The 57,671-nt window shown below is 47.1% G+C and carries 53 protein-coding genes (1 of these 53 running past the window's edge); 26 read left to right on the forward strand and 27 right to left on the reverse strand.

The annotated features are described in order from the left end of the window. Window positions 1-273: 273 nt before the first annotated feature. The 6 genes from add to glnA form a co-directional block, all read right to left on the reverse strand. Window positions 274-1,278, reverse strand: coding sequence for an adenosine deaminase (gene add, locus AACQ75_RS06980; protein ID WP_088728552.1), 1,005 nt, complete (start codon window positions 1,276-1,278; stop codon window positions 274-276). A 91-nt stretch (window positions 1,279-1,369) separates the two neighbouring features. Beyond that, window positions 1,370-3,919 carry an EAL domain-containing protein gene (locus AACQ75_RS06985; protein WP_438947405.1) on the reverse strand — a complete coding sequence of 850 codons (2,550 nt, stop codon included), beginning with the start codon at window positions 3,917-3,919 and terminating at the stop codon, window positions 1,370-1,372. 105 nt (window positions 3,920-4,024) lie between these two features. Then, entirely contained in the window at window positions 4,025-5,428 is a 1,404-nt protein-coding gene (glnG, locus tag AACQ75_RS06990; RefSeq protein WP_170889703.1) for a nitrogen regulation protein NR(I), read from the reverse strand. Window positions 5,429-5,467: 39 nt separating this feature from the next. After that, window positions 5,468-6,514 (reverse strand): nitrogen regulation protein NR(II), encoded by a 1,047-nt coding sequence (gene glnL / locus AACQ75_RS06995; RefSeq protein ID WP_026027507.1) that lies wholly within the window; start codon window positions 6,512-6,514, stop codon window positions 5,468-5,470. Between the two features lie 134 nt (window positions 6,515-6,648). After that, entirely contained in the window at window positions 6,649-7,230 is a 582-nt protein-coding gene (locus tag AACQ75_RS07000) for a DUF4124 domain-containing protein (protein ID WP_170889705.1), read from the reverse strand. 148 nt (window positions 7,231-7,378) lie between these two features. Next, window positions 7,379-8,788, reverse strand: coding sequence for a glutamate--ammonia ligase (glnA, locus tag AACQ75_RS07005; protein WP_017043509.1), 1,410 nt, complete (start codon window positions 8,786-8,788; stop codon window positions 7,379-7,381). Window positions 8,789-9,288: 500 nt separating this feature from the next. Between glnA and typA the strand changes: the two genes are divergently transcribed. The 4 genes from typA (at window position 9,289) to AACQ75_RS07025 (ending at window position 13,571) form a co-directional block, all read left to right on the forward strand. Then, a complete protein-coding gene (gene typA / locus AACQ75_RS07010) occupies window positions 9,289-11,112 on the forward strand; it encodes a translational GTPase TypA (RefSeq protein ID WP_010319743.1) in 1,824 nt (607 codons plus the stop codon). 133 nt (window positions 11,113-11,245) lie between these two features. Beyond that, on the forward strand, window positions 11,246-12,160 hold the full coding sequence (locus AACQ75_RS07015) for a virulence factor BrkB family protein (RefSeq protein WP_013855446.1): 915 nt from the start codon (window positions 11,246-11,248) through the stop codon (window positions 12,158-12,160). Beyond that, window positions 12,132-12,566, forward strand: a complete 435-nt coding sequence (gene dtd, locus AACQ75_RS07020; RefSeq protein WP_013855445.1) for a D-aminoacyl-tRNA deacylase — start codon at window positions 12,132-12,134, stop codon at window positions 12,564-12,566. The genes AACQ75_RS07015 and dtd overlap by 29 nt, the downstream gene beginning before the upstream one ends. Before the next feature lie 72 nt (window positions 12,567-12,638). Beyond that, window positions 12,639-13,571 carry a bifunctional GNAT family N-acetyltransferase/hotdog fold thioesterase gene (locus tag AACQ75_RS07025; RefSeq protein ID WP_170889707.1) on the forward strand — a complete coding sequence of 311 codons (933 nt, stop codon included), beginning with the start codon at window positions 12,639-12,641 and terminating at the stop codon, window positions 13,569-13,571. On the opposite strand, the gene AACQ75_RS07030 is transcribed toward AACQ75_RS07025, so the two are convergent. From AACQ75_RS07030 to hslR, 4 genes are all read right to left on the reverse strand, one after another. After that, entirely contained in the window at window positions 13,532-15,466 is a 1,935-nt protein-coding gene (locus AACQ75_RS07030; protein ID WP_170889708.1) for an AsmA family protein, read from the reverse strand. The two genes, AACQ75_RS07025 and AACQ75_RS07030, sit on opposite strands and share 40 nt — an antisense overlap. A gap of 107 nt (window positions 15,467-15,573) precedes the next feature. Continuing rightward, a complete protein-coding gene (gene pckA / locus AACQ75_RS07035; protein ID WP_013855443.1) occupies window positions 15,574-17,202 on the reverse strand; it encodes a phosphoenolpyruvate carboxykinase (ATP) in 1,629 nt (542 codons plus the stop codon). Between the two features lie 337 nt (window positions 17,203-17,539). Next, window positions 17,540-18,415, reverse strand: coding sequence for an Hsp33 family molecular chaperone HslO (hslO, locus tag AACQ75_RS07040; RefSeq protein ID WP_013855441.1), 876 nt, complete (start codon window positions 18,413-18,415; stop codon window positions 17,540-17,542). 31 nt (window positions 18,416-18,446) lie between these two features. Beyond that, window positions 18,447-18,833: a ribosome-associated heat shock protein Hsp15 gene (hslR, locus tag AACQ75_RS07045; RefSeq protein WP_010319750.1), complete on the reverse strand. Its 387-nt coding sequence runs from the start codon at window positions 18,831-18,833 to the stop codon at window positions 18,447-18,449. Window positions 18,834-19,170: 337 nt separating this feature from the next. On the opposite strand from hslR, the gene gspC reads away from it, so the two are divergent. Genes gspC through AACQ75_RS07105 form a run of 12 tightly spaced genes read left to right on the forward strand, consistent with a single transcriptional unit; the run spans window position 19,171 to window position 30,397 of the window. Further along, window positions 19,171-20,067 (forward strand): type II secretion system protein GspC, encoded by an 897-nt coding sequence (gspC, locus tag AACQ75_RS07050; protein WP_228376488.1) that lies wholly within the window; start codon window positions 19,171-19,173, stop codon window positions 20,065-20,067. 38 nt (window positions 20,068-20,105) lie between these two features. Further along, on the forward strand, window positions 20,106-22,139 hold the full coding sequence (gene gspD, locus AACQ75_RS07055; protein ID WP_170889710.1) for a type II secretion system secretin GspD: 2,034 nt from the start codon (window positions 20,106-20,108) through the stop codon (window positions 22,137-22,139). After that, the gene (gspE, locus tag AACQ75_RS07060; RefSeq protein ID WP_170889712.1) at window positions 22,136-23,635 is read left to right on the forward strand and encodes a type II secretion system ATPase GspE; all 1,500 of its coding nucleotides are present in this window, start codon (window positions 22,136-22,138) and stop codon (window positions 23,633-23,635) included. Before gspD ends, gspE begins: the two co-directional genes overlap by 4 nt. Beyond that, window positions 23,635-24,855 (forward strand): type II secretion system inner membrane protein GspF, encoded by a 1,221-nt coding sequence (gspF, locus tag AACQ75_RS07065; RefSeq protein WP_017045694.1) that lies wholly within the window; start codon window positions 23,635-23,637, stop codon window positions 24,853-24,855. The genes gspE and gspF overlap by 1 nt, the downstream gene beginning before the upstream one ends. Before the next feature lie 50 nt (window positions 24,856-24,905). Next, window positions 24,906-25,349 (forward strand): type II secretion system major pseudopilin GspG, encoded by a 444-nt coding sequence (gene gspG / locus AACQ75_RS07070; protein ID WP_010319321.1) that lies wholly within the window; start codon window positions 24,906-24,908, stop codon window positions 25,347-25,349. Between the two features lie 34 nt (window positions 25,350-25,383). Continuing rightward, window positions 25,384-25,962: a type II secretion system minor pseudopilin GspH gene (gene gspH, locus AACQ75_RS07075; RefSeq protein WP_088728560.1), complete on the forward strand. Its 579-nt coding sequence runs from the start codon at window positions 25,384-25,386 to the stop codon at window positions 25,960-25,962. Next, entirely contained in the window at window positions 25,946-26,308 is a 363-nt protein-coding gene (gene gspI, locus AACQ75_RS07080) for a type II secretion system minor pseudopilin GspI (RefSeq protein WP_017045697.1), read from the forward strand. The genes gspH and gspI overlap by 17 nt, the downstream gene beginning before the upstream one ends. Then, window positions 26,295-26,948: a type II secretion system minor pseudopilin GspJ gene (gene gspJ / locus AACQ75_RS07085; protein WP_170889714.1), complete on the forward strand. Its 654-nt coding sequence runs from the start codon at window positions 26,295-26,297 to the stop codon at window positions 26,946-26,948. Before gspI ends, gspJ begins: the two co-directional genes overlap by 14 nt. Beyond that, a complete protein-coding gene (gene gspK / locus AACQ75_RS07090; protein WP_170889716.1) occupies window positions 26,935-27,954 on the forward strand; it encodes a type II secretion system minor pseudopilin GspK in 1,020 nt (339 codons plus the stop codon). Before gspJ ends, gspK begins: the two co-directional genes overlap by 14 nt. Beyond that, window positions 27,923-29,134 (forward strand): type II secretion system protein GspL, encoded by a 1,212-nt coding sequence (gspL, locus tag AACQ75_RS07095; RefSeq protein WP_170889718.1) that lies wholly within the window; start codon window positions 27,923-27,925, stop codon window positions 29,132-29,134. Before gspK ends, gspL begins: the two co-directional genes overlap by 32 nt. Before the next feature lie 10 nt (window positions 29,135-29,144). Next, complete coding sequence (locus tag AACQ75_RS07100) at window positions 29,145-29,642, forward strand: type II secretion system protein M (RefSeq protein ID WP_013855429.1); 498 nt, start codon at window positions 29,145-29,147, stop codon at window positions 29,640-29,642. Further along, the gene (locus AACQ75_RS07105; RefSeq protein ID WP_170889719.1) at window positions 29,639-30,397 is read left to right on the forward strand and encodes a type II secretion system protein N; all 759 of its coding nucleotides are present in this window, start codon (window positions 29,639-29,641) and stop codon (window positions 30,395-30,397) included. Before AACQ75_RS07100 ends, AACQ75_RS07105 begins: the two co-directional genes overlap by 4 nt. A 70-nt stretch (window positions 30,398-30,467) precedes the next feature. Here AACQ75_RS07105 and cysQ read toward each other — a convergent pair whose 3' ends face one another. The 4 genes from cysQ to AACQ75_RS07125 all read right to left on the reverse strand — a co-directional run bounded on the left by cysQ (window position 30,468) and on the right by AACQ75_RS07125 (window position 33,409). After that, complete coding sequence (gene cysQ / locus AACQ75_RS07110; protein WP_010319313.1) at window positions 30,468-31,295, reverse strand: 3'(2'),5'-bisphosphate nucleotidase CysQ; 828 nt, start codon at window positions 31,293-31,295, stop codon at window positions 30,468-30,470. Between the two features lie 24 nt (window positions 31,296-31,319). Continuing rightward, window positions 31,320-31,865, reverse strand: coding sequence for an ADP compounds hydrolase NudE (nudE, locus tag AACQ75_RS07115; protein WP_064624176.1), 546 nt, complete (start codon window positions 31,863-31,865; stop codon window positions 31,320-31,322). A gap of 155 nt (window positions 31,866-32,020) precedes the next feature. Beyond that, window positions 32,021-32,608, reverse strand: coding sequence for a Fe-S biogenesis protein NfuA (nfuA, locus tag AACQ75_RS07120; protein ID WP_013855425.1), 588 nt, complete (start codon window positions 32,606-32,608; stop codon window positions 32,021-32,023). 99 nt (window positions 32,609-32,707) lie between these two features. Next, window positions 32,708-33,409: a phosphoribosyltransferase family protein gene (locus AACQ75_RS07125; RefSeq protein WP_170889722.1), complete on the reverse strand. Its 702-nt coding sequence runs from the start codon at window positions 33,407-33,409 to the stop codon at window positions 32,708-32,710. A gap of 146 nt (window positions 33,410-33,555) precedes the next feature. Here AACQ75_RS07125 and bioH point away from each other — a divergent pair, with 146 nt between their 5' ends. Both bioH and AACQ75_RS07135 read left to right on the forward strand, forming a co-directional pair. Next, complete coding sequence (bioH, locus tag AACQ75_RS07130) at window positions 33,556-34,320, forward strand: pimeloyl-ACP methyl ester esterase BioH (RefSeq protein ID WP_170889724.1); 765 nt, start codon at window positions 33,556-33,558, stop codon at window positions 34,318-34,320. Between the two features lie 266 nt (window positions 34,321-34,586). Then, window positions 34,587-35,057, forward strand: coding sequence for a hypothetical protein (locus AACQ75_RS07135; RefSeq protein WP_026027513.1), 471 nt, complete (start codon window positions 34,587-34,589; stop codon window positions 35,055-35,057). A 149-nt stretch (window positions 35,058-35,206) separates the two neighbouring features. Here the strand turns inward: AACQ75_RS07135 and AACQ75_RS07140 are convergent, their stop codons facing one another. After that, a complete protein-coding gene (locus tag AACQ75_RS07140) occupies window positions 35,207-37,537 on the reverse strand; it encodes a Tex family protein (RefSeq protein ID WP_170889726.1) in 2,331 nt (776 codons plus the stop codon). A 346-nt stretch (window positions 37,538-37,883) separates the two neighbouring features. Between AACQ75_RS07140 and greB the strand changes: the two genes are divergently transcribed. Continuing rightward, complete coding sequence (gene greB / locus AACQ75_RS07145; protein WP_010319306.1) at window positions 37,884-38,366, forward strand: transcription elongation factor GreB; 483 nt, start codon at window positions 37,884-37,886, stop codon at window positions 38,364-38,366. 48 nt (window positions 38,367-38,414) lie between these two features. On the opposite strand, the gene AACQ75_RS07150 is transcribed toward greB, so the two are convergent. Genes AACQ75_RS07150 through AACQ75_RS07155 form a run of 3 tightly spaced genes read right to left on the reverse strand, consistent with a single transcriptional unit; the run spans window position 38,415 to window position 39,922 of the window. Next, entirely contained in the window at window positions 38,415-39,455 is a 1,041-nt protein-coding gene (locus tag AACQ75_RS07150; protein ID WP_170889728.1) for an AbrB family transcriptional regulator, read from the reverse strand. Between the two features lie 11 nt (window positions 39,456-39,466). Further along, on the reverse strand, window positions 39,467-39,568 hold the full coding sequence (locus tag AACQ75_RS18155; RefSeq protein ID WP_158006725.1) for an NUDIX domain-containing protein: 102 nt from the start codon (window positions 39,566-39,568) through the stop codon (window positions 39,467-39,469). A gap of 3 nt (window positions 39,569-39,571) precedes the next feature. Further along, the gene (locus AACQ75_RS07155) at window positions 39,572-39,922 is read right to left on the reverse strand and encodes a GlpM family protein (protein WP_017048724.1); all 351 of its coding nucleotides are present in this window, start codon (window positions 39,920-39,922) and stop codon (window positions 39,572-39,574) included. A gap of 181 nt (window positions 39,923-40,103) precedes the next feature. Here AACQ75_RS07155 and AACQ75_RS07160 point away from each other — a divergent pair, with 181 nt between their 5' ends. After that, complete coding sequence (locus tag AACQ75_RS07160) at window positions 40,104-40,868, forward strand: tRNA (adenine(22)-N(1))-methyltransferase (RefSeq protein ID WP_170889730.1); 765 nt, start codon at window positions 40,104-40,106, stop codon at window positions 40,866-40,868. Continuing rightward, window positions 40,852-41,784, forward strand: coding sequence for a LysR family transcriptional regulator (locus AACQ75_RS07165; RefSeq protein WP_013855415.1), 933 nt, complete (start codon window positions 40,852-40,854; stop codon window positions 41,782-41,784). The genes AACQ75_RS07160 and AACQ75_RS07165 overlap by 17 nt, the downstream gene beginning before the upstream one ends. A gap of 7 nt (window positions 41,785-41,791) precedes the next feature. On the opposite strand, the gene AACQ75_RS07170 is transcribed toward AACQ75_RS07165, so the two are convergent. Together AACQ75_RS07170 and nfsB are read right to left on the reverse strand one after the other, a co-directional pair. Then, window positions 41,792-42,082, reverse strand: a complete 291-nt coding sequence (locus AACQ75_RS07170) for a putative quinol monooxygenase (RefSeq protein WP_013855414.1) — start codon at window positions 42,080-42,082, stop codon at window positions 41,792-41,794. Between the two features lie 3 nt (window positions 42,083-42,085). Then, window positions 42,086-42,739 carry an oxygen-insensitive NAD(P)H nitroreductase gene (nfsB, locus tag AACQ75_RS07175; RefSeq protein WP_170889732.1) on the reverse strand — a complete coding sequence of 218 codons (654 nt, stop codon included), beginning with the start codon at window positions 42,737-42,739 and terminating at the stop codon, window positions 42,086-42,088. Between the two features lie 282 nt (window positions 42,740-43,021). Here nfsB and AACQ75_RS07180 point away from each other — a divergent pair, with 282 nt between their 5' ends. The 3 genes from AACQ75_RS07180 to envZ all read left to right on the forward strand — a co-directional run bounded on the left by AACQ75_RS07180 (window position 43,022) and on the right by envZ (window position 46,264). Beyond that, window positions 43,022-44,008: a DUF3187 family protein gene (locus tag AACQ75_RS07180; RefSeq protein ID WP_170889734.1), complete on the forward strand. Its 987-nt coding sequence runs from the start codon at window positions 43,022-43,024 to the stop codon at window positions 44,006-44,008. Window positions 44,009-44,159: 151 nt separating this feature from the next. Continuing rightward, on the forward strand, window positions 44,160-44,879 hold the full coding sequence (ompR, locus tag AACQ75_RS07185; RefSeq protein ID WP_010319303.1) for an osmolarity response regulator transcription factor OmpR: 720 nt from the start codon (window positions 44,160-44,162) through the stop codon (window positions 44,877-44,879). 80 nt (window positions 44,880-44,959) lie between these two features. Continuing rightward, entirely contained in the window at window positions 44,960-46,264 is a 1,305-nt protein-coding gene (gene envZ / locus AACQ75_RS07190; RefSeq protein WP_013855410.1) for a two-component system sensor histidine kinase EnvZ, read from the forward strand. A 103-nt stretch (window positions 46,265-46,367) separates the two neighbouring features. On the opposite strand, the gene AACQ75_RS07195 is transcribed toward envZ, so the two are convergent. The 5 genes from AACQ75_RS07195 to gmk form a co-directional block, all read right to left on the reverse strand. Further along, a complete protein-coding gene (locus AACQ75_RS07195; protein WP_170889736.1) occupies window positions 46,368-47,771 on the reverse strand; it encodes a uracil-xanthine permease family protein in 1,404 nt (467 codons plus the stop codon). Window positions 47,772-47,989: 218 nt separating this feature from the next. Continuing rightward, window positions 47,990-50,068: an ATP-dependent DNA helicase RecG gene (recG, locus tag AACQ75_RS07200; RefSeq protein WP_170889738.1), complete on the reverse strand. Its 2,079-nt coding sequence runs from the start codon at window positions 50,066-50,068 to the stop codon at window positions 47,990-47,992. 207 nt (window positions 50,069-50,275) lie between these two features. Continuing rightward, window positions 50,276-52,396: a bifunctional GTP diphosphokinase/guanosine-3',5'-bis pyrophosphate 3'-pyrophosphohydrolase gene (gene spoT / locus AACQ75_RS07205; RefSeq protein ID WP_017045712.1), complete on the reverse strand. Its 2,121-nt coding sequence runs from the start codon at window positions 52,394-52,396 to the stop codon at window positions 50,276-50,278. A gap of 39 nt (window positions 52,397-52,435) precedes the next feature. Continuing rightward, entirely contained in the window at window positions 52,436-52,708 is a 273-nt protein-coding gene (rpoZ, locus tag AACQ75_RS07210; protein WP_013855406.1) for a DNA-directed RNA polymerase subunit omega, read from the reverse strand. A gap of 103 nt (window positions 52,709-52,811) precedes the next feature. Next, on the reverse strand, window positions 52,812-53,435 hold the full coding sequence (gene gmk / locus AACQ75_RS07215; RefSeq protein WP_017044367.1) for a guanylate kinase: 624 nt from the start codon (window positions 53,433-53,435) through the stop codon (window positions 52,812-52,814). A 391-nt stretch (window positions 53,436-53,826) separates the two neighbouring features. On the opposite strand from gmk, the gene AACQ75_RS07220 reads away from it, so the two are divergent. Beyond that, a complete protein-coding gene (locus AACQ75_RS07220) occupies window positions 53,827-54,501 on the forward strand; it encodes a 7-cyano-7-deazaguanine/7-aminomethyl-7-deazaguanine transporter (RefSeq protein WP_170889740.1) in 675 nt (224 codons plus the stop codon). 105 nt (window positions 54,502-54,606) lie between these two features. On the opposite strand, the gene gppA is transcribed toward AACQ75_RS07220, so the two are convergent. Continuing rightward, window positions 54,607-56,100: a guanosine-5'-triphosphate,3'-diphosphate diphosphatase gene (gene gppA, locus AACQ75_RS07225; protein WP_115339453.1), complete on the reverse strand. Its 1,494-nt coding sequence runs from the start codon at window positions 56,098-56,100 to the stop codon at window positions 54,607-54,609. A gap of 7 nt (window positions 56,101-56,107) precedes the next feature. Beyond that, window positions 56,108-57,418 (reverse strand): ATP-dependent RNA helicase RhlB, encoded by a 1,311-nt coding sequence (gene rhlB, locus AACQ75_RS07230; protein WP_026027733.1) that lies wholly within the window; start codon window positions 57,416-57,418, stop codon window positions 56,108-56,110. Between the two features lie 111 nt (window positions 57,419-57,529). Between rhlB and trxA the strand changes: the two genes are divergently transcribed. Further along, window positions 57,530-57,671, forward strand: partial view of a thioredoxin TrxA gene (trxA, locus tag AACQ75_RS07235; RefSeq protein WP_010319293.1) — the 5' end (the start) only. The gene runs 185 nt beyond the window's last position; the window shows 142 of its 327 coding nt (coding positions 1-142); its start codon is at window positions 57,530-57,532; the stop codon falls past the right edge of the window.

Genomic DNA, 57,671 nt, shown 5'->3' on the forward strand with positions numbered 1-57,671 from the left:
AGCGGTAGTTCAGTTGGTTAGAATACCGGCCTGTCACGCCGGGGGTCGCGGGTTCGAGTCCCGTCCGCTCCGCCACTTATTAAGAAGCCCTGCTAGTAATAGCAGGGCTTTTTTCGTTTTAGCAAAAGAGCATTTTATTTTTTATCACTCTCAGGACAGTCGTGTGGTAGCTACACTTTGTTCAATCTATTCTTATTCTTTTCGGTCTCTATGTCTTAGGTATAAAAAAGCCGATGTATTAAACATCGGCTAGAGAGGTATGGTTCAGGAGATTTAGCTACGCAAAGCGGCTTTAGCTGACAGTGCTTTTTTATCTGAGTCTGAAAGAAAGGCTAATTCTAATCCGTTAATTTGCGCTTGTCTGATCTGCTCTTGAGAAAGGCCTGCTTGAAGTGCTGCAACTTCATATTCATGTGGAAGTTCAATACCTTCAACCGCTGGGTCATCAGTATTTAAACAAGCAAGTATCCCGTGCTCTAAAAACTGTTTTATAGGATGATGAGCAAGAGAGTTTACTGTGCTCGTTTGGAAGTTTGACGTTAGGCAAGACTCAATGCCAATACGGTGTTTGGCAAGATAATCCATTAGCTTAGGGTCATGGACGGCTTTTACTCCGTGTCCAATGCGTTCTGCACCTAGCTCTTTAATTGCTTGCCACATACTTTCTGACCCCGCCGCCTCTCCAGCATGTACTGTAACTCTTAGTCCTGCATCTCGTACTTGTTTAAAGTGAGAAATAAATCGCTCGCCCGGCTGCCCAAGTTCATCGCCCGCTAAGTCGACTGCAACAATGTGCTGCTTTTGAGTCAAAATAGCGTCTAGCTCCTGCTGACAAGCATCGGTGCCAAAAGTGCGGCTCATAATTCCTATTAGGTTAGCCTGAATACCGAAGTCTCGAACGCCCGCTTGTACCCCATCAACTACAGCCTCAACAACGCCAGCGGTAGGCAGTTGATGTTTCATAGCCATATAGTAAGGAGAGAACCTCAGCTCGGCATAATCAATTTGAGCATTTAAGGCATCTTCGACATTTTCGTAGGCGACTCTTCGGCAAGCATCGAGATCACCCAATACGGCAACTCCCCAATCAAGTTTTGATAAAAAGGCGACCAATGATGGTTCTGCTTCGACGATTTGTACATGAGGTGTGAGCTCTTCTATGTTGCCAGCTGGCAGCGCTACACCAAATCGTTGCCCTAGTTCTAAGATAGTTTTGGTTCGAATGTTGCCGTCAAGATGGCGATGCAAATCAGTAAGCGGTAGATTTTTAGTTATCATTATGTTTTTCCGAAAGTGTGTATGGCATCAAGTATAAAAATCAATGTGGCCAGTGTCAGCTAGCAAAGAGTATTAAATCACCCAATTCTGTTTATTTGGCTTTTATGTTTACCATATCTGTTGACCATTCGTTAAAAGGGATGGCTTTACTAAACAGAAAGCCTTGTCCCTGAGTGCAGTTAAGCATGGTTAGGAGATGGACTTGCTCTTTGGTTTCAATACCTTCTGCTACAATTTCGACATTAAACCCACGAGTCATGTTGATGATTGCCGCAACGACTGAGCTACTGAGATTTGTCTGTTCGAGCTGCGATACAAACGCCCTGTCTATTTTTAGACAATCGAATGGAAGTTGATGTAAATAAGAAAGGGAGCTGTATCCGGTACCAAAATCATCTATCGCGATATGGATGCCCAGCTCTTTGAGTTTGTTCATGTTTGCTAAAATAACTGGGTCGTTATCAACAATTCTTGATTCTGTGATCTCTAAAGCGAGATTATTGGGTTCAAGCCCCGTTCTTTCCAAAGTCGCTTTGAGTTCATGAACAAACTGAGGTTGAGATAGCTGGTTCACTGAGAGGTTGACGTGCATTTTAAACGTCGATCCCCATTTACCCATCTTGATGCCTTGCATCGTGTCAAAACACGCTTGATACAAGATTTGCTCACCAATCAGGCCAATAAAGCCGCTTTCTTCAGCGATAGGAATGAATTCCAAGGGGGGAATGATATCACCGCTTGGTGTCACCCAGCGTGCCAAGGCTTCAGCTCCGATGATATCTCCCGTTGATAAGTTTACAATTGGTTGATAATGCGGAATATATTCTTTGTTCTCGATGGCAAGCTTAATTTGAGTGAGCATTTGCGTACGTTTACGAGAAACATCGTCCATCTCTGGAGAGTAATAGCAGATCCTTGAGCGCTCTTGCTTGGCGTGGCTGAGTGCGATGCTACCATTACGTAACCATAGCGCCATAGTATGGAGTGTGTCATTAGGAAGCACGATGCCAATGGAGGCATTGACGACCACTTTTTCATTATGCATTGAGAATGGGACAGCAAACATTTGTAATATGCTGTTAGCCGCGGATTGGGCTTCATTCTTTTGTTGTAAAGAGGGGATGTAAATAGCGAATTCATCACCACCTGTACGAGCAATACATGAGGTGCTTGCAAATAGTGTGCGTAATTTTTCAGCAATAATTTGTAATAGTAAGTCACCTTGTTGATGCCCCAAGCTGTCATTAATATCTCTGAATTTATCGATGCCGATAAGCAATAGGCTGCCATTAATTTGATTTAATTGACTAAAGTTATCAATTAAACCTTCACGGCTATAGAGCTTGGTTAGGGAATCGTAGATCAATTGGGAATGCAATGCCTTAAATGAGGCTTTTAGGTTGTTGGCCATTTCATTGAATGAATAAACAAGCAAACTCGTTTCATAAATATTGCCAGCTTTCGGCATGTTACTTTCCCAATCCCCTTTTGCTAGATGCTGAGCAGCAGCCGCGGTAGCGGTAATTGGAGTGGTGATTCGATTAAAGGCAATGAGCCCTATACCAATGCCGATAAGGCTGACAATACCGCCAATAATCCAACTGTTTTGTTGGTTTTCTGGCAATCGACCAAGTAGATCGGTTTCTGAAATCGAGACGCCAATAAACCATTCGATGCCATGTTTATCTTTAAAGGGAGTGAGATGATTAAAATAGCGGGTGCCATCAACTACCGTTTCGAATTTGTTGAGTGTTGCTGACAGCATTTTGTCATGGTTATCAATATAATGTGCACTGGCTTGAATCACTGGGTTGGCATTTTCGATAGCCAGTAGTCGCTCTCCTTTTGCCGACAGTTCGGTCCCCCAAGAGACAACGGTGCTGGTATTGGAGTGAGCCACCAATCTTTTTTCTGGATCAATAATATACACGTTGGCATGAGTTTTCTGTTGCAGCGAGGCCAGAAACGCATTGAACGTATCGATTTTCACATCAGTCACCAAAACACCGATGAATTTGTTCATAGAGAAAACGGGTGCTAAAGCAGAGAGCGTGATCTCTTGGCGTTCATCAACATTAGTGTAGATTGGCGACCAACTTGGGCTTAAACTTTGTGCAACTGGAGTATACCAGGGGCGAGTTCTTGGATCATAATCGGCAATGGTGGAGCGAATATCTTGATTGATGGTTTTTCCTGAGTAGATCACCAAGTTTTGCTGAGTTCGATTATCTTTCACCATCAAGGTAAAACTATCACCAATCTCTTTGCGAAAGCCCACGTACTCCGCCTGTTCGCCACCAAATCCGATCACATCAATTTGTTCTAGCGGTCGATAAAGCGTTTCAAAACTGGCAAGCAGATATCCTTCTATTTTACTGACATCGTCCGCAGAATAGAACTGACTAAAGCCGATCGTGTGGCTTAAAGCGAGGCTGGCTTGAAAAGGTTCATCGAGAAAACTGATCAGCCGCTGCTCTACATTGGCATTTAATGATGAAAGCTGCTTGCTGCTAATGTCATCAACCATCTCTTCATAACTGTATTTTTGTACACCCACAATCACTCCAATCGTTATGAGGAAAATCATAACAAATGGTAGAACAACGGCTGTTTTCAACGTTATTTGATTCGTAAATGACATGTCGTGTCTTCTGCATCCATACAAATTATCGGTAAAACACGCAAGGTGGTGGGTGATTGCATTGTGCCAGAAAGTGAATCACTGCACCTGATCATTAAAAAATTATCAGTAAAGTTCTTTTAACTTCCTTGTCAACGTATTGCGCCCCCACCCAAGCACCTTAGCTGCGTCTTGTTTGTGACCATTGGTGTGATGAAGTGCTGCTTCCAAAAGTATACGTTCAAATTCAGGAAGTGCATAAGAAAGCAGCTCTGTTTCTCCTGAAGCCAATGAAGATTTAGCCCAACTTGCGAGTTGTTGTTGCCAACTTATAGCACTATCAAAGTCACTATTTTTCTTTTCCGACAATAATTCGGGAGGAAGATCACTGGGTAGCACCTCGCTGCCACTGGCCATTACAGTTAACCAGCGACACATATTTTCAAGTTGTCGTACGTTTCCCGGCCATTCAAGACGATTCAAAATTTCAATGCTCTTAGGATGCAGCGTTTTCATTTCTACGCCTAATTCTTTTGCTGCAGAGGCGAGAAAGTGCTTGGTCAGTTTTTCTATATCTTGGCTTCGCTCACGCAGTGCTGGGATATGAATACGAATGACATTGAGACGGTGAAAAAGGTCGTCACGAAACTTTCCTTGATGAACGAGCTTTTCTAAGTTTTGGTGAGTAGCGGCGACAATGCGGACATCCACTTTGATTGCTGAATGCCCTCCTACGCGGTAAAACTGACCATCGGCTAAAACACGCAGTAGCCGAGTTTGAATGTCGAGCGGCATATCGCCAATTTCATCTAAGAATAGAGTGCCACCATTGGCCTGCTCAAAACGCCCTTGGCGGACATTGTTTGCACCAGTGAATGCTCCTTTCTCATGACCAAACAGTTCTGACTCGATGAGATCTTTTGGAATTGCGGCCATATTGAGGGCAATAAACGGTTTTTGGGCGCGTGGGCTATGGCGATGAAGCGCGTGAGCGACTAACTCCTTCCCGGTTCCTGATTCACCATTGATCAAGACTGAAATTGAGGAACGTGATAAACGGCCAATCGCCCGAAATACCTCTTGCATTGAAGGGGCTTCTCCAATGATTTCCGGTGTACTATCAACGCCAATCTGTTGATTGGATTGTTCTTTGCGCTGCTCCTGACTATGCGCAATGGCACGTTCAACCAAGGTGAGGGTTTCATCGACATCAAAAGGTTTAGGCAGGTACTCAAAGGCACCTTTTTGATAGGCATTCACCGCGGCATCAAGATCTGAGTGGGCAGTCATGATGATGACGGGCAACTCAGGAGAACGTGAATGAACTTGGTTTAGTAGCTCAATACCATTCATGCCCGGCATGCGAATATCGGAAACGAGCACATCGGGCGTTTCTCTTTCTAGCGCCAGTAACACACTTTCGGCATCGGAAAACGTTTCGCATTTTATGTTGGCTGATGAGAGCGTTTTTTCCATCACCCAGCGGATCGAACTATCATCGTCCACCACCCAAACGTATCCTTTACTCATAATGTTTATTCCTTAGCAGCAAACCCAATCAGACATCGGTCAAATGGGTAAATAAATAGTAAATGTGGTTCGACCTGGCCAGCTTTCAACATCGATTTTTCCATTGTGCTGATCGATCAGGTTTTGTGAGATAGAAAGACCCAGCCCCGTTCCACCTTCACGGCCGCTGACCATGGGATAAAACAGTGTGTCTTGTAATTCGGTAGGAATGCCTGGGCCGTTATCGCTGATTTCTATGCGTGCCACTAACTTATGGCGCTGTCCGTGAATATTGGCTTGGTGCACTGTTCTGGTGCGAAGTGTGATTTTACCATGCGGATCATGAGATAAAATCTGTGCCGCATTGCTGACGATATTCAGTAATGCCTGCTCGATTTGATCGGTATCCATCAAAATATCGGGCAAGCTGGGGTCATAATCTCGTTCAATCACCAAGTGTGTGCTGGCTTCTAGCTCAACCAATTGGCGGACTTTTTCCAAAATTACATGGAGATTTTCAGAGCACTTCTTGCCTGGTTTTTGTGGGCCGAGCAAACGGTCAACAAGAGCGCGCAGTCGATCGGCTTGTTCAATAATAATTTGGGTGTACTCAGTGAGACTGTGGTCCGGCAACATCTTTTCTAGCAGTTGCGCCGCGCCGCGTAGCCCACCTAATGGGTTTTTAATTTCATGTGCCAGCCCGCGAACTAAGAGTTTTGCCGCTTGCTGTTGGGCGTGCTGATTGAGCTCTTGTGTTAACCGTCGTTGTTGGCCAATTTTGCGCATTTCGACCAAAAGCATCAGCTCGCGTTGCCAAGATATAGGGCTCACGGTCACTTCCAGCATCAGTGGCTTACCATCGACCACAAACGTAACATCGCTATCAGTAATACTTTGGCCACTTTGCAACGGCTGAGAAAGCAGCGCTAAATCAAGAGAAGCGTGCTGGATGAGTTTTGACAGTGGTTGGTTGATAATTCGCTTAGCACTTTGGGAGAAGAGTTGTTCAGCCGCTGGATTGGCATAACGAATACAAAGAGACTCATCGAGCATCAAGGTGGCGGTAACGATATTATTTAAAATCGTTTGGCTTAGCTCACAATTCACGTTTTCATCCTTGTCCGTGTTCCCAAATGATGCAATGCACAATTTTGGTGCATTGCATGGCTAAGTATGGCGCATCGGTGTCAGAAGAAAAAGTGAAACCTGTTGTTATATCGAGCTTATTGGCGAAGAGTTCATCACTTGATGCTGGCTCGATGTAAATGCACCGTCACAGGGTTAGACGATGCAATAATCTTGCCGTTTACAACTACTTGAATTAAAAAGCGATGCGTTCCTCTGTCTAGATTTTTCAGCGTCCAAGTAGGTTGAGTGGCGGGGGCGCCATAGGCCTTGTCATTCATGACCAATTGCAACTGTTCATTGACGGTTAAGTTGCGATTGAGTTCGGCGTTGATTGAAATAACGCCCGCATTGCTGCGTAAGGTTTCATCGTCAGCCGGAGAGCGAATTGCAATGGTCAGCGGTTCCATTTTGTTGATATTGGTTGCGGATTTTTCCAGTGGCAGATTTTTGGTGAGGTTAGTGACGGGGTGAGAGGTTTCAAAGGTTGGCTCAGGCGCATCGGCCTGAAAATCAGGAATCGAAATTTGCTTTGCTCCCTTATCTTGTGGGACATCGCTAAGATGCAACACGCCATTCGCATCCACCCACGTATAGACGTTTTGTGCAATTGAAGTCGCGGAATAAAGCATGATGAGTGTTAGGAGTAAAGTTCGGATCAGATTCACAGTCATCCCCCTATATAGAGATGTTTTCACGTTAAGGGTATCGGCTTTTGAGTGCCGTTATTGTTGTAACGCTAATGTTACGACGTCCGGAATTAACCCCAAATATGAAAAAGGCTCACCTGCGAGGCGAGCCTAATAAATCCATAACCTAAGTTACATTTTGTACTAAAGCTAAGAATTATACCGAGTAGTACAATTCAAATTCTAGTGGGTGAACGGCCATGTTGACGCGTTCTACATCTTTTGCTTTTAGCGTGATGTATGAGTTGATGAAATCATCAGAGAATACGCCGCCAGCGGTCAGGAATTCACGATCTTCATCCAGTGCTTTTAGTGCCACTTCAAGTGACTCGGCTACTTTTGGAATCTCAGCGGCTTCTTCTGCTGGTAGGTCGTACAAATCTTTATCCATCGCTTCTCCTGGATGGATCTTGTTCTTGATACCATCAAGACCAGCCATTAGAAGAGCGGCAAACGCTAGGTATGGGTTCGCTGCTGGATCTGGGAAACGAGCTTCGATACGACGTGCTTTCGGGCTTGGTACTACTGGAATACGGATAGACGCAGAACGGTTACGAGCCGAGTAAGCTAGCATTACCGGTGCTTCAAACCCAGGGACAAGGCGCTTGTACGAGTTTGTTGATGGGTTAGCAAATGCGTTGATGGCACGCGCGTGCTTGATGATACCGCCAATGTAGTAAAGCGCTAAGTCAGATAGACCGCCGTACTTGTCACCAGCAAATAGGTTTACACCATCTTTTGCAAGAGATTGGTGAACGTGCATACCTGAACCGTTGTCGCCAACAAGAGGCTTAGGCATGAAGGTTGCTGTTTTACCAAAGGCGTGCGCAACGTTGTGCACCACGTATTTGTAGATTTGGATCTCATCGGCTTTCGTAGTTAGCGTATTAAAGCGAGTGGCGATTTCGTTTTGACCTGCGGTCGCTACTTCGTGGTGGTGAGCTTCAACGACGAGGCCCATCTCTTCCATGATCAAACACATGGCTGAACGGATGTCTTGTGATGAGTCAACCGGTGCAACAGGGAAATAACCACCTTTCACACCAGGGCGGTGACCTTTGTTACCACCTTCAATTTCAGCGCCAGTGTTCCAAGCCGCTTCGATATCATCAATTTTGAATGAGGCACCAGACATATTGTTGGTGTATTTCACGTCATCAAAAAGGAAGAACTCTGGCTCTGGACCGACAAGAACGGTGTCTGCGATACCTGTTGAACGCATGTAATCTTCTGCGCGTTTTGCGATAGAACGTGGGTCACGATCGTAGCCTTGCATGGTTGCAGGCTCTAGAATGTCACAACGAATGTTAAGTGTTGCGTCTTCTGTGAACGGGTCAAGAACTGCACTTGATGCATCAGGCATCATCACCATGTCAGACTCATTGATTCCTTTCCAGCCAGCAACGGATGAACCATCGAACATCTTACCTTCTTCGAAGAAGTCTGCGTCGACTTGATGAGCAGGAATAGAGATATGTTGCTCTTTGCCTTTCGTGTCGGTAAAGCGCAGGTCAACAAACTTAACTTCGTTTTCTTGGATCAGCGATAGAACGTTTTCTACTGACATCTTGGATAACCTCCAGTGTTATTAAAGCGGTAATGGCCCGAATCGAATTGAAACTAGCATTGATTAATTTCATTCTAAACTTATTAATCGATGCTGTTTCTAACAAAGCTAAATTCGTGCCAATTAAATTAATCCTTTAATTTCAAGTGCTTTGGTTGTTCTTTGTCGAATTTAAATGCTTCTCTGCACCAAAAAGATCCTTATTTGCACTATTTTGGTGCCTTGAGTTTTATGTTGCACCATTAACTACCAAAGCGCACACTATTCAGCCTAGGTTTACTAGGCTTGTCAATGCTGATTTAGTCCATTTTGATGCAATTTGTTTTAAAGCAAGTAGCGGACTAAGCTTGTGGTGAGCGAAAATCAGCGCGATAGATCACATATTTCTAGGTTTTTCGCCAAAATCTGGTACATTATTGACCGTTTTTTTAATCAAGTTCTATGCTCGTTGCGGCCTCATGCCGAAGCGAGTTACTCCCTTAATAAGTGAAGCAAAATCCATGGCTACTCCACAGATTGATAAATTAAGAAATATCGCGATCATCGCACACGTTGACCACGGTAAAACAACGTTGGTTGATAAACTGCTGCAACAGTCAGGTACGTTAGAGTCTCGCGGTAATACGGAAGAGCGGGTCATGGACTCGAACGATATCGAGAAAGAGCGCGGTATCACTATCCTTGCAAAAAATACAGCCATTAACTGGAATGATTTCCGTATCAACATCGTAGATACTCCAGGACACGCCGACTTCGGTGGTGAAGTTGAACGTATCATGTCAATGGTTGACTCTGTTTTGCTGATTGTTGATGCGGTTGATGGCCCAATGCCACAAACTCGCTTCGTAACACAAAAAGCCTTTGCTCACGGTTTGAAACCAATCGTTGTTATTAACAAAATTGACCGTCCTGGTGCTCGCCCTGATTGGGTTATGGATCAAGTGTTCGACCTATTCGACAACCTTGGTGCAACGGATGAGCAGCTCGACTTTAAAGTGGTTTATGCCTCTGCACTGAACGGTTGGGCGACACTTAACGAAGGTGAAGTTGGCGAAAACATGGAACCTTTGTTCCAAGCGATCGTTGACAATGTAGAGTCACCACAAGTTGACCTTGATGGCCCACTACAAATGCAAGTTTCTCAACTTGATTACAGCTCTTACGTTGGTGTTATCGGTGTTTGTCGTGTGACTCGTGGTAGCGTAAAAGCGAACCAACAAGTAACAGTTGTCGGCGCTGATGGTAAGAAACGTAACGGTAAAGTTGGTACAGTTCTGGGTTATCTTGGCCTTGAGCGTAACGAAGTTGAACAAGCTAACGCTGGTGACATCATTGCGGTAACAGGTTTAGGTGAGCTGAAAATTTCAGACACCATTTGTGATCAAAACTGTGTTGAAGCCATGGTGCCGCTATCCGTTGATGAACCGACAGTGACCATGACTTTCCAAGTCAATACCTCACCGTTTGCAGGTAAAGAAGGTAAATACGTGACTTCACGTAATATCCTTGAGCGTCTGCAAAAAGAGCTTGTTCATAACGTAGCATTGCGTGTTGAAGAAACCGACAACCCAGATCGCTTCCGCGTTTCAGGTCGTGGTGAACTTCACCTATCAATCCTGATTGAGAACATGCGTCGTGAAGGCTTTGAGCTTGCGGTTTCTCGTCCTGAAGTTATTTTGAAGGAAGAAGACGGCCAGAAAATGGAACCGTTCGAAACCGTAACGATCGATGTGATGGAAGAGAGCCAAGGCGGCGTGATGGAGAAAATCGGCCTACGTAAAGGTGAGCTGACGAACATGACTCCAGACGGCAAAGGCCGTGTGCGTCTTGATTTCATGATGCCTTCTCGCGGTTTGATTGGTTTCCAAACAGAATTCATGACCTTAACCTCAGGTTCAGGTTTGCTTTACCATACGTTTGATCATTACGGCCTACACAAAGGCGGTAACATTGGTCAACGTAACAACGGCGTGTTGATATCTAACGCGACAGGTAAAGCGTTGACTTACGCTCTATTCAACCTACAAGAGCGCGGTCGCCTATTTACTGAGCACGCAGATGAAGTGTACGAAGGCCAAGTGATCGGTATCCACAACCGTTCTAACGACCTAACAGTGAACTGCTTGAAAGGCAAGCAGCTGACAAACGTTCGTGCTTCTGGTACTGATGAAGCGCAAGTATTGTCACCTGCAATTAAGTTTACACTTGAGCAAGCACTTGAGTTTATTGACGACGATGAACTAGTGGAAGTGACCCCGCAGAGCATTCGTATCCGTAAACGTCATTTGACTGAAAATGATCGTAAACGTGCAAGCCGTGGCTAATACCGTCATGGTATAAGTTAACGAGTTAATCTAAGGGCGAGGAGTGTACTTCTCGCCCTTTGCTTATCTGCAATATAGTCAGTTTTAGGTATAGAATGGTGATTGATGATAAAAATAAGCAGAGAGAAGGCATTTGAAAATTAAAAAGCTTGGCAAACAATGTTTACTGTTTACGCGTTATTTACTCAGCCGGATGGATCATGACCGCGTCAATGTTAATGCGGGCTATTTGGCTTATATCACGTTGTTGTCGATCGTACCTATGCTTACCGTGCTGTTATCAATTCTCTCCTCATTTTCTATTTTTTCCAATGTCGGTATGGTTATTCAAGATTTTGTGATCACCCATTTTGTGCCTGCCGCAGGCGATGTAGTGCGAGAGGCGTTGCTCGAATTTATCGCGAATACAGGTAAGATGACGGCCGTGGGCGGGGTATTTTTATTCGTTGCAGCTTTAATGCTGATTTCTAATATTGACAAGAATTTAAACTACATTTGGCGAGTTAAAGATAAACGGCGCATGGTGCTCTCTTTTTCAATGTATTGGATGGTTCTTACGCTCGGGCCAATTTTAGTCGGCGCGAGTATTGCGGCAACCTCGTATATTACCTCACTCAAGATTATTGACAGCGAAGCACTCTCTGGTGCTTATAATTTGTTGCTGCGCTGGCTACCTTTTATTTTGTCATTCTCTGCTTTTGTCGGTTTGTACCTGCTGGTGCCGAATAAAAAAGTGCATCTTTCACACGCCTTGGTCGGGGCAATGGTGGCGGCTATTTTATTTGAGTTCAGTAAAAAAGGGTTTGCTGCTTATATTACTCAGTTTCCCTCCTATCAACTGATTTACGGCGCACTGGCGGCGATCCCTATTCTGTTTGTGTGGGTCTACTTATGCTGGATGATTGTGCTCGTTGGGGCGGAGGTGACGGCGACTTTGGGTGAAAAAGAGCACTGGAGCAATGAGCAAGAAATGCTAAACTCATTGCCTATCTCCGAGCAAATGATAAAGGGAAATCAGAGTGATAGCGTTGATCCAGAGAGTGAGTGAAGCGGCGGTACGTGTTGATGGGGAAGTGGTTGGCGAAATCAATCAAGGCTTACTGGTGCTACTTGGGGTCGAAAGAGATGACGATGAGGCAAAGGCCAAACGTCTAGTCGAACGCGTGACTCAGTACCGCGTGTTTGAAGATGAAGAGGGAAAAATGAACTTGAACGTGCAACAAGTGAACGGTCAGGTTTTAGTGGTGTCTCAATTTACATTGCCAGCCGATACCAAAAAAGGGACGCGTGCCGGATTTTCAAAAGGTGCACACCCTGCTGATGCTGAGCGTCTGTATGATTACTTTTCGGATTTGTGTGAGCACATTTTGCCAACTCAGCGTGGCCGCTTTGCACAAGATATGAAAGTCTCGCTGATTAATGATGGCCCAGTGACATTCTGGCTTCAGGTTTAATAAAGAAATGGATAGAGCCTCCTTCGTTGGGATCATGCGGAGTATGAGAGGCTGTGATTTAGGGATAACCAAATGTTTAAACTGATTACGCCAAGTACCGACAACCAACTGAATAAATACTACCATTTTCGCTGGCAAATGCTGCGTGAGCCATGGCATCTACCGATCGGCTCGGAGCGCGATGAGTATGATGGCATGAGCCACCACAGGATGATTGTCGATGGTCGTAACCGACCGATTGCTATTGGTCGCTTGTACATTACGCCAGATTGCGAAGGGCAAATTCGCTATATGGCGGTTAAAAGTAGCCGTCGCAATAAAGGTATGGGCTCTTTGGTGCTGGTGGCGCTAGAGTCGCTGGCTCGTCAAGAAGGTGCAAAGCGCCTAGTCTGTAGCGCCCGTGAAGATGCGATTGCATTTTATGAAAAGAACGGCTTTGAACGCCGGGGCTCGCTCAATGATGAACGCGGTCCAGTTCGACATCAACAAATGGTCAAACCGCTCGATCCCATGGCCAATGTGATTCGCAAACCTGAATGGTGTACTGAACTGCAAGAACGCTGGGCCACGCACATTCCTATCAGCGAAAAAATGGGCATTAAGGTGACTCAATATACGGGCTACCAATTTGAGTGCAGCGCTCAGCTCAATCCGAATTTGAACCCACACAACACCTTATTTGCAGGCTCGGCATTTACCCTTGCCACCTTGACCGGATGGGGAATGGCATGGTTGCTGATGCGTGAGCGAAGCCTGAATGGCGATATTGTTTTGGTTGATAGCCGCATCCGCTATCGTCAACCTGTGGTGCATAACCCTTTAGCCTTCACTTCATTAGATGGCATCAGTGGCGATTTAGATCGTTTAGCCAGTGGACGTAAAGCGCGTATCGTCGTCAATGTAACTATCACCAGTGGCGGTAAACCCGCCGTTGAATTTACGGGAACCTATATGTTGATCCCCAATTACAAGGCATTGTTAGCTGCCGCATCATCGGCTGAGTAAGTGTCGGTTTCTGGATCACACGAATAGATGGTGTGCTGTGTGTTGTGGAGCAGTTCGAAGTGCATCTCACGGCACATCTGTTGGAGGTTAAGGTTAAGTTGTCCTTTCTCCAACTTGACCACATCCACGTGACCATCAAGGTTTGCCTTGAGCGTCTTTCCAACCAGCGGCGTTGTATTAATCATCATCCGCCCTCTGTCTGAGTGAATGACTAAACCTTCGAGCGTAAACGGCTCATGGCTGAGGTTTTGCTCAGGATCGCTTAGCGTTAATATGCCTTGTCGAATATTGAGCGTTGCTTCACCTGTGAGGGAGTGGGCGAAGGTGGCGTAGTCTCCGGCGAGGCCGTTGACCTGCGCTTCCCATTCACTGATACCCTCTATGGTAAAGGGAAGCTGGGTGACTTTATTGAGCACCGCTAGCGGTAGCCCATCGGCATGAATGTTGGCTTGCCAAGGCTGACTTAACGTTTGGAAATTCCAACGCGCAGTGGCATCGATATAGCCGTTTTCTAACGGCATGAATAAACGATCTAGGTACCATTGGCCTTGCTCGCTGCGCATCTCAACGACGCTTTGCGTGCTCAATAGTGAATCGTAGCTGGCGCTGTTTGCGCTGATATTGAGCGTGCCTTGCCACAATCCCAAGCGTTTCTCTTTTACGAGAGTTAACTGCTTCCCTTTGGCATGGACACCAGACAATTGCCAATAAGGTGGCGCAAACAATTGAATGAGTTGGCTATTGGCGATGGTGAGTTGCTCGATGGTGAGGTTATCAACCCACGGCCAATGCTGGCTCAGCGACGTAAAATCATCTTTGCTTTCGCTCACCCATTTTACACCGCGAATAGTGAGCTGTTGCAGCGATGCTGAGGTTGGGGTGATAACACCCGCCCATTGAATATCACCTTGCTTAAATTCACTACTAAAATCCTCAATAATCAGTTTACCCGGCTCGGTGCGCAGGCTAAAGGTCGGCTCCACCCACTGCTGACCTAGCCAAGTTGCATCGTCGGCTCGCAGCGATAATTTACCTTGTTGCTGCTGCCAAATATTGCTGTGTGGATAAATGTTCTCCAGCGAAATATCGACGTTACGCAAGCTGATATCCGCAAGCTCGATCTGACTATTTAAAATATCTAAGCTATTGATATGGTCTATTTTGTCAAAGAGCTGAAACCAACCCGATTGGCGCAAGGAATGACTCATATCTCGGCTAAGATTGAGTTTTTCCAGTGTCACATTGATCAGCGACCAACCTTGAGGATACTGCTCGGCTTGACCTGAAATAACCGCGCTGCGCCATGATAACGAGAGCCCATAGACGGTGCTGTTGGCGGGTTTGTAATCCATATCGAGCAGTAGGTTATTCAGCGCTTCTCCTTGCCAATAAAATTGTTCAACTGAGAGTTGTATCTCGCCGAAAGGCAGAGCTGTTGGAGCATCCGGCCAATGTGGATTTTTAATCTGTAGGTTAACACCGCGCGCTAGCCAACCTTGTTGGACGATGTCGGCGTGATTGAGCGCGATTTGGCTCACCGAAATGGGCCATGATCGCAAATCGGTAGGAAGGCCATTTTGTAGACTGATACCACTAAGTAGCACGCTATCAACGGCGATTTTTTGGTCGCGAATGAGCTGTGGGCTGAGCCAAATATCGGCTTGCTCTATCGGGATGTACTGCTTATTTTGCCGCAGTGTTAATTGGTTGAACTGAAAATGCAAAGGATACTGGTATTGAAGAGATTGAAACGTCACGTTTCCTTTCAAAAGTCGTTCAACGAGAGTTTGAGCAACGGGAGTAGCATAAGAGGTATGTAGCAGTGCAAACATACCCAGCATGAAAGTGAGAAATAGCGCGATGATCGCAATCAGCAATGCCAAAGCCTTGTTCATGGTGTCCTTACTCGTAAATCGTTACCTGCGACAGAGTGAAACAAATTACCTCACGCAGCAACAAAAAAAGCCCCTTATCAAAGGGGCTTGCTACTGACTTATCAGTTTTAGTCGAGTTGTGGGCCTGCGGCCACTAATGCTTTACCTTCTGCGTTATCAGTATACTTGGCAAAGTTATTGATAAAGCGCGAGGCGAGATCTTCGGCTTTGCTTGTCCATTGTAGAGGATCCACGTAAGTATCGCGTGGGTCGAGAATGGTTGGGTTTACACCAGGTAGTGAGGTTGGCACTTCAAGATTGAAGATTGGAATATGCTTGGTTGCTGCCTTCTCAATCGAACCATCTAAGATAGCGTCAATGATGGCGCGGGTATCTTGAATCGAGATGCGTTTACCGCTGCCGTTCCAACCAGTGTTGACTAGATAAGCTTCAGCACCAGCTGCTTCCATACGTTTTACCAGCACTTCGGCATATTGTGTTGGGTGGAGCGTTAAAAACGCTGCGCCAAAACAGGCTGAGAAGGTTGGTGTTGGTTCGGTGATGCCACGTTCAGTACCCGCTAGTTTTGCCGTAAAGCCAGACAAGAAGTGATACTTGGTTTGTTCTGGAGTCAATTTAGAGACTGGTGGAAGCACACCAAATGCATCCGCGGATAGGAAGATCACTTTATTGGCGTGACCACCTTTCGATACAGGCTTAACGATGTTTTCGATGTGGTAGATAGGATAAGAAACACGAGTATTCTCGGTTTTAGAACCATCATCAAAGTCAATCGAACCATCGCTACGTACTGTGACGTTTTCCAGTAGCGCATCACGGCGGATCGCGTTGTAGATGTCAGGCTCGGCTTCTTTGGAGAGCTTGATGGTTTTCGCGTAGCAACCGCCTTCAAAGTTAAACACACCATCATCATCCCAGCCGTGCTCGTCATCGCCGATTAACGCGCGTTTTGGATCGGTAGAGAGTGTGGTTTTTCCTGTGCCAGATAGGCCAAAGAAAATCGCCACATCGCCATCTTTAGCCATGTTGGCTGAGCAGTGCATTGAAGCAATACCTTGCAGTGGAAGGAAGTAGTTCATCATTGCGAACATCCCTTTCTTCATTTCACCGCCGTACCAAGTACCGCCGATCAACTGCATTTTTTCCGTTAAGTTAAACACAGTGAAGTTTTCTGAGTTCAGGCCTTGCTCTTGCCATTTGTCATTGGTGCATTTGGCACCATTCATGACCACAAAATCAGGTTCGAAGTTAGCTAGCTCTTCTTCTGTTGGGCGAATGAACATGTTTTTGACGAAGTGGGCTTGCCACGCCACTTCAGTAATGAAGCGCACGCAAAGGCGCGTATCTGCGTTGGCACCACAGTAACCGTCAAGAACGAATAGACGTTTAGCGGATAGTTGACGACCCACTAGTGCTTTTAGATCATTCCATACTTCTTGGTTAATCGGTTTGTTATCGTTCTTCGCTTGTTCAGATGTCCACCATAGGGTATCGCGTGTGGTGTCATCTTTGACAATGAATTTATCTTTTGGTGAGCGGCCTGTAAAAATGCCAGTATCAACGGCAACAGCGCCAAGTTCAGTGACGACGCCTTTTTCGTAGCCTTCAAGGTCTGGGCGAGTTTCCTCGGCAAATAACAGTTCATAGCTTGGGTTGCGAACCACTTCGACTACGTTGGTTATTCCGTATTTGGTCAGGTCTAGTTGTGCAGCCTTTGTATGTTCCATAACGGTCATAGGTGCTCCTTGTAAGAGATTTTGTAGGGATTTTGTAATAATGTTTGTAATTGTTATCTGCTCACCATGCTAGCAACGGGTGGGGGATAAAACAGGGACACAGTTCAAAAATTGCCCATGACACTCCTGTGGTTTTAGGTGTCCCGTCACATATTGGCGCAACTATTTTATCGCGTACGCAAACCTTTGCGCTAGATCAATAAGATTAATACTTTTAAAAAAATAAGTACGCCATTCTGTTTGTTTAAGGCTTGATTTTACTGGGTTTTGATCACAAAAAAAGCCAGCGTAAAGCTGGCTCTGATACGTTTTCTTCGTGCTTGTTAATTCATGCAAATTAATGAATTGTGTCGCTTCCTGAGGAGGCTTGTGCGTAGAGTGTTGCGATCTCAGCCTCTTCAAATGAGTAGTTGGTGCCACAGTAGTCACAATGTAAAGAAACGGATCCTTCAGACGATAAAATGTCGTAAATTTCCTCTTTGCCTATTGTGATGATGGCCGCCCCACTGCGTTCACGTGAACAACCACAATGGAATTCCACGGGTTGTGGGGTGAACAACTGAACTTTCTCTTGGTTATACAGGCGATACAACAGATCAGTGGCTTCTAAGGTGAACAGCTCTTCGTTTTTTACGGTGTTAGTTAACTGCTCTAAGTGCTCAAAATCATCGGGCGTACCCGTTCCATCTGGAATAGTTTGCAGTAACATGCCAGCGGCACAGGCTTTTCCATCTTGCGTACCAATGCGTATCCAAAGGCGTGTTTTCAACTGTTCAGAGCGGATGAAGTAACCTTCCAGCACTTCCACTAAGTTATCACCCTCTAAACCGACCACACCTTGGTAGCGCTCGCCTTTCTTGGGTTCGATAGTGATAACTAAATGACCTTTACCCATCAAAGTGTGTAGGTCGGCATCATCGGCAATATCGCCTTTCCAGCGTGCGACACCACGCACTTTCTGTTCATTATCACCATTGATAACGACTAAGGAAACTGGGCCATTGCCTTGCAATTGCATGGTAATTGAGCCTTCAAACTTCAGCGTTGCGGTTAGCAAGGTCGTTGCGACGAGCAGTTCGCCCAAAAGTTTTTGTACTGGGGCTGGATATTCCTGGCTCGAAAGGATGTGTTGATACGCGTCGTCTAATTGTACCAACTCGCCACGTACGGATAGATCTTCAAATAAGTAGCGATTTAAAATGTTATTTGCCATTTAGCTATTTCCTCGGAACATGGTCCAGCTTTTATTGATGTTTAAATTTAATGATGTCACGACGCTCTTTTTTGTCTGGTCTGCGTTCGGGGCTTGGGTTGTGTGCGTTGAGCTTACGTTGCTCGGCATGATGGGCACGTTTGGCGATGCTTGCTGCGGTTTCCGAATACAGGGTTTGTGCTTCTGGCGCGCTGCGCCTTTGCCCTAACAGATTGATCACAGTGACGATTTTCTCTTCTTGGCCTTGGCGTAAGGTAATCGTTGCCCCAAGCTCGACAATTTTGCTTGGCTTGGTGCGTTGGCCATTATAATGGACTTTACCACCATCGACCATACTGCGTGCGATCGACCGCGTTTTATAAAATCGTGCTGCCCATAGCCATTTATCCAATCTTATTTGCTCTGTCGCAAAACTCATACTACAAATGTGCCTCAAAGGGAGTTAGTCTTGTACGTTTTATGGCCTTTACAATGGTGTTTTGGTTCCAGATTTTCAAGCTACCCGACAAAATAATGTCAGTAAAAATGACGAGAATGTCTCCTATGATATATTAATGTGTTTTTGTAGCGCGATCTTCGCGGTCTTATGTATCTGTTCCATTTAAATGGAAGCATAGTTTAAATGAAATGGAAGTATAGTTTGAGGCCAATCCGCCGGTTTTCGTCTGGCTAACGGCTCATGAATGTGAAATATCATGGTTGAAGTAAGAAAATATCAGTAAGGACATCTTTTGAGGCGAATCGATTTTAGCAGTATGACCTCATCTCGCTTATGGCAAGCAGGTTTGCTACAAAAAATACCGCAATGGCAGAAACAAATCAGCCAATTTCTTACCTTAGTATTGCTGGTCACGTCGGCTTGGATTCTAGGAAAAATGGTGTGGCTGATTCAGCAAAACGCGGTTGATATAACGCCTTGGTCTCCAAGAGCAATCGCATCAACGCCGAATGCGGCGCGTTCGCTTGATCTCTCTTCTTTACAACAAGGAAGTTTATTTGGTCGCTATAGCGAGCAGAAGGTCGAAGCCGCACAGCCTGTGGTCAAAGATGCACCTAAAACCAGCCTTAGCTTATTATTGGTTGGGGTGGTGGCTAGCAATGAACCGAGTAAGAGTCTAGCGGTAATCGCAAATCGTGGCAGTCAATCGACCTATGGTGTTAACGAAGTCATTGAAGGAACCCGTGTCAAATTGAAAGCGGTGTTCAATGATCGCGTTATTATTGATAACTCAGGGCGCGATGAAACTTTGATGTTGGATGGAATTGACTATCATAAACCGAGTGTAGCAACGCCTGAGCGCGTTGTTGCGTCGAATGTGCGTGGTAATAACCCAGCGTCTGCAGAAGAAAAGTTGGATGACATTCGCGCCGCTATTGCCAGCAATCCGCAAGAAATCTTTAAATATGTACGCCTGTCGCAAGTGAAACGTGATGACAAAGTGCTTGGATACAGAGTGAGCCCTGGGCAATCTCCTGAGTTGTTTGAGTCGGTAGGGCTACAAGATGGCGATGTCGCAATCGCGTTAAACGGTCAGGATTTAACGGACCCGGACGCCATGAATAAGATTTTTCAGTCAGTCTCTGAGTTAACCGAAATGAACTTAACAGTCGAAAGAGACGGGCAATCCCATGACATTTATATCCAATTTTAGACAGACTGATGCATGAGCATGAGTTTAGGGAGTAAGACGTGAAGCATTGGTTAAACAAAACGACGTGGTTATTGATGGGTGGCTTGTTGTCATCGCCGTTAGCCATGGCAAACGATTTTAGTGCCAGCTTTAAAGGCACCGATATTCAAGAATTCATCAATATCGTGGGCCGTAATCTTGAAAAAACAATCATTGTTGATCCTTCAGTTCGGGGGAAAGTCGATGTCCGCAGCTATGACACGCTTAATGAAGAGCAATACTACAGCTTCTTTTTGAATGTATTGGAAGTGTATGGTTTTGCCGTGGTGGAGATGGACAACGGCGTGCTCAAAGTGATCAAGTCGAAAGATGCCAAAACGTCTGCGATTCCTGTCGTTGGTGATGAAGGAAAAGAGAACGGTGATAGCGTGATCACGCGCGTTGTTGCAGTGCGGAATGTTTCGGTACGAGAGCTTTCACCTTTGTTGCGTCAGTTGATCGATAACGCAGGAGCGGGCAACGTAGTGCATTATGATCCGGCGAACATCATTTTGATTACAGGTCGTGCTGCGGTCGTCAACCGTTTAGCCGATATCATCAAACGAGTTGACCAAGCTGGTGACAAAGACATCGAGGTTGTGGAACTAAGTAATGCATCTGCCGCTGAAATGGTGCGTATTGTGGAGGCATTAAACAAAACTACGGATGCTAAAAATACCCCAGAGTTTTTGCAGCCTAAGCTGGTGGCCGATGATCGTACCAATTCGATTTTGATCTCAGGTGATCCTAAAGTCCGTGAACGCCTAAAGCGATTGATCACTCAGCTTGATGTTGAGATGGCAACAAGAGGCAATAACCGCGTCATTTATCTTAAGAATGCGAAAGCGGAAGATTTGGTTGATGTGTTGAAAGGGGTGTCTGACAACTTGCAGGCCGAAAAACAGTCTGGGCAAAAAACAGGGCAAAGTTCACAACGCACCGAAGTGATGATTTCAGCACATGCACCGACCAATTCCTTAATTGTTACCGCTCCGCAAGACATTATGAAAGAGCTAGAAGATGTGGTTGCGCAGTTGGATATTCGTCGCGCTCAGGTATTGATTGAAGCGCTGATTGTTGAAATGGCCGAAGGGGATGGCATCAACTTAGGCGTGCAATGGGGCTCACTCGACAACGGCTCTGTGATTCAGTATGGCAATGCGGGCGCGCCAATCGGTAAGGTAATGATTGGTTTAGAAGAAGCCAAAGATAGCGTTGAGAAAAAACCGATTCGAGATAGCTCAACAGGCGCAATAAAATACTACGAAGAAACAACGAAGAAAGGGGATTACTCTACTTTGGCGTCAGCGCTCGGTGCGGTCAATGGTGCAGCCATGAGCTTAGTGATGGGCGACTGGACGGCCCTTATCAGCGCCGTGTCGAGTGACTCCAACTCGAACATCTTGTCATCACCGAGTATTACGGTGATGGATAATGAAGAAGCCTCCTTCATCGTGGGCGAAGAGGTGCCTGTTTTGACGGGTTCGAGCGCGGGCGCAAATAACGATAATCCTTTCCAAACCGTAGAACGCAAAGAGGTCGGTATCAAGCTGAAAGTGGTACCACAAATCAACGAAGGCGACTCAGTTCAACTGAAAATTGAACAGGAGGTATCCAACGTATTAGGAGCGAATGGTGCCGTCGATGTCCGTTTTGCAAAGCGTCAATTAAATACATCGGTCATCATTCAAGACGGGCAAATGTTAGTTCTGGGGGGGTTGATTGATGAGCGCGCAGTCGAAAGTGAATCCAAAGTCCCACTATTAGGCGATATACCGGTTTTAGGCTATTTGTTCAAATCGACCAGTACCCAAGTTGAGAAGAAAAACCTGATGGTCTTTATTAAGCCGACCATCATTCGTGATGGCATGACGGCCGATGGCATCACTCAGCGTAAGTACAACTACATTCGTGCTGAGCAGCTCTATAACGCTGATCGCGGTTTGAAGTTGATGGCGAACGATAATATCCCTGTGCTGCCTAAGTTTGGCGATGAGCGCACCCATTCTGCGGAAGTACAAGCCTTTATCGAACAAATGGAAAAACAGCAATGACCGAAGTTTTGTCGCAACCTCACTACCGTCGTTTACCGTTTAGCTTTGCCAATCGTTTTAAATTGGTATTAGAGCTGGTAGAAGACAACGAGCTGCCGACGTTATTTTATGTCGCTCCGCTGGCTATCGAATCATTAGTCGAAGTGAAACGAGTCGTGAAACAGCCGCTCAACTTGGTTGAAATTTCACTGGCCGAATTTGAAAGTAAGCTGACCCAAGCTTACCAACGAGACTCGTCAGAAGCGCGACAATTAATGGAAGATATTGGTGCTGACAGTGATGATTTCTTCTCATTAGCCGAAGAGCTGCCACAAAATGAAGATTTGTTAGAGTCAGAAAACGATGCGCCCATCATCAAATTGATCAACGCCATGCTTGGCGAAGCGATCAAAGAGGGCGCGTCGGATATTCACATTGAAACCTTTGAGAAAATCTTGTCGATTCGTTTTCGTGTCGATGGGGTACTGCGTGAAGTGTTAGAGCCGAGTCGTAAATTAGCGCCGTTGCTGGTTTCACGCGTCAAAGTAATGGCTAAGCTTGATATCGCTGAAAAACGTGTACCACAAGATGGACGCATTTCATTGCGCATTGGCGGCCGAGCGGTCGATGTTCGCGTGTCAACCATGCCTTCATCTCACGGTGAGCGTGTGGTGATGCGTTTGCTAGATAAAAACGCCACGCGCTTAGATCTGCACAGTCTAGGAATGACGGCAGCCAACCACGAAAGCTTCCGTCAATTAATCAAACGACCGCATGGCATTATTTTGGTGACGGGCCCAACCGGTTCAGGAAAATCCACCACCTTGTACGCTGGCCTGCAAGAACTCAACAGCAACGAGCGTAATATTTTAACCGTGGAAGACCCGATTGAGTTCGATATTGATGGTATCGGCCAAACTCAAGTCAATCCTAAAGTGGACATGACTTTTGCGCGAGGATTACGTGCTATTTTGCGTCAAGACCCGGATGTGGTCATGGTTGGGGAAATTCGTGATTTAGAAACCGCGCAGATTGCGGTGCAAGCGTCTTTAACCGGACACTTGGTGATGTCGACGTTGCACACCAATACCGCCATCGGTGCGATAACACGTTTGCGCGATATGGGAATTGAACCCTTTTTGATCTCATCATCGCTGCTTGGCGTATTGGCACAACGCTTAGTGCGTACCTTATGTCCCGATTGCAAAGAGGCCTACCAAGCTGATAATGAGCAGAAAAAACTGTTCAATTGTAAGAAAAAAGAGTCGCTGACACTGTATCGTCCGAAGGGCTGTGACAAATGCAATCACAAAGGGTATCGAGGCCGAACGGGTATACATGAATTGTTGCTGATTGATGATGAGGTACAAGCCTTAATTCATAGCGAAGCCGGAGAGCAAGCGATTGAAAAAGCGGTGCGGGCGAAAACACCGAGCATTCGTGATGACGGGCTTGATAAAGTGCTGAAAGGCATTACCTCACTTGAAGAAGTGATGCGAGTGACGAAGGAAGCATAATGGCGGCATTTGAATATAAAGCGCTCGACGCCAAAGGCAAACAAAAAAAGGGTGTTATTGAGGGGGACCATGCTCGGCAGGTTCGCCAGCGCTTAAAAGAGCAAGGGCTTATACCGATTGAACTCATTGAGACGCAAGCGAAAGCGGCTCAGCGTGAGCAATCGCCTTTGAGTTTTAAGCGCGGTATCAGTACACCGGATTTAGCGCTCATTACTCGCCAGTTATCCACTTTAGTGCAGTCAGGTATGCCATTGGAAGAGTGTTTGAAAGCGGTATCTGAACAATCGGAAAAGCCGCGTATTCGCACCATGTTGGCCGCTGTTCGTTCCAAAGTGACCGAGGGTTATACCTTGTCAGACAGCTTGGGTGATTATCCACATATCTTTGATGACCTGTTTCGTTCGATGGTTGAAGCGGGCGAAAAATCAGGTCATTTGGATTCGGTGCTTGAGCGTTTAGCGGACTATGCTGAGAATCGCCAAAAAATGCGTTCCAAGTTACAACAAGCGATGATTTATCCAGTGGTGTTGGTGGTGTTCGCGGTGTGTATTGTGGCTTTTTTGCTGGCGGCTGTGGTGCCTAAAATCGTCGGACAATTTGTCCAAATGGGGCAAGAATTACCGAAGTCGACTCAATTTCTACTCTCCTCAAGTGATTTTATCCAGCATTGGGGTGTCCAATTGCTGGTGCTATTGGTGATCTTGATTTATCTCGTCCGATGGTTGCTAAGCAAGCCGAATTTGCGGTTGAAGTGGGATAAAAAAATCATCGGCATGCCATTGATTGGCAAAATCACTCGCGGTCTCAATACTGCGCGTTTTGCGCGAACTTTGTCTATTTGTACCTCCAGTGCGATTCCTATTTTGGATGGGATGCGTGTAGCGGTGGATGTGATGTCCAATAAATACGTTAAGCAACAAGTGTTGTTGGCGGCTGACAATGTTCGCGAAGGGTCGAGCTTGCGTAAAGCGCTTGAGCAAACCAAGTTATTTCCACCGATGATGCTGCATATGATCGCCAGTGGTGAACAAAGTGGTGAGCTCGAAAGTATGCTGACGCGCTCGGCCGATAACCAAGACGCGAGTTTTGAATCGACGGTCAACATCGCATTAGGTATTTTTACCCCGGCGCTGATTGCATTAATGGCTGGGTTGGTACTGTTTATCGTGATGGCGACCTTGATGCCGATTTTAGAAATGAATAATTTAATGAGTCGTTGATCATGACTGAATTCTGCAATGATAACGACCAAACTATGTTGGAGATTGGAATGAGAACAAAAACAAATAAACAGTCGGGCTTTACTTTGCTTGAAGTGATGGTGGTTGTGGTTATTTTGGGTATTTTGGCGAGTTTTGTGGTGCCTAATTTGCTCGGTAATAAAGAAAAAGCTGACCAACAAAAAGCGATTACCGATATTGTCGCACTCGAAAATGCGTTGGATATGTATAAATTAGACAACAGCGTGTACCCAACGACAGATCAAGGCTTAGAAGCGCTAGTGACCAAGCCGTCGAATCCTGAGCCACGCAACTACCGCGATAACGGTTATATTCGCCGTTTGCCAAATGACCCTTGGGGCAACCCTTATCAATACTTAAGCCCTGGTGATAACGGTACGATTGATATCTTCACGCTAGGTGCTGATGGTCAAGAAGGTGGCGAAGGCGCCAGTGCCGACATAGGCAACTGGAACATGCAAGATTTCCAATAAGAGAGAGGGCGGCCTTAGCCGCCCCATTTATCTGATGCTATCTCAACGCGGTTTTACCCTACTCGAAATACTGCTGGTGCTCGTGCTGCTCTCGCTCAGTGCTGTGGCCGTTATATCGACGCTACCTAGCACGAACAACGATGATGCGAAACAGTACGCGATGAGCCTTTATCAGCGTCTACAACTGAGTAATGAAGAAGCCATTCTCAGTGGCAAAGATTTTGGTTTGCGGGTCGATGAAAAAAAATCGCATCTGGTTTTCCTATCGATGGAGGACAAGGGATGGAAGCCGCTAGAGAGCAAGAAAATGGCTTCACAGCTCCAACTGCCTGAGGGGTTATCTCTCCAGTTTGAGCTGGGAGGAAGTGCATGGAAAAACGACGATCGACTCTTCAAACCGGGCAGTCTGTTTGATGACGATAAGTTTGCTGATGAAAACGAACAGAAAAAGCAGCTACCACCACAAGTGTTTATTTTATCGAGTGGTGAGCTGACCCCTTTTGTCCTGAGCATCCATCTTAATCAGCAAGATGCAGAGCAAGGCTGGCGAGTGGTAGTGAAAGAAAACGGGGAAATCACGCTGTTCGCTCCGGGAGATGCGATCGATGGGTAAACAAAAAGCGATGACGCTGTTAGAAGTCTTGGTGGCGCTGGCTATTTTTGCCACCGCTTCCATCAGTGTGATCCGTTCGGTCAGCCAACACATCAATACCGTGAGTTATTTGGAAGAAAAAGCGTTTGCCGCCATGGTGGTCGATAACCAGATGGCGCAAGTGATGCTTACTCCTCAAAACGTACAAGCGAAAAATGGCAGTGAGGTATTGGCGGGCCGAACCTGGTATTGGAAAGTCACTTTAGTACCCACTGCGGATAATTTATTGAAAGCTTTTGATGTCAGCGTGGCTAGTGAAAAAGAAGGATCACCTTTGGTGACAGTGAGAAGTTATGTCGCCAAATAAACAAAACAAAGGCTTTACCCTGATTGAAGTGCTGGTGGCGATTGCGATTTTCGCTAGTTTGAGCGTTGGTGCTTACCAAGTATTGAACCAAGTCCAGCGCAGTAATGAGATTTCAGCCCAACGTAGCCAACGTTTGAACGAATTGCAGCGCGCCATGGTGTTAATGGATGGCGATTTTCGGCAGATGGCAACGCGTCAATTTCGCACCAATGGTGAAGAGCCAAGTCAACAGATGCTGATTTGGAAAGAGTACTTGCTCGACTCCGATCAAAAAGGAGTGCTGTTTGCACGATTAGGTTGGCATAACCCACAGCAGCAATTTCCACGCGGGGAAGTCACTAAGGTCGGCTACCGAATTAAAGAGGGCGTGTTAGAGCGTATATGGTGGCGTTATCCTGATACTCCTGTAGGGCAAGAAGGGATCATCACGCCATTGTTACATGATGTTGAGTCACTATCTCTGCGCTTTTATAACCAAGATAAATGGAGTGAAGAGTGGAGTGATGCCTTGAAAATCCCACAGGCGGTGGCCGTGAAATTGGCGCTGAAAGATTATGGCGAGATTGAGCGTATCTACCTTACTGCTGGTGGTGGCATCAATTCGACCAATAAAGAGGCTGATAATAATGGCGCACCCTAATCGAGCCCAACGCGGTGTGGCGTTAATCGTTATCTTGCTGTTGTTGGCGATTATGGTGTCGATTGCCGCAACCATGTCCGAGCGTTTATTCACACAGTTTCAAAGAGCGAATAATCAAATTAGTTACCAGCAAGCCTATTGGTATAGTGTGGGTAGTGAAGCTTTAGCCAAAGTTGCTATCGAGCAGAGCTACAAAGACAACGAAACGATTAACTTAAGTCAACCTTGGGCGATGAAAGAGCAAACGTATCCATTGGATTACGGCACTCTGAAAGGGCGCATCCTTGATAAACAGGCTTGTTTTAACCTGAATGTACTCTCGAGAGCCAGACCTGCGGCAGGGAGTGTCGAAAAACCCTATTTAGTGCAAGTGTTGCAACGGTTATTGGAAGAGCTTGAGGTCGACAGCTATCAAGCCGAAGTGATTGCCGATTCGGCTTGGGAGTATATTGATGGCGATTCAGATGTGCAGTCCTCTTATGGCGTAGAAGACAGCCAGTATGAATCAATGTCTCCTGCTTATCTGGCGGCGAATAGTTTACTTGCGGATAACAGTGAGTTGCGCGCGGTTCAGCAGGTGAGCGGTGATGTAATGAATAAAATAGCGCCTTATATCTGTACTCTCCCCACTGATGATTGGCGTTTGAATATCAATACCTTGGAACCCGATCATGCCAAGTTATTGGTGGCGATGTTCAGCCCGCACTTAAGTGAAGGGGATGCAAAAAACTTACTCGAGAGCCGACCATTTGATGGCTGGGCTTCGGTAGACAATTTTCTCGCAGAGGCCGCATTGGCTGCTGTGGAGAGCAAAGTGAAAGAAGAAGCGAAACAGTACCTAGCTGTCGATAGTGCTTATTTTGAACTGGATGCTCAAATCTTGGTTGATGACTCGCGAGTTCGTATTCGCAGTTTATTGTTTAGTTATAATAGAGAAACCGCAACGGTCATACGCCGTCGCTTTGGAGGGATCAGTGAGCGAGTTTCTGACCGTTCGGCTGAGTAGTCAACAAGACGCTGAAATACCTTGGCTGGTGTGGTCAACACAGCAGCAAGAAGTGATTGCCAGCGGTGAAATATCCGGATGGGAGCAGCTATCTCAGCTCTCTAGCTATGCGGCTGAACGCGCCACGATTGTGCTGCTCGCTGCCAGTGATTTAGTTCTCACTGAGGTCGCGATTCCATCAGGGGCGGCTCGTCGCTTAGAGTCAATGTTACCTTATCTAATCGAAGATGAGATCGCACAAGATGTGGATGAGCTGCATTTTTCAATTTTGCATAAAACCGCTTCCACTGCTTACGTTGTCGGGGTGGATCGTGCTTGGTTGCGTACCCGCTTAGATGAGCTCAAAGCCGCGGGTTTTGACGTGAAAAAGGTATTACCGGATGTGTTGGCTATCCCTGCATCAGAGGGGTTGTCGGCACTGCAGATCGGCCAAGAATGGTTAATCCGTAAAGGTGAGTATTTAGGGGTGAGCATTGAACCGCAGTGGTTAACGCTGTTTAGTGCGTCAGAGTGGGTCAAGCAAGAGGGGCACTATTTACCGCTAGAGGCGTATACCCAGCTCCCTGAGCTGACACTGGTTGAAGAACAACATTGGCAACAAGCCGAGCCTCATTTAGTCATGGCGCTGCTGACTCAGCAAGCGATAGCGAGCAAAGTGACTTTACTGACGGGAAGTTTTAAAACCAAGTCCTCGTTTTTGAAGCATTGGCAAGTATGGCAAAAATGCGCATTAGCGGCCGCGGTGTTGATTGTAATTTCAACCAGCCACCATCTTTTGCAAGCTGGGCACTACGAAGCGCAAGCCGATGCTTATCGAGCGGAGAGTGAACGTGTTTTTCGCGCGGTTTTCCCTGATAAACAGAAAATACCCACCATCAGTTACCTGAAAAGACTGATGAATGATGAAGCGGCTCGGCTCTCTGGCGGCGAAGCCAATGGTTCGATGTTGGAGTGGTTGTCGAAGTTGCCCAGCAGTGTCGGCAGCGTACCGAACATGCAGTTGCAAAGTGTTAAATATGATGGCAATCGGGGTGAAATTCGCCTTGAAGTTCAAAGTAATGATTTTGAAAGCTTTGAACAAGCGCGCCTTAAATTGGAAAAACAGTTTGTGGTTGAGCAAGGGCAGTTAAACCGCTCGGGTTCTGTAGTCAATGGTACCTTCATACTGAAAAGCCAGTGAGGTGAGTGACATGAAAAATAGCCTGAGTGCACTTCAACAACGATGGGCGGCCTTTTCCCCTCGTGAACAGAAATTACTGTTAGGTGGTGTATCGTTGTGTGTGGTTGCGATCATTTATTGGGGCATTTTAGCGCCACTTAATCAGAAAACCGAGCTTGCGCAAGCCCGGATTATCAGTGAAAGACAATTGCTTAATTGGGTGACGGATAAGGCTGATGCCATTACTCAATTGCGCGCACAAGGTGGTGGGGTGGCAACGACGCAACCGCTCAATCAAGTCATCTCATCAAGTGTGCAGCGTTTTCAAATTGAGCTTATTCGTATTCAACCGCGTGATGAAATGATGCAGGTTTGGATACAACCACTTCCTTTCTCTAAATTGGTGGATTGGCTTGCCTTTCTAAAAGAGCAGCAAGGTGTCGATGTCGAGTTTATGGACATCAACCGTGCTCAGCAAAGTGGCGTTGTCGAAGTAAAACGCTTACAACTGAAGCGAGGTGGTGAGTGAAAAAGAAATTGCTCTATAGCGGGTTCCTTGTAATGGTTTTTCTCATCAGTGTGGTCGCGCATATTCCGGCCTCCTTGGTGATGAATCAACTCTCCTCTTCCGAAGTCATGCGTGTCACTGGTGTTGACGGTACGGTGTGGTCTGGTAGTGCTCAACAACTCTTTTGGCAAGGGCAAAATGTCGGCGATCTCAACTGGGACATCCAAGTATCACAACTGCTGATGGCCAAGTTTGAAGTGGCGGTACGCTTTGGACGCAGTAGTGATATGGGAGTTCGTGGCAAAGGCAATCTTGGTCTGGGGTTTTCTGGCCCTTATGCGGACAAGGTTGTGGTTTCTGTCGCGGCTAATAAATTAGCGATGCTGTTTCCGCTGCCTGTACCAGTGACTTTTCAGGGGCAAGTCGAGTTGTCCCTGAACCATTACCGCTATGATAGCCCGTGGTGTGAATCTGCCGAAGGCTCACTTGCGTGGACTCATGGCCGAGTTGACTCACCTTCAGGAGAGCTCTCGCTTGGTCCGGTAGTGGCAGATCTGCAATGTCAAAGCAATCAGATGACATTGAACGGCCAGCAAAACAGTGAGCAAATGAGCAGTGAGTTTGCCCTGCAGCTGCAACCAGATATGAGTTACAGTGCGAAAGTATGGTTTAAGCCTGAAGCGCAATTCCCACCCGAAATGGCGGAGCAATTACAGTGGATTGGAGCGCCAGACAACCAAGGTAAATATCAGTTTAATTATCAAGGCCAGCTTTGATTGGTTTTTTAACCGTCATCATTTCATACCCCGAATAAAAATGCTGAGTCTATTGCTCAGCATTTGGCCGTTATGGTTTGACTTGTAAAATGGTATTCCAAGGCAAATCGGCATCCCCTAACACAATAAAGTTGGGGTTTTCTAACGTTTCACGCTCATTGTAGGACAGCGGTTGCAGTTGTGTGTTGAGGATGCGTCCGCCCGCCTCTTCTACGATGCATTGCGTGGCGGCGGTATCCCATTCACCGGTTGGGCCGAGGCGCAAATAGCAGTCGACAGCACCTTCCGCGACTAAACACGCTTTCAGCGCTGCCGAGCCCAGCGGCACTAGCTCATAATTCCATGCGCTGCTCATGCAACTTGTAATACGGTTAATATCTTGGCGGCGACTGATCGCAATCGCGATGGATTGCCCAACGGTTTCGTGCTTGTGTGTTTCAATACGCAAGCTTTCAGACATGTCGGGGATCTTCCATGCGCCTTTGCCTGCGTAGGCGTAGTAGGTCACGCCAGAAACGGGCCCATAGACGACGCCCATCACTGGTTGGTTTTCTTCGATCAGTGCGATAATGGTGGCAAAGTCACCACTGCGCGCAATAAACTCTTGCGTACCATCAAGCGGGTCAACCAACCAGTATCGCTGCCATTGGCTGCGTTTTTCTAGGCTAATGTCCGCCGCCTCTTCCGACAAAACAGGAATATCTGGCGTGAGTTCACTCAGTCGTTCGCAGATCAGTTTATGCGCAGCAAGATCGGCACTGGTGACTGGGGTGTGGTCACTTTTGGTGAACGCTTCGTAGTTTTTCTTTTCGTAGATATCGAGAATCAATTGCCCGGCAGAGCGAGCGATTTCAATTACGTCAGGCAGTAAGTAAGATAAATTATTGGCTGTTGGCATCATCAATCCTATAGCTCTACTTTGTTATTTTAGGCTGCGCAGAGCAAGCAGTAGTGCGGTAATGCTTCGGGCTTCACAGAAATCGAGGTGAGTCAGTAGCTCTTCTGCTTGGGCCAGAGGCCAGCGAATGACCTCTAAAGGTTCGGGTTCATCGCCTTCCATTACTTCTGAGTATAGATCTTGTGCTAAGAAGAGTGTCATTTTGCTCGAAAAGTAAGAGGGGGCAAGTACCACCTCTTTTAAGGGGGTTAAGGTGGTTGCGCCAAAACCAATTTCTTCTTTGAGTTCACGATTTGCTGCTTGTTGCGGGCTTTCTCCTTGGTCAATCAAACCCTTAGGGAATCCGAGCTCATAGCGTTCAGTGCCAGCGGCATACTCTCGAACCAGCAGTAAATCTCCTTGTGCCGTTACTGGCACCATCATGACTGCATGTCGGCCGCTCGGTTTCATTCGTTCATAGGTGCGCTGTTCGCCGTTAGAAAAGCGTAAATCTAATGATTCGATGGTAAACAGGGTCGATTGAGCTGCCGTTCTTTGGGCTAAAATTTCGGGCAGTTTTCTGGTTGGCATACACTAATTCCCGTAAGGCAAATGACTTTTCTAACTATATGAGAAAATGACCTTAATTGAAAAGGACTTGAGCGCGGCAAATGATTTTAAGTATAAAAAAGCCGAGAATCTCATCTCGGCTTCGTTTTTCTGTAATCCACGTATCTAGCGAGTCACTAGTAGTAAGAGTGCTCACCACGATCGTGTTCAGTAGCATCGCGCACCGCGGTTAATTCGCCTTCAAATTGTTGAAGCAGTTCTTTTTCAATGCCTTCTTTGAGGGTGACATCGACCATTGAACAACCGTTACAGCCGCCACCAAAGGCGACAATCGCAATACCATCTTCGGTGATTTCAACCAAGCTGACATGGCCACCATGGCCAGCTAACTGCGGGTTGACTTGAGTTTGAATCGCATATTCCACACGTTCAATCAGGCTTGCGTCATCAGACACTTTACGCATCTTCGCATTCGGAGCTTTAAGTGTCAGTTGTGAACCCATTTTATCAGTGACGAAATCGATCTCTGCGTCTTCTAAAAACGGCAAGCTCAGTTCATCGACATACGCAGAAAAACCTTCAAAGGCAATTTCAGTATCAGTCGCTTCCACTGCCTCGGGTGGGCAGTAAGAGACGCCACACTCTGCATTTTGAGTGCCTGGATTGACTACAAAAACTCGGATGTTAGTACCATCAGGCTGTTGCCCAAGCAACTTGCCGAAATGGGTTTGGGCTGTTTCGGTAATAATAATAGAATTTGACACGACGAATACCTGAGTAAATTTATAGGTTATTACTTGCCATTCTACTCCTGAAACACGGCGGATCCAGTCCTTTTTACGCGCTAAATAAAACCGTGTTGGTTAATCTTTAGGTTCAGGAGTGCGGCATATGCAGTAAATATCAATCCTTTCGACACCGACTTCAAGCAGTAATTGACAGATTTGCTGCACGGTGCTGCCCGTGGTCACTACATCATCAACAAGTGCAATGTGCTTGTGCGTGGGAAGGTGCCGTAGTGTGAATGCATGTTTGAGATTTTGTTTGCGCTGTAATTTAGAAAGCCCTTGCTGCTGGGGTGTTGCGCGATTGCGTTTGATCAACTGGTTATCGCAGCTAGCCCCCAGTTGTTGACTTAATTGAGAGGCAAGTAGCGCACTTTGATTGAAGCCGCGTTTTAAGCGCCGTTGCCAGTGCAACGGAACGCTAGTGATGAGCGGGGCGGGATTGTCGATACGTGGCGTCAGTAAGGCGCTCAAATGGCGAGATTGCCAAAATTGACCTTCATATTTGAGTTGATGAATGGTGTGACTGAGTGGAAAAATATAGTCGCCGACACAGTATAGGCGTTGCCAAGGCGGAGGATTCGCTAAACATTGCCCACATTGAGGCACGGTAATAAGCGTTGGCAGGCCGCACTGTTGGCAGCGAGGTTGTGGTGCAAAATAGGTTAGGCAGGTCTTACACCAAGCCCCAGTTTGGTGAGTTTCAATCGGTAAACGACACAGCAGACACTGACGGCTTACCAAGCGAGTGATGGTTTTTTGAACCCAATGCGATAACATAACTCAACCAAAGCTGTGAAACGAAGTATGGTTATACTCTTGCAATTTGAATCAGTCTTTGTGTTGACCGTGATTTCAAGTGAGTGAGTGTATGATCGGTATTTTTTCAGCGAAGAAGTGTGAATTTAGTAGGAGAGTTTGTGAGCATGGCCACAGCGTTATATTGGCAAGCCTCAGGCGAGGGCGATGATCTTGTCTTGGTGCACGGTTGGGGGATGAATGGTGCAGTATGGCAGCAGGCGGTCGATGTGCTAAAAGGACATTTTCGTGTACATGTGGTTGATTTGCCCGGTTATGGTCACAGCGCTGCTAGCCACGCCGCTGATCTAGAAGAGATCGCGCAAGCGCTAATCATGCAAGCGCCTAAACAAGCCATTTGGGTCGGTTGGTCTTTGGGTGGGCTAGTGGCGACTCATATGGCACTGCATCACCCAAGTTATGTGAGCAAATTGGTCACTGTGGCGAGTTCTCCCAAATTTGCGGCACAGAAACCGTGGCGTGGCATTCTCCCTCAAGTGCTCAGTGCGTTTACTGAACAGTTAATGGACGATTTTCAGGCTACTGTTGAGCGCTTTATGGCGCTGCAAGCGATGGGCAGCCCTCAGGCAAAGCAAGATGTCAAATACTTAAAACAAGCGGTGTTATCACGGCCAGCGCCGAACCCGCAATCATTGTTAGCGGGTTTGGTCATGTTGGCCGAGGTGGATTTGCGCCAGCCGTTGACAGCACTCTCGATCCCCATGCTTCGTCTATATGGTCGGCTTGATGGTTTGGTGCCGGTTAAAGTGGCGCAAGATTTACAAAAAACCTTGCCCAATAGCGAGCAGTACATTTTTGGCAATTCTTCCCACGCACCGTTCATCACAGAACTGGATGATTTTTGCCAGCAGATCATCGCCTTTGCACGTTAAGGCATTGATACCCATGCAATGTTTTTCTACTTAAAGCTACAGCTGTGTTGGCTCACTTCAATCACATCGTGATCTCTCTCATGGGGATTCGCCCGCTTGCTGTCTCTATCTTCGGCGTCTTGAAACGTCAAGCCGTTGGGTACAAATGTTAAATTAAGAATAAATTTGCTAAAAGTTTGAGCAATCTGGTCGATATAAAGTCTAACCCAGTAGTGCTGAGCGAAAGCAGGTCTATCGGGGCGGGCGATACTGAGGAGGTTTCGGCTATGATGGTGTCACCAACGAACGTAAGTGTGCCACTTATCGCCCCATCGGTTAATGTGCAAACGGAACAGGCCGCGCGTGACAATCGGATCCGCGCCCCTGTGATGCCAACCGTCGAACTGGCTAAAACCAACGCTGAGCGTAAGGTAAAGGCGGATGATAAAAGACGAAAACAGTCGTCATGGGACCCTTCAGAGCATCCAAGCTATGAGGTTGGCACCGAATACGAAACATCGACTTCTTATCAAGAGGAGCAGAAAAGCGAGCTCGAAAGGCTGTTTGACTTGCTCGCTCTCGCCACCTACAGCAAGGATCAAGGTAAAAGCTATACGATGCGGTTTAGGTTACCTAAACACATTATTGATGCTGCGATAACCGAAGGCAAAATGGCGCGCCGGCGAACTGTAATTAAGTACTATTATGGTCACGCGGTTGCACCCAATACGCCTTCTGAAGTGATTGCGGTGTTGTAGGTCGATGAATGCGGCTTATCGCGATAAATAAAATCCCCACTTAGGCGTTGGCCACAGTGGGGATTTGTGTTTTTTGCGGCTCTGGTATGAGCGACGCGGTTAGGTGCTTTTCACTGTGATTCGTTTATCCAGTAAGTTACGCATCGCCGCTATTTTTTTGCTTTAGCAAAGGCGGCGGCGAAAGCTCCACCCATCGCAGCGTTTTGTTGTGGCTCTTCACGACGGCGTTGCGGTTGGCTACTATTTTGATGCGAACGCGTGTTGCCACTTGTTGCGCCAGAGCGTTGGCTGCGGTTATCTTGACCCGGCTCATCGTTTAAGCGCATCGAGAGTGCAATGCGTTTTCGCTGCACATCGACTTCCATCACTTTGACTTTGACGATGTCGCCCGCTTTCACCACTTCACGCGGGTCGGCAATGAAACGATCAGTCAACGCAGAGATATGCACTAAGCCATCTTGGTGAACGCCAATATCAACAAAAGCACCAAAGTTGGCCACATTCGATACCACGCCTTCCAAAATCATCCCAATTTCCAGATCTTTCATTTCAGTCACGCCATCAGCAAAGGTCGCGGTCTTAAACTCAGGGCGTGGATCGCGGCCCGGTTTATCGAGCTCTTTGATGATGTCAGTGACAGTCGGCAGGCCGAAATGCTCGTCGGTATAATCGACGGCGTGTAAATTGCGCAAAAACTCACTATTGCCGATCAGTGCTTTGATCTCTTTGCTATTTTTTTCGGCGATGGCTTTCACCACTGGATAAGCTTCTGGGTGAACCGAAGAGGCATCGAGTGGATTTTTACCATCCATAATGCGTAAGAAGCCCGCACATTGCTCAAATGCTTTTGGCCCTAAGCGCGCGACTTTTTTCAGTGTAGCGCGTGAGGCGAAGCGTCCATTTTCATCCCGATAATCAACGATGTTTTGCGCCAGTGCGTTAGACAAGCCAGCCACGCGTGTTAACAGCGCGGCAGAGGCAGTATTCACATCCACGCCTACCGCGTTGACGCAGTCTTCAACAATCGCATCTAAGCGTTTGGCGAGCATCGACTGGCTGACATCGTGTTGGTATTGGCCCACACCGATCGATTTCGGATCGATTTTCACCAGCTCGGCAAGTGGGTCTTGCAGGCGGCGAGCAATCGACACCGCGCCGCGTAGCGACACATCCATATTGGGGAACTCTTTGGCTGCCAGTTCAGAGGCTGAATAGACCGAGGCCCCCGCTTCGCTGACAATGATTTTCTGCACTTTCAGGTTGCCGCGCTTAATGACATCGGCGACAAAAGTATCGGTTTCGCGCGATGCGGTACCGTTGCCAATCGCAATCAAATCGACGTTAAATTGGCGTACCAACTGCTCAACAATTTTCGCTGATTTGTCATGTTGGTTATGCGGTTGATGCGGATAAATCGTCTCAGTTGCCAGTACTTTACCCGTGGCGTCCACTACCGCAATTTTCGAACCCGTTCGCAAACCAGGATCTAAGCCGAGAGTGGCGCGTGGGCCAGCCGGTGCGGCCATCAACAAATCTTTTAAGTTGGTGGCAAACACTTCAATCGCTTCGATTTCGGCACGCTCTTTCATTGCGCCCATCAGTTCGGTTTCCATGTGCATTGACACTTTAATGCGCCACGCCCAACTGATCACTTGCTTGCGCCACCCATCGGCAGGGGCGCTACTTAAGTGAATGCCATAGTGTTGCGCAATCAGCGTTTCGCAATACGATTGGCGCACGCCTTCTTCTTGCTCTGGGTCGGCATTCATGCTCAAGCTTAAAAAGCCTTCATTGCGGCCGCGAAGCATGGCCAATGCTCGGTGTGAAGGCACTTTACTGAGCGTTTCATTATGCGCGAAGTAATCTTTAAATTTCTCCCCGGCTTGCTCTTTGCCTTCGACCACGCGAGAGACCAATTCGGCACTGCGCGTCAAATGACTGCGCACTTTGTCCAGCAAGTTGGCATCTTCAGCAATACGTTCCATGATAATGGCGCGTGCACCGTCCAGTGCTGCTTTGATATCACTGATCCCTTTCTCAGTGTTCACATAGTGTGCGGCCTCGGTTTCAGGGTCGGTTTGCGCTTCATTCCACAGCTTGTCTGCCAGTGGTTCAAGGCCGGCTTCGATCGCAATTTGGCCTTTAGTGCGACGCTTAGGTTTGTAGGGCAAATAGAGATCTTCAAGGCGAGTTTTACTGTCTGCTTGGTTGATCTCTTGTGCCAGCTCGGCGGTGAGTTTGCCTTGTTCTTGAATCGATTTCAGAATGGTTTGGCGGCGATCATCGAGCTCGCGCAGATAGGATAAACGGCTGTCTAAGGTACGCAGTTGGGTGTCGTCTAGCCCACCCGTGACCTCTTTACGGTAACGGGCGATAAAAGGAACGGTGTTTCCGTCATCAATAAGTGTGACAGTTGCTGTCACTTGCTCAAGACGCACATTTAGCTCTTGTGCGATCAATTTGCAGATAGCTTGGCTCATCCGTGGTTTCTCTTTTGTAGTTCAGTAGCACCACCACCACTCAGGGTGGTTTGAATAGGGTAACTATTGGGGCACGTTAGACTTATTTCTAGTCTAACGGCGCGCTGTTATGAGATTAGTGAGATAACCTTCTACCCGATTGTGCCAAAGAGGTCACGTAACGCGTGTGATTTTGATGTCATTTTTCAGCGTTGGCAGCGCTAAAACCGAAGATGAGTTTGGTGGCTAAAGATAAGTTCAGTCAGTTGGTGCCGAGCGAAAATGACAGTATAGTAGCAAGCCATCGTGATGAATGTATAACCCGCGGCTATCTTGAATGCGCGGCGCTGTGTAATGGAAAAAGATCTTGAAGACCAAACTGATTACCCGTGAGGGCTACAATAAATTAAAGGCAGAGCATGACCATCTTTGGCATGAAAAACGGCCAGAAATTACCAAAATAGTCACTTGGGCTGCTGGCCTCGGGGATCGCTCTGAAAACGCAGACTACACCTTTAATAAGCGTTTACTGCGCCAAATTGATCGCCGAATTCGTTTTTTGAGAAAATTTTTACCGGAAGTGACGATAGTTGATTATTCGCCTCAACAAGAGGGGAAAGTGTTTTTCGGTGCTTGGGTGGAAATTGAAAATGAAGCGGGTGATGTAAAGCGCTTTCGCATTGTGGGCCCAGAAGAGATTTACGGTGACGCGAAAGATTACATCTCCATCGATTCACCGATGGCGCGTGCTCTGCTGAAAAAAGAGGTTGATGACGAGGTGCAAGTGCCCACGCCCACCGGTATCAAAGAGTGGTTTATTAACTCGATTGAGTATGAAAAAGGGCAGTAAACGGAGTATTCGGTTCAAAATATTCCTCGGTCGCTCATTTTTCTCACCTCACTTGCTTCGCAACGCCTCTAACGGCTTTTTCAACACGGCGGGTAGCGAGTAGAGCAGCAGTAGCCGTAGGGCGTGGTTGATCATCACAAACGCGGGTTCCATGCCCAGCAGTAGGGCGACGGCGGTCATCGCTTCTACGCTGCCGGGGACCCAAGCTAAAAGTAATACCACCCAAGATTTATCCAGCAGTAACGCAAACAAGCCAGACACGGCGACGGCGACTAGCAGACCAATCAGTGTAACCATCACACCCGCGCGCGAATAAGCCATGGCTTCGCGCAATGTGGTATCGGCAAGGCGTGCGCCAATCAAAATGCCCAGCAGTGCGGTGGCGAATATCACCATCCATGTTGGAAGTTGTAGCTCAATGCCTGTCGAAAAACTATTGAAACTGGCCGTGACCAGCAGTGCCGCCAACATATATGGCGCGGGAATGCCGAGCAAGGTCGAGCCTTTGCCCAGCAGTAGACTAAGCAGCGCAAGCGCAAAGAAAATCAACCACGCGTAAATCGTCAAACTGCTCTCAACGGGGGCAACGTCGGGCGTGCTATTGGAGATAAAAAGAGCCAGTAAAGTGAGGATCATCAAGCGCACCGAGTGCGAATAAACCACTTTGGTTGAAGGAGTCTGGCTTGATTCGCTGATCACCAAAATCGCTGCCATCGCGCCCGGTACCGCACCGAGTAGAGATTCAAACGGTGACCAACCTTCTCTTTTGCGGAGCCAAAGAAAGCTGCTGGCGATCTGCAAGCTTAAGCAGCAAACCAAACCGATAATCACCGGTAGGGTTAAGGTTTCGCCCAATTGACTTAAACTGATGGTCGCCCCAACGCTGATGCCGAGCACAATTTGCACCGTCAACAATAACCCGTTAGGAACGCGAATGGATAAGAGGCGTTTTTTATGCAGCACAATGACTAAAGCTGCGGCAATAAACATTTCAGAAAGCGGAATGGCGAGCAGGCTTCCCACACTCGCCGCAACAGCTGCGATCACCACAATGTGAATAAACAGAGTAAAAGAAGCTCTTTCGAACATTATGCCTTTCCTTAATAAATTGTGCAGCGTAAATGCCATCGTTCCTCTAGCACTTCACGTTGCAGTGCTTGCGTTTGGCTTTCTCCCGTATCGATATGACCGTCGGGGATGATGACTTAGGCCATCGCAGGGTTTAAACGTGTCCAGCTTACTAACAATAATGCAGCGAATGCCAACCACACCAAAGTGGCACATACCAGTGTACTGGTGAGAGGTAGCCAATAACTGAAGTAGTATACTGCCAATAGATATGCCGCATACGGGATAAGCGAGTAAAGGCCAAACAACGCGGTGGTGCGCAGGTCTTCCATCGTGCGTTCGGTGCCGACAATGTAATGCGCAATCAGAGCGAAGGTAGGAAACAGCGGTACAAGACCAGCAATAAAAAAGCTTTTGCTTTTGGAGAGTAGGGCGATGATCAACACGGCAAGCGCACCAAGCAGGCACTTGAAAAACAGAGCTGCCATGACATTTCCTTTTATCAGAATAGATTAAGTGTTGCTCACTATAAATCACTGACAGGTTAACTAGAAATGTTCATTGATGGGTTTGTTATTTTCTATGCAACATTTCTTCAAATCCAAGTAAAATGGCCGCCACTCTTTTTATTCGGCGGCGTGTTGTATCATGCGGCTTGGTTGGGCAAAGATGAAATTAGGAAAACGGCTCACGCAACTAGTACAGCAGATCAACCGCCACTACGATCATATTTGGGATTGCTGCTGCGATCACGGTCTGCTTGGCGCGGCGTTACTGAAGCGCTGTCCAAATAGTGTGGTGCATTTTGTTGATATTGTGCCAGCGTTGATTGAAAAGGTGACGCTCGATTTAACGCGCTATTTCCCTGCAACGGCGGCGTTACCGCGCTGGCGTACACATTGCCTGGATGTGCGCGATTTGCCGCTTGATAGCCATTCTGGCTCGCATCTACTGATCATCGCTGGGGTTGGCGGTGATTTAATGAGTGAATTCATTGCCGCGCTGGTTGAGCGTTATCCGCATCGCTCGTTCGATTTTCTGCTTTGTCCTGTGCATCACGGCTACACCTTACGTGAACAGTTGATGACACTGGGCGCGAGATTACAACAGGAACAACTGGTGGAAGAGAATCGGCGTATCTACGAGCTGCTGAACGTGCAGATTAATCCGCTTGCAGTACGAGGCAAAGAACCAAAATTACCCCCCCTTAGTTTGGTCGGTGAATCGATCTGGCAAGTGGCCAATGATGAGCAAAAAATGATTGCCCAGCGTTATCTGACGCAATTGCAACAGCATTATCAACGTAAAGCGCAAGGCGGTGATGTTAGCGCGCAAAAGTGTTGGCAAGCCTATCAGCCGATTAATATCACTTGTCGTGGAAATTTTAGCGATGGAAATAGCCCAATAGGCGGAGAATATGAAAGCACTCAATGATCTGAACTTGTTTGTCGAAACCGCACGCCAAGGCAGTTTTTCTAAGGCGGCCAACAGCGTATCGCTGACCACGGCCGCGGTCAGTGCCGCCATTCGCCGCTTAGAAGAGCAGGTGCAGTTTCCGCTCTTTGTCCGCTCGACACGTCATATGCGCTTAACCCAAGAGGGGGAGATTTTCCTCGCCAAAACTCAGACAGCCCTTGCCACGTTACAAGAAGGGCTCGATCAGATAGCATGCGCGCGCGGTCAACTGGCGGGGAAGCTGCACCTCAGTGCCCCTTCGGATTTGGGACGCAATTTACTGCTGGATTGGATCGATGAATTTATTGCCTTGCACCCGAACGTCATTGTTAAACTGGATCTCTCCGATCGCTTAGCGGATATGTATGCTCACCCGATGGATATTGCGATTCGTTATGGCCATCCTGCTGATTCCAATTTGGTTGCAATGCCGCTGTGTGAATCAAACGAGCGCGTGTTGTGCGCCTCGCCAGAATATTTGGCAACGCATCCACCTATCCTCCATCCTGACGATCTGCAACATCACAATTGTCTTTGTTATATGCTGGCCGACACGCTGCATAACAAGTGGGTTTTGAGCCGAGAGGGCGAAACGCAGAGTGTGGTAGTGCAAGGAAACCCCGCATGCAACGATGGTGACGTGGTACATCGATTGGCTGTTAAAGGCAAAGGCATTGCCAATAAGTCATTAATGGATATCAGTCAGGATATTATTGATGGGCGCTTAGTACGCATTTTACCGCAATGGGAAAGTGGGCCAGTGCCAATTTATATCGTGTGCGCAGACCGACGTTTGATCACTCCAACCATTCGCGCTTTTCAGGAATTTATTCGTGGAAAAGGCTGCCAGCAACGACAAGCGGTACTGACAGCCATCAAACAGCGAGAGAGTTAATCCCGCATTAGCCAACAAACGTTAGCGGGCGGATTTGTAGGTATTCCAATGCCTCTTGCTCGCTAAGCTGTTGTTGAAAGTGCTGAAAATGCGCACTCTGTTGGTGTTGTTGCAAGCTCTCCTCTGAGCACCAAATCTCCTGCATCAAGAATAACCCGTCAATCGAGTTATCACGATAGAGCTCATATTGGCAGCAGCCTGTTTCGTTGCGGCTCGGTTCAAGCAGCGCTTCAAGCATAGCTTGCACTCGCTCTATTGAGTCGGGAAGGGCTTTGATTTCGGCTAATAAGTGGATCATGGCTTATAACTCAGTAAAGACGGTTTGCTCTGGCCAGCGAGATTTCGGCAGCTTGGCGTTGAAATCTTCTTCGCTGTGGTAACCGAGCGGTACAATCACTAAGCTGGTGAACCCTTTTTCAGTCAGGCCAAATTCTTGGTTGAGCACCTCGGCATCAAACCCTTCAATGGGGACAGCATCAATGCCCATCGCAGCCGCTCCGAGCAGCAGTGTTCCAACATTTAAATAAACTTGTTTTTGCATCCAGTGTTCGGCGTCATTGAGCGTTTCTCGATGCAAGTTAACAAAATAGCTGCGTCCGCCGTGCATGCCTGTTTTGGCTTCTTCATTGGCAAAGCGGCCATCTTTCTCTTCGTTTTCCAGCAGCGTCAATAAGTAGTTATCATCAATATCGGTTTTGGCGCAAAACACCATCACGTGAGACGCATCCAAAATTTTGCGTTCGTTAAAGGAAAATTGACCTTGCGTCGCTTTGGCGATACGCGTTTTGCCTTCCTCGCTAGCCGCCAAAATAAAATGCCAAGGCTGCGAATTGACGCTAGAGGCGCTCATGCGTACCAGTTTTTTAATATCAGCAACTTGCTGTTCAGTCAGTTTACGGTTGGTGTCAAACGCTTTGGTGGAATAGCGCGCTTGCGATGCTTGAACAATATTCATTTTTCCCTCCTAGGGAAGATAACATTCGAGATGGCGCTAAGATAACGGACTGAGTCCAAACAAGAAACCGCCTCTTGCTTAATTCATTTTCAAAAAAAATTTGATAATCCGAATTTGAAAACGCCCTAGCTTGCGGAAAAAGTTAGCACTATCTCATGATATTTCTGAATTAGCGCATACACTTAATGTGTACGGTAGATCATCATTAAGGGATATGGTCACTCACTAAGCGTTAATGATTGTCTAATATATTCAAAAGGTTGCTTTGGCCGGAGAGTATGCATGACGGAGTGTAAGTGCATTTGTTGGTTTATTCTCTTTTCTCTTTCCATCCCCTCGGCGTGGGCGGACATTGACTACGGGCCTGCGCAAAGCTATGTGCAATCGCCACTGCATACCAATAGCCTTTCTGCACAACTTCGCTCCGGCTTTTCGATGCAAGAGGAAGAAGTGGAGCTCTACACCAGCGCGACTATCGCCAGCATTTGGGCGATCACTCCCCACTATAGTTTGGATTATTACCAGAATCAGATTGCAATGGGCGGTAAATGGCAGCTCACTTCGAAGTGGCAGGTTGAGCTTAATTATCGTTGGAACTTTGCTGCCAATAATCATTTAGATGGCTTAACCATTGCTTTTCATGACTGGTTTGGCATTGATCAAAACGGGCGTGAGGATGTCGATAACGATCGCTTCATCATTCAAATGCCAGAGTACGGCATTGATCAGGAAGCGTTCCGAGGCGAGACATTGAGCCGTGCGTTGACCAGTTATTTACAGTACCAGCTGGTGGATAAGTCTCATCACGGTTTATCATTGGGAGTTTCACTCTATTACAACGATCCACACCATGGAATATTCAACCTATCCGAGTTTGAACAAGCGGTGCAGCTTAATTATGGCTACCGAAGAGGTAAGCATGCACTTGATACGCTGTTGGCTATCACCTTTCGCAACCCGACCAATGTACCAGGCCAAGCACAGTATCATTCGAGTACTTGGTCGATGGGTACCAGTTATCGATATCAGTGGTTAGAACGCCATTATCTGATTGGGCAGGTCTCATTCTATCAAGGCCTTTCAACGGGGGAGGATGACTTTTCTAAACCATCGACCGAGTTTATTTTGGGGTATCGTTATCAAATGAGCCATTCAGCGATTGAAGTTACTGTGGTCGAGAATATGTTTAATGCCAACAACAGCACTGATATTGCCTTTGGTTTAGGCTATCGCTATCGTTTTAGCCGCTTTGATAAAGAGCCGAACTGACAAACGATGTCATCCGCTTAGTGTCTAACAACGAAGCGCGACAAAAGACATAAACGTTAACAATTCTTTGCATGATTTTAGCCGCAACGGTGTTACATTTTACTCGCTCGGTTTGATATTGGCTGAAGCTCAGAATTAGGTGGGATCTCAGATGCAAGAAAACTATAAAATTTTAGTGGTGGATGATGATGCGCGTTTACGTGCATTGCTTGAGCGTTACTTGTCAGAGCAAGGTTTTCTGGTGCGTAGTGTCGCCAATAGCGAACAGATGGATCGCCTGCTCACTCGTGAAAACTTCCACTTAATGGTGCTTGATTTGATGTTACCGGGTGAAGATGGTTTGTCTATTTGCCGCCGCTTGCGTAACGCCAATAACATGTTGCCGATTTTAATGCTGACCGCTAAAGGCGACGAAGTGGATCGTATTGTTGGCTTGGAGGTGGGTGCGGATGATTACCTGCCCAAACCGTTTAACCCGCGTGAACTACTGGCGCGAATCAAAGCCGTGCTGCGTCGCCAAGTGATTGAAGCCCCCGGCGCGCCAAGTGCTGAAGAATCGGTGGTTGAGTTTGGTGAGTTTCGCTTGAATTTAGGTACCCGCGAAATGTTCCGTGGTGATGAGCCAATGCCGCTCACTTCCGGTGAATTTGCTGTATTGAAGACCTTAGTCACCAATGCGCGTGAGCCGATGTCGCGCGATAAGTTGATGAATATGGCAAGAGGGCGTGAATACTCCGCAATGGAGCGCTCGATTGATGTGCAAATCTCGCGTTTACGTCGCATGCTTGAAGTGGATCCAAGCAAACCACGCTACATACAAACGGTGTGGGGCTTAGGTTACGTCTTCGTTCCAGATGGTAAAGAGTCTTAAATTTCAATCAGCTCCTGTCGGTTAACCCACAGGAGCTTTTTTGTCGTCTTTTTGATAGTACGTTCATAGCGGGTTTTCCTATGCGCATTCGCAGTTCCTTTACTCAATCGATTTTGCTCTTCTTTTCATTGCTGATCGCCAGCCAAGTGTATTCTTATTACGCCGTATTTAACTATGCTTTGATGCCCAGTTTGCAGCAGTTCAATAAGATTTTGGGCCATGAGATCAACCTAATGTTGGATGATGCGGCGAACAATACATCGAAGCTGGGAATGGACGCCTTACAGCGCCGCCGAGTGTTAGAACAGTTGGGCGTCACCATTCATAGTGAAGAGAGTGAGATGGCCCAAGAGTATCACGATGCAATCAGCATTGATTTGATGAGCGAGGAGATGAGCAATGAGCTCGGCTCGCCGACCGATGTGCGGATGATTTTGGGTAAAGAGAGTTATATTTTATGGATGAAAGTGGACTCTTTTCCGGGGTCATTAATACGCATCCCTCTCTCTGAGCTGCAAAAAGAGGATTTTGCGCCACTATTTCACAATAGTTTGGTGATGGCGTTACTGATCGTCTTAGGGGGATGGCTGTTTATTCGTCTGCAAAATCGTCCTTTAATTGCCTTAGAAAAAGCCGCCAAAGCCGTTGGCCGAGGTGAGAACCCGCCGCCATTGCCGCTCAAAGGCGCTTCTGAAATTCGCGCGGTGACGTTGGCGTTTAATCAAATGTCGAAAGGGATCCAAGCACTTGAAGAGGATCGCTCATTATTGATGGCGGGGATCAGCCACGACTTACGTACGCCGCTGACTCGTATTCGCTTAGCCACGGAAATGATGTCTCCAGAAGAGAGTTATCTCGCCGAAGGAATCATCAGTGATACGGAAGAGTGTAACGAGATCATCAGTCAGTTTATGGACTACCTTAAACCCGTCAATAAACAGACCTTTACCGCCGTTGATCTCAATGAGATCGCCAATGATGTCGCCACTGCCGAAGGGGGCTACGAGATCAAAATCGATGTCGCGCTGCATTTACCAATGCAGCCAGCCTTTGGCAATGCGATCGCCATTAAACGCGCGGTGAGCAACTTAGTGGTGAACGCCATTCGTTATGGTAATGGTTGGGTTAAGGTGAGTACGGGCAGTACCGCAGATAACAAAATGGCTTGGGTTTGTGTGGAGGATAATGGCCCGGGTATTGATCCTAGCCAAGTGAGTAAAGTGTTTGAACCTTTTACGCGTGGTGATACCGCGCGCGGCAGTGAAGGCACAGGACTTGGTTTGGCGATAGTGAAACGGATTGTTAGCCAGCATCATGGCAGCGTTGTGGTGAGTAACCGCAGTGAAGGTGGACTCAAAGCGCAACTGAGCTTCCCGACCAAATAGGGGCTTAGTCACTAAATAACACAATGGGCTCAGTTGAGCCCATTGTGTTTACGGTTTATGCCTTTTCGGCTGCTGACCGAAGTTTTTGGGCACATCCATGCAATCAGTTGGTTTTGAGCTCTTCGAGTTCTTCTTCTTCTTCTTCTTCGCGTGGCAATTTTTCTGGCAGTAGTAAGTTGAGCAAAATGGCGGTGATACCGCCAGCCGCTACGCCGGATGAAAAAATGCTCTTAATGAACTCGGGCATAAATTGCAGAATCTCTGGCTTTTGCGCAATGCCTAACCCCATCGAAAACGACAGCGCCATGATTAAAATCGCGCGGCGGTCGAGATCCACACGGGAAATAATACGCACACCCGCGGCTGCAATGGTGCCGAACATGACGATGGTTGCACCGCCAAGTACCGGTTCAGGAATCAATTGTACAAAGCTTGCCACGCCCGGGAACAGGCCGAGCAACACCAACATGGCGGAAATAAAGTAACCCACATAACGGCTGGCAACCCCGGTGAGCATAATTACACCATTGTTTTGGCTAAAGGTCGAGTTGGGAAAACTGTTAAAGACCGCCGCCAGCGCGGAGTTCAAACCATCAGCCAGCACACCACCTTTAATACGCTTCATATAAATCGGCCCTTTGACAGGCTCGCCCGACACTTCAGAAGTGGCGGTGATATCACCAATCGCTTCCAATGCGGTGATCAAGAAAATCAGTACCAGAGGAATAAAGAGTGACCAATCAAAACCTAAACCAAACTGCATAGGTATTGGTAGTGCAATCAGGGCAGTTTCACTCAGTGAATCAGTGTTCACCATCCCCATCAAGTAGGCCATGATATAACCGACGAACATCGCAATCACAATCGATGCTACGCGAATGTATGGGTTACTTGAGCGGTTGAGCAGCACGATAAGTCCAAGCACGGTTCCCGCCAATGCCAGTTTGTCTAAGCTGCCAAAAGTGCCATCGCTGAGCGCAGCATAGCCGCCACCCATCGAAACTAAACCAACTTGTACCAGTGTTAAGCCTATCAGGGTAACCACAATGCCCGACACCAGCGGCGTGATCACGCGGCGCGCGTATTGCAGCACTCGTGATAATAGGATTTCAGCAAAAGAGGCGACTAAAATGGTGCCAAAGATCGCCGCCATCATAGTGCTTATATCTGCACCACCCGCTTTTAATGACAAGCCTGCGCCAATAATTGGCCCAAGAAAGTTAAAACTAGTGCCTTGGATAGAAAGTAAACCGGAGCCAATCGGGCCAATGGTGCGGATCTGGATAAAGGAGGATAAGCCAGATGCAAACAGCGACATGCTGATGATGGTGTTAGTCTGTTCGGCAGAAACACCAAGTGTTTGGCAAATAATAAGCGAAGGGGTGATGACCGCAACAAACATGGCTAGCAAATGTTGTAAAGCGGCGAAAATGGTTTGGGGTAGCGGTGGCCTATCGTTGAGTTGATAAACCAAATCAGACTTACGCGAAGCGTTGTGGATAGTCATACTGTTTTCCTAATGGTGCGTTGTTATCTTAGCGTTCGCTGAGTGGGAGCACTAAGTGGAGCAGACACGTCATCTGTGATTGCTGTTAATCAGAATCTGCTCGGACTGGATAAGTGAGTAGTTCACTAAAAAAATTGGCGAAATTATAGAGGGTTTACGCAAGAAAGCAAACGTTTGCTTTGCTGTGTAAGGGAGAGGGGAATACAGAACGAACAATCTTATGCTTTGGCGTAGATGTCCTTCTCTCCTAACCAGCGATCGATAATGGCGGTCGCGTGGCTTGGATAATGGTCGTGTAAGTAGCGAGCAATGCGCTGTACTTCAGGAATTAAACGTTGGTCACGGACTAAATCCGCAATTTTGAAATCCGCAAGGCCGGTCTGTTTGGTACCAAGCAGCTCACCCGGACCGCGAATTTCTAAGTCTCGCTGAGCAATTACGAAACCGTCATTGCTCTCACGTAGTACACCCAAACGTTTTTGTGCGGTTTTCGATAGTGGTGCATGGTAGAGCAATACGCAGTGGCTGGCGACAGATCCTCGACCTACGCGGCCGCGTAATTGGTGCAACTGCGCTAAGCCCAACCGTTCAGGGTTTTCGATGATCATCAAGCTCGCATTCGGCACGTCAACGCCAACCTCAATCACCGTTGTGGCAACCAGCAAGTGCAGTTCATTGTTTTTAAAGGCTTGCATCACCGCTTGTTTTTCGCTCGGCTTCATTCGGCCATGCACCAAACCGATTTTGACATCGGGCAGAGTGCGTTGTAGCTCTTGCGCTGTGTCGGCGGCGGCTTGCGCTTCTAGCACCTCAGACTCATCAATCAAAGTACAGACCCAATAAGCCTGTTTTCCTTCATTCAAACAGGCATGACGTACGCGCTCGACGATATCATCACGCTTTGTATCTGGGATAGCGACAGTTTGAATGGGCGTTCGTCCCGGTGGCAGTTCATCAATAACGGAGGTTTCTAAATCAGCGTAAGCGGTCATCGCTAAAGTTCGTGGGATCGGCGTTGCGGTCATGATCAACTGGTGCGGATATGCGCCTTGCTTCGCCCCTTTCTCACGCAGTTCTAAACGCTGGTGGACGCCAAAGCGGTGTTGTTCATCAATGATGACGAGCGCAAGGTGATGAAATTCAACTTGTTCTTGGAAAAGAGCGTGAGTACCCACTATCATTTTTGCCTCACCGCTGGCAATGCGAGCCAGTTCTGTTTCTTTCGCTTTGCCTTTTAATTTACCCGCCAGCCAGCCGACTTGGATGCCCATTGCTTCAAACCAGTTGGCAAAGTTAATTGCGTGCTGCTCGGCCAGCAATTCCGTCGGTGCCATTAATGCTACTTGATAGCCATGTTCGATAGCACGTGCGGCGGCTAATGCTGCGACCAAGGTTTTCCCTGAGCCCACATCACCTTGTACTAAACGCATCATGGGGTGAGCTTGTGCCAGATCGGCTTCGATCTCTGTTACAACACGTGTTTGTGCTTTAGTGGGAGAGAAAGGCAGTTGTGAAAGCAGTTGTTGTTTGAGTTTGCCAGACCCAGCCAGTGGCAATGCGATATCTTGCTGGCCTTGATGGCGTACAGCCAGCATGGAGAGGTTTTGCGCCAACAGCTCTTCCATAATTAAGCGAACCTGCGCCGGGTGTTTCCCCTCATCAAACAGTTGCAGGTTAATGCCCGGCGGCGGTCGGTGAATGATGTGCAGCGCTTCAGAGAGCGTAATTTGGTGATCATACAACCCAGCAGGTAGCAATTCTTGTACGGCGGCTTTGTCGAGTAAACTTAATGCTTGATCAGTGAGTGTGCGTAGCGTGAGTTGGCGCAGGCCATCAGTTGTTGGGTAAACGGGTGTTAAGTTAGCTTCGACATCTGGCTGTTGCTGAGGAGCATAAAATTTATAATCAGGATGAACAATTTCAAGGCCGAATCCACCACGCTTAATTTCACCGTAAGCGTGCACTAACTTACCTTCAGCAAAATTGTTTTTCATCCCAGCAGTAAAGTTAAAAAAACGCAGCGTAATGGTGCCGTTACCATCGCTTATTTTTACTGTGAGCATTTTGCGTTTGCCAAAAACCGTATCCACCGCCATGACTTTACCTTGCACGGCGGCCCAAAGCCCGGGATGCAATTTGGCGATAGGGTAGATCCGTGTGCGGTCCTCATAACGTAAAGGGAGATGGAACAGCAGATCTTGCACACTGATTAAGCCAACCTTTTCCAGTTTTTCAGCCACTTTAGCACCCACGCCAGAGAGTGAGGTGAGAGGAATCGCGGACAGTAGCTGTGACATAACAGGGCTCATTAACAGTATCGTTATCTATTATTCAACCATCGAACTGTTTTTTTGTACAGCATAAAATCATGTAATGGTCGATAAGCGGCAGGCCATCGGCTAATTTGAATAGTGACGCCTAAAATGCAAGATGGGGGTAGGGTGTCGGAAAATAAAAAACCCCATGAGTGGTTAGCCGCAAGGGGTTTTATTTATTTGGATAGTTTAATTTTTCCGGCGTCGCACTTTCAGTGCATGAGGCATCACACGAATTTTTTTCATGATGTTTGCTAAGTGAATGCGATCTTTGGTGGTCAGCAGCACAGTGACAGTATACAAACGTCCATCACGCTCCTCGGTGGAGAGGCCATGAATGTTGGAACCTGTTTTCGAGATTACATTCGTCAGTTCCGCTAACGCACCTTGGTGGTTTTGCATGTCCACTTTCAGTTCGGTGATGAACTCTTGGTCGTAATCTTTAGACCACTCAACCGCCATGTAACGATCCGGCTCTTTTTGGTAGCCACGAACATTAGGGCAGGTTTCACGATGCACCACTAAACCACGACCCGGAGAGACATGCGCAATGATGTGATCGTCTGGGATGGGGTGGCAGCAGTTAGCAAACGTGAGCAAAATACCTTCAGCGCCGCGGATCGGCAGTTTCTTTTTCGGTTTGCCATCATTGCTTTCCACTTCGGTCAGCTCATCAGCATCGCCAAGCAGACGACGCGCAATGACAATACTCATCAGTTCGCCTAAACCAATCGCGGCCAGCAGATCATCGACCGTGGCCATTTTAAGCTCACCAATCACATGCTTAATGTTCTCGTCACTGATGTCACTGAGTGAAAGATCACCCAGCGCGTGATTGAGCAAACGTCTACCAAGTGTGATCGATTCCTCACGGCGCATGGTTTTAAGCACTTGACGTATCTTAGTACGAGCGCGAGACGTGACCACATAGTTGAGCCAAGCGGCATTAGGGCGAGCCCCAGGTGCGCTGATGATTTCAATCGTTTGGCCGTTTTTCAGTGATTTACTTAACGGATAAGGGTTTCGATCAACACGAGCTCCAACACAGGTATTACCGACATCGGTGTGTACCGCGTAGGCAAAATCAACCGCAGTTGCCCCGACAGGCAGCTCAACGATGCGGCCTTTGGGGGTGAAGACGTAGATTTCATCAGGGAAAAGATCCGACTTAACGTTCTCAATAAACTCAAACGAGTTGCCAGCGCTTTGTTGTAGTTCAAGTAGGCTTTGCATCCAGCGCTGTGCTTTAATTTGCGCGGTGGTGCCAGTACGTTCGCCATTACCTTTGTAAGACCAATGAGCAGCAACACCTTTGTCGGCCATCTGTTCCATGTCTTCAGTGCGGATCTGCACTTCAACTGGGACGCCGTGTGGGCCGACCATCGAGGTATGCAAAGATTGGTAGCCGTTCGCTTTGGGCACGGCGATGTAATCTTTCATACGCCCCGGGCGAGGTTTGTACAAGCTATGAACTTGGCCTAATGCACGGTAACAGGTATCTGCAGTGTCGACCACGACTCGAAAAGCGTAGATGTCCATAATGGTATGAAAGCGCTGCTCTTTGGTTTTCATCTTGTTATAGATGGAGAACAGGTTCTTTTCACGGCCGACCACGCGTGCTTTCAAACCGAAATCTTGCAAGCGGCCTTCAATTTCACTGTGGATGCGTTGGATCATCTCTTTGCGGTTACCGCGAGCGGATCTTACCACTTCTTTCAATACGCGATAACGATTTGGGTACAATGCTTCAAAGCCAAGCTCTTCTAGCTCAGTCTTGATGTTATGAATCCCTAAGCGGTGAGCAAGAGGCGCGTAAATCTCTAACGTTTCACGGGCAATACGACGCTTTTTATCCGGGCGCAATGCGCCAAGGGTACGCATATTGTGTGTGCGGTCAGCAAGTTTGATGAGAATAACGCGAATATCTTGCACCATTGCCAGCACCATCTTACGAAAGTTCTCGGCTTGGGCTTCTTTACGATCACGAAATTTCAACTTGTCGAGTTTAGAAACCCCGTCTACCAACTCCGCCACGGCGTGACCAAATTGCGCTTCAAGATCGTCTTTAGTGACATCGCAATCTTCGATGACATCATGTAATAACGCTGCTTGTAGCGTTTCCAAATCAAGGCGCATATCAGCCAAAATTCGAGAAACCGCAACAGGGTGAATAATGTAAGGTTCGCCGCTAGAACGGGTTTGCCCTTCATGGGCTTCACGTGCGACCACATAAGATTGACGCAGAGCCTCAATTTGAGGCTCTGTTAGGTATTCTTGGACAACGTCTTTAAGGCTATCAAATAGATACAAATTATAGGCCCGGAAGGTTGTTGAATTTGAATGGCAGAATTAACGGTTGTGAGCGATGCTGCTTACGGCGGCCAATTCTGCGGCTTCTTGCTCTTTCTGCTCTTGGCGCTCACGAGCATCAAGCACATCTTTCGTGATAAGACCTTCTTCGATTTCGCGCAGAGCGATAACGGTTGGCTTATCGTTCTCTTCTGGCACCAATGAATCTTTACCGCCAGTTTGCATTTGACGAGCGCGGCGAGCCGCAATCAGAACTAGGTCGAAACGATTGCCCACTTTTTCAACAGCGTCTTGAACAGTTACGCGTGCCATGAGAACTCCAAATAGTTAACTAAAAATTTTTAAATGACGAGAAAGTATACAGTCTAATCTTTGTTTATACTAGCGATAGACTTTGCCTTGTTTGAGCGGGTGATTATTCCGCCAGTAGCGCGTTGAGCATGCTGTTATATTTAGCAGCTTGCTTGTCTTGCTTCAATCGTTCAGCACGTAAAATAGCTCTGAAATCCATTAATGCCACATCGAAATCATCATTTATGATGACATAGTCGTATTCGGTGTAATGCGAGATTTCAGCTTGAGCTTCATTCATACGTTTAGCAATGACGGCTTCGCTGTCTTGACCACGAGCATTCAAGCGGCGTTCCAATTCTTCTTTTGAAGGAGGAAGGATAAACACACTTTTTGCATCAGGCATTTTATCGCGTATTTGACGCGCGCCTTGCCAGTCAATATCAAGAAAAACGTCAATGCCTTTGTTGAGGTTATTTTCAATCCATACCTTAGAGGTGCCGTAGTAGTTGCCAAATACTTCAGCATGTTCGAGAAATTCACCTTTAGTAATCAACTCTTCAAACAGCTCTTTTTGTACAAAATGGTAATGAACACCATCTTGTTCGCCCGGGCGCATGCCGCGTGTGGTATGTGAAACAGAGACTTTCATCGCATAGGTTGGGTTGGTTTCCAACATCGCAGAGATCAAGCTTGATTTGCCTGCACCACTGGGTGCAGAGACGATATAAAGAGTACCTTTGCCCATCTGTTCTGTTCCACGTTAGGTTAGGATTGAATGCTGATATTTGCGTCTATCAGCATGTTAAAAGATAGCACTGACCCAGAGAGTTTCATCCTAGAAAATGAAAATAAGGCCAGAAAAAATGGAGGCGAAGAGTAGCACGTTCCCATGGATGTCTACAACAAAAAGGTCGGCCTTTAGCTGTGAAAGGGGAATTTTAAAACGGTGATATTTTCTTCAATGGGTAAACGTTTGCTCTTATTTCAAGGCTTGTCGAGGGGAGGGATTGCTGTATAATCGCCCGCCGCTGAGCTCGTGATTTGGATATGATCGCGTGGTAAGCCTATAAATTAATGCAAGACTAATTCTTCGATTTGGGTTCCCTCGCCCCCAAAACAAACTAAAAAGGTACACAATGAGTTACTTTACCCTTGCGCAGCAGCGCAAAGCTTTGGCACTTTTAGTGCTATTTCATTTGATCATTATTGCATCAAGCAATTATCTGGTTCAGTTGCCCTTTACTGTCTTCGGTTTACATACCACTTGGGGCGCATTTACTTTCCCATTCATTTTTCTGGCAACGGATCTCACTGTACGCATTTTTGGTGCAGCGTTGGCTCGTAAAATCATTTTCTTAGTGATGTTACCGGCTTTGATTGTTTCTTATGCACTCTCGGTGCTATTTTTTGAAGGTCAATTCCAAGGGCTTGCTCAGCTTCATGAGTTTAATCTGTTTGTTGCGCGTATTGCGATTGCCAGTTTTATGGCGTATTTGCTAGGGCAAATTATGGATGTGCATGTGTTTAATCGTCTGCGCCAGATGAAGCAGTGGTGGGTTGCGCCAACATGTTCTACGTTATTTGGTAATGCATTAGACACGGTCGCTTTTTTTGCGATTGCTTTCTATCAAAGCCCCTATCCGTTCATGGCTGAACATTGGACCGAAATTGCCTTGGTTGATTATGGTTTTAAACTGGTGATCAGTTTAGGCCTGTTTGTGCCGATGTACGGTGTGCTGCTCAATTACTTGATCCGGAAGCTGACAGCGGTCAACCCTGATTTTCGAACCGTTGGGATCAATGCTCAGTAGTTGAAATGTTCAGTAGTGGAGTAGCAAGCCATTATACTAGGAAGAGAGAAAATCAAAGCCCGAGCAAGTGCTGCTCGGGCTTTTTCATGTGTCTGCATCTTATAACTATGATGGGTCGATAATGAGTGGCCAACCAATGTCGCTTTGACGGTTTGCTTCAATATCCAGTTCGGCGGTGGTGAGAGGATTGGCCGCTAACCATTTGGCGGATAACCGAAGAGTCAGTTGGTCACCTTGAGCTTGCAGTGTAAATTTAGGCTGTAGAGCCTCGTTACGACGATGGCTGAGCAATACGGCAAGGCGCAGTAAACGTAACACCCGCTTGGCGCTGTTACCCGACAGAGCGTACTGCTCTGGCAATGAAGAGAGCTGCTCGCGATAACGACGAGCAATTTCGCCTAGAAAGTGTTTCTGTGCACGGGTATAGCCGGGTAAGTCGAGGTTTTGTAACAGGTAGGCGCTGTGTTCACCGCCTTTTTTTAAATCAATCGCTAACCCTATTTCATGCAATTGTGCAGCGGTAGTGAGCAGCATTTCAGCTTGCGGTTCCGCAATCCAATCTTCCCCCCCACACTGTTTGAGCAGCGATTGGGCAAGTTGAGCCACTTGCTTGGCGTAGTCAACATCAATTTGATATCGCACCTGAACGCTATTGATGGTACGCGTTCGAATGTCATCTTGGCGCAGCTCTTCGACCATTTCATACACTAAGCCTTCACGCAATGCGCCGCCAGCTAAAGTCATCGATTCAATCTCGAGCAGTTCAAAGATGGCAATTAAAATCGAGAGGCCACTTGGGAAAACTAACGCTCGCTCTAAAGTTAAGCCTTCAATATCAAGCTCTTCCAAGTGATCGGCGAGCATCGCTTGTTTTTGCAAGCGTTTTAGTTTGGTATGAGTGATCACCTCATCCATCCCTTGCGCTAACATAATTTCTTGCAACGCTTGTACTGTGCCACTGGCACCCACGCACACATCCCAACCTAACTGTGTGTACTGCTCAAGGATAGGCGCTAACGTCTGTTTTGCCGCATCGATCGCTCGATTAAAGTTAGCCGCGTTAAGCTGTCTGTCTTTAAAATGGCGCTCAAGCCAAGTGACGCAGCCCATTTTTAAACTGGTTAACGCTTTGGCATCGAACCCTTCACCAATGATGAGTTCAGTACTGGCCCCACCAATATCGACAACCAAGCGTCGTCCTAAGCCACCTGAAGTGTGCGCCACTCCTTTATAGATAGTGGCCGCCTCTTCTTCACCGGAAATAACCTGAATGGGGTGGCGGAGTATTTGGTTGGCTTGAGTTAAAAACAGCTCAACGTTGGTGGCTGTACGCAGTGTGGCAGTGCCAACAATACGGATATTGCTGGCGGGTATATCTTGTAGTCGTTCCGCAAATAAACTGAGGCAGTCCCATCCTCGCTGCATCGCTTCTTGGCTAAGAGCGTTGTTATCATCTAACCCGGCGGCCAAGCGTACTTTGCGCTTTATTTTGGCCATCGTTTGTACACTGCCATCAATATGACGCACGATGAGCATATGAAAACTGTTCGACCCAAGGTCGATGGCAGCGTAGAGCGGCGAGGAGACGGCTTTACTCATAAATGGATTACGAACCCTTATTACTTTGATGCGGTTGACGTGGGCGACGACTTTGTGGCTTACGGTTGCCAGTACGAGGGCCATTGTTATTAGTACGGCGCTGCTGAGGATTACGAGAACGCAGACGAATTGGCGGCGGTAAGTCTTCAATCAACGCCGATGCATCGTAATCAGAAACAGGAACTGCGTGCCCGGTGTACTCTTCAATCGCGGTTAGGTTAATGGCGTACTCTTCACAGGCAAAACTAATCGAGTGACCACTCTCTCCTGCGCGACCTGTACGACCAATACGGTGCACGTAGTCTTCACAGTCATCAGGTAAGTCGTAGTTGAATACGTGTGTGACTTGAGGAATGTGTAAGCCTCGCGCTGCCACGTCGGTTGCAACAAGAATGTCGACATCACCGGTAGTAAATTGCTCAAGGATCTTTTCACGTTTCTTCTGCGGTACATCACCCGTTAGCAGGCCGACACGGTGCCCATCTGCAGCTAAATGACCCCAAATAGAGTCGCAGCGGTGTTTTGTGTTGGCAAAAATGATGGCGCGATCTGGCCAGTCTTGTTCTATCAGTGTCTGTAATAGCGCCATCTTATGTTCGTTAGACGGGTAGAACAGCTCTTCTTGGATGCGATGGCCAGTTTTTTGTTCTGGTTCAACAACCACGTGCTCAGGGTTATGCATGTGCTCGAACGCCAACTCTTGAACGCGATAAGAAAGCGTGGCTGAAAACAGCATGTTCAGGCGCTCTTTAGGTTCTGGCATACGGCGAAACAGAAAACGAATGTCCTTGATAAAACCAAGGTCAAACATGCGATCAGCTTCATCTAGCACAACTGCTTGAATATTATTCAAGTTAAACACGTGTTGTTTGTAGAAATCGATGATACGTCCTGTTGTACCGATCAATATGTCGACACCATCTTGCAGCTTAGACAACTGCTTATCGTAGCTTTCACCACCGTAAGCCAGCGCGGCTTTGATGCCAGTGCTGGCAATCAGAGGTTCGGCGTCGTTATAAATTTGAATCGCTAACTCACGAGTCGGGGCCATAATAATGGCACGCGGCTGCGTCGGTTTTCGCCCTTCATGTTCAGGGGTTGTTAGTAAGTGGTTAAAAGTAGCAGCGAGAAACGCAAGCGTTTTACCAGTCCCTGTTTGGGCCTGGCCTGCAATGTCTTGGCCGGTGAGCAGTACCGGCAACGCCAAGGCTTGGATCGGGGTACAGTAATCGAACCCTTTTTTTTCCAATCCTTCAACAACTTGAGGATGTAATCCCAAATCGGCGAACTTTTGCTCTGTGATATGTGTCTTTTTCATCGCCATAGAATATCAGCTTAAGCTTGCAATACGAAAGTAAATACATTCCAATAGAGCATCTATTTACTGGTTAGCTTATAATCAGTGCAGAAAAACATATTGGAGTGGAAGATGAGCGATAAGATTTTGCAGCTTACAGATGATGGTTTTGAGAACGATGTAATCAAAGCTGCAGGCCCTGTTCTTGTTGATTTTTGGGCAGAATGGTGTGGTCCTTGTAAGATGATTGCACCAATTTTGGATGAAATCGCTA

The organism is Vibrio sp. B1-2, assembly GCF_963888445.1.
GTDB classification, from domain to species: domain Bacteria; phylum Pseudomonadota; class Gammaproteobacteria; order Enterobacterales; family Vibrionaceae; genus Vibrio; species Vibrio anguillarum.

Bases quoted from the DNA above. Each gene is read 5' to 3' on its own strand.
- add (WP_088728552.1), bottom strand. From the start codon at position 1,278: ATGATAACTAAAAATCTACCGCTTACTGATTTGCATCGCCATCTTGAC.
- AACQ75_RS06985 (WP_438947405.1), bottom strand. From the start codon at position 3,919: ATGTCATTTACGAATCAAATAACGTTGAAAACAGCCGTTGTTCTACCA.
- glnG (WP_170889703.1), bottom strand. From the start codon at position 5,428: ATGAGTAAAGGATACGTTTGGGTGGTGGACGATGATAGTTCGATCCGC.
- glnA (WP_017043509.1), bottom strand. From the start codon at position 8,788: ATGTCAGTAGAAAACGTTCTATCGCTGATCCAAGAAAACGAAGTTAAG.
- typA (WP_010319743.1), top strand. From the start codon at position 9,289: ATGGCTACTCCACAGATTGATAAATTAAGAAATATCGCGATCATCGCA.
- AACQ75_RS07025 (WP_170889707.1), top strand. From the start codon at position 12,639: ATGTTTAAACTGATTACGCCAAGTACCGACAACCAACTGAATAAATAC.
- AACQ75_RS07030 (WP_170889708.1), bottom strand. From the start codon at position 15,466: ATGAACAAGGCTTTGGCATTGCTGATTGCGATCATCGCGCTATTTCTC.
- pckA (WP_013855443.1), bottom strand. From the start codon at position 17,202: ATGACCGTTATGGAACATACAAAGGCTGCACAACTAGACCTGACCAAA.
- hslO (WP_013855441.1), bottom strand. From the start codon at position 18,415: ATGGCAAATAACATTTTAAATCGCTACTTATTTGAAGATCTATCCGTA.
- hslR (WP_010319750.1), bottom strand. From the start codon at position 18,833: ATGAGTTTTGCGACAGAGCAAATAAGATTGGATAAATGGCTATGGGCA.
- gspC (WP_228376488.1), top strand. From the start codon at position 19,171: ATGACCTCATCTCGCTTATGGCAAGCAGGTTTGCTACAAAAAATACCG.
- gspE (WP_170889712.1), top strand. From the start codon at position 22,136: ATGACCGAAGTTTTGTCGCAACCTCACTACCGTCGTTTACCGTTTAGC.
- gspF (WP_017045694.1), top strand. From the start codon at position 23,635: ATGGCGGCATTTGAATATAAAGCGCTCGACGCCAAAGGCAAACAAAAA.
- gspG (WP_010319321.1), top strand. From the start codon at position 24,906: ATGAGAACAAAAACAAATAAACAGTCGGGCTTTACTTTGCTTGAAGTG.
- gspH (WP_088728560.1), top strand. From the start codon at position 25,384: ATGCTATCTCAACGCGGTTTTACCCTACTCGAAATACTGCTGGTGCTC.
- gspI (WP_017045697.1), top strand. From the start codon at position 25,946: ATGCGATCGATGGGTAAACAAAAAGCGATGACGCTGTTAGAAGTCTTG.
- gspJ (WP_170889714.1), top strand. From the start codon at position 26,295: ATGTCGCCAAATAAACAAAACAAAGGCTTTACCCTGATTGAAGTGCTG.
- gspK (WP_170889716.1), top strand. From the start codon at position 26,935: ATGGCGCACCCTAATCGAGCCCAACGCGGTGTGGCGTTAATCGTTATC.
- AACQ75_RS07100 (WP_013855429.1), top strand. From the start codon at position 29,145: ATGAAAAATAGCCTGAGTGCACTTCAACAACGATGGGCGGCCTTTTCC.
- cysQ (WP_010319313.1), bottom strand. From the start codon at position 31,295: ATGCCAACAGCCAATAATTTATCTTACTTACTGCCTGACGTAATTGAA.
- nudE (WP_064624176.1), bottom strand. From the start codon at position 31,865: ATGCCAACCAGAAAACTGCCCGAAATTTTAGCCCAAAGAACGGCAGCT.
- AACQ75_RS07125 (WP_170889722.1), bottom strand. From the start codon at position 33,409: ATGTTATCGCATTGGGTTCAAAAAACCATCACTCGCTTGGTAAGCCGT.
- bioH (WP_170889724.1), top strand. From the start codon at position 33,556: ATGGCCACAGCGTTATATTGGCAAGCCTCAGGCGAGGGCGATGATCTT.
- AACQ75_RS07135 (WP_026027513.1), top strand. From the start codon at position 34,587: ATGATGGTGTCACCAACGAACGTAAGTGTGCCACTTATCGCCCCATCG.
- AACQ75_RS07140 (WP_170889726.1), bottom strand. From the start codon at position 37,537: ATGAGCCAAGCTATCTGCAAATTGATCGCACAAGAGCTAAATGTGCGT.
- AACQ75_RS07150 (WP_170889728.1), bottom strand. From the start codon at position 39,455: ATGTTCGAAAGAGCTTCTTTTACTCTGTTTATTCACATTGTGGTGATC.
- AACQ75_RS07155 (WP_017048724.1), bottom strand. From the start codon at position 39,922: ATGGCAGCTCTGTTTTTCAAGTGCCTGCTTGGTGCGCTTGCCGTGTTG.
- AACQ75_RS07160 (WP_170889730.1), top strand. From the start codon at position 40,104: ATGAAATTAGGAAAACGGCTCACGCAACTAGTACAGCAGATCAACCGC.
- AACQ75_RS07165 (WP_013855415.1), top strand. From the start codon at position 40,852: ATGAAAGCACTCAATGATCTGAACTTGTTTGTCGAAACCGCACGCCAA.
- AACQ75_RS07170 (WP_013855414.1), bottom strand. From the start codon at position 42,082: ATGATCCACTTATTAGCCGAAATCAAAGCCCTTCCCGACTCAATAGAG.
- nfsB (WP_170889732.1), bottom strand. From the start codon at position 42,739: ATGAATATTGTTCAAGCATCGCAAGCGCGCTATTCCACCAAAGCGTTT.
- AACQ75_RS07180 (WP_170889734.1), top strand. From the start codon at position 43,022: ATGACGGAGTGTAAGTGCATTTGTTGGTTTATTCTCTTTTCTCTTTCC.
- ompR (WP_010319303.1), top strand. From the start codon at position 44,160: ATGCAAGAAAACTATAAAATTTTAGTGGTGGATGATGATGCGCGTTTA.
- envZ (WP_013855410.1), top strand. From the start codon at position 44,960: ATGCGCATTCGCAGTTCCTTTACTCAATCGATTTTGCTCTTCTTTTCA.
- AACQ75_RS07195 (WP_170889736.1), bottom strand. From the start codon at position 47,771: ATGACTATCCACAACGCTTCGCGTAAGTCTGATTTGGTTTATCAACTC.
- recG (WP_170889738.1), bottom strand. From the start codon at position 50,068: ATGTCACAGCTACTGTCCGCGATTCCTCTCACCTCACTCTCTGGCGTG.
- rpoZ (WP_013855406.1), bottom strand. From the start codon at position 52,708: ATGGCACGCGTAACTGTTCAAGACGCTGTTGAAAAAGTGGGCAATCGT.
- gmk (WP_017044367.1), bottom strand. From the start codon at position 53,435: ATGGGCAAAGGTACTCTTTATATCGTCTCTGCACCCAGTGGTGCAGGC.
- AACQ75_RS07220 (WP_170889740.1), top strand. From the start codon at position 53,827: ATGAGTTACTTTACCCTTGCGCAGCAGCGCAAAGCTTTGGCACTTTTA.
- gppA (WP_115339453.1), bottom strand. From the start codon at position 56,100: ATGAGTAAAGCCGTCTCCTCGCCGCTCTACGCTGCCATCGACCTTGGG.
- rhlB (WP_026027733.1), bottom strand. From the start codon at position 57,418: ATGAAAAAGACACATATCACAGAGCAAAAGTTCGCCGATTTGGGATTA.